This is a genomic window from Arthrobacter sp. C9C5, from assembly GCF_013359735.1.
In the GTDB taxonomy this organism is placed as follows: Bacteria; Actinomycetota; Actinomycetes; order Actinomycetales; family Micrococcaceae; genus Arthrobacter.
On record NZ_JABFMX010000007.1, the window covers coordinates 55713 to 110702 of the forward strand.

Genomic DNA, 54990 nt, shown 5'->3' on the forward strand with positions numbered 1-54990 from the left:
CGGGGTCGCCGGTCTTGGGAAAGAACTGGCTGGAAAAGTACAGCGCCAGCATGGAATAGACGTACCAGTCGAACCATTCGACGATGTTGCCGACCGTTGCGGCCGCGAGTTGGCGGGTCCTGCTGACAGGTGGTGCTGCGGTGATGACGCTCATCCGGTGACTCCCAGATCCGATGGGCCCGGACGAGGGGTGCCGCATCGTCCGGCCCGTGGGGGCGCAGGGGTCAGCAGTTCGTCCGGCTGTGATGCAGACCACGTTACGGAGGCGCTGCGGCCCCGAACATGGAGCCAGCTCAAAGGGAACGGGGCGGGGGTTGTGGATTCCTACAACGGGCCGTCGACGGGCATGGGTGTCCCGTCCTGGCAGGCCTCGAACGCCCAGCAGAGCTCCACGAGGGTCCCGGTCGCGTCGAGCCGGGTGCCGGTGAGCTGCTCGAACTTCTGCAGCCGGTAACGCAGCGTGTTCTCATGCACGGACAGTGCCCTCGCGGCTGCGGATATCCGGCGGTCGCTGGCCAGGTAGGACCGCACCGAGTCCAGCACGATCCGGCCGAATTCGGCGTCGTCGGCGAAGGGCGCCAGGTAGCGCCGGCGCAGCACCTCCGTGACGTCCGGATCTCCGGCCGCGGTGCGCCACGTCAGGTCTTCCATGCAATAGGAGCCCCGGTCCGCACGCCGCCAAGCGGCGGCGAAGACGCGGTCGGCGACGGCGTCGGACTGTGCCAGCGCGGTGAGGGGCCGCGGGGGTCCGACGGCGATGGTCGCCGCCGCGCTGCCGGCAGCGGGCTTGGCGGCGAGGAAACCGACGATGTCGCCGGCCAGGACGGTCAGCACCCCGTCGCCGCTGCGCAGCGGCGCCACCAGCTCGCCGAGAAGCTCGTCCGGGGACGTCCCTGGCCTGGCGCGTGCGCGCAGGGCGCGGAATTCGCGCCGCGGATCGATCCCGAAGTCGGCGGAACGGGACACCAGTTCCGCGCCGGCGAGGGTTCCGGCCAGCACGGCGCGCAGGTAGCCCTGCCGGAGTTCGTGGTCGCGCACGGCCTGCTGGACGCTGCTTTCGCGGTAGGAATGCACCAGGGCGGCCGTGTAGGAATCGCTGACGCCCCAGAGCACCCGGTGCGCGGCGAGGACCTCCCGGTCGCCGAGCCGTAGCTCCTGGGCGATGTCGAGGAAGCGGTCCTGGATCACGGCCATGGAGAGGCGGTAACCGCGCAGCACGTCCTCGATCCGCAGGCCCTGGTGGAACCGGACCTGCGCCACCCTGGCTTCGAAGGCGAGCTGCGATGACTCCGGCACGGTCCCGGATTTCACCGCCTGGATGGCCATCCGAAGGTTTTGTTCCACCGAGGAGCTGATGTCCGCCTCGGCCACGCCCCGGTACCCGGCCACGTCCGTGGCGCAGCGCTCCACGCTGCTGGCCTTCAGGTACTGCAGGTCTCGGAAGAGCAGGTCGGCCACGTTTTCAATGCTGGACTCAGCCAATGTTCGCCTCGCACCACACTTGGGTCCCGTCGGCCTTGTGGAGCATGGCGCGCTCGGCCGAGGCCCAGTACCTGACCCAGAGGATCTTTCCGTCCGGGGTCGCGATTTCCACCGTTGCGGCGGCCGGGACACGGCCCGGCCGGCGCACCATCACGGGTGCGCCGGCCGCCAGGCCAAGCCAGTTGGTGACCCGCACCATGTCCGCGGGCGGCGCCTCAGACGGCTTCAAGCACGCTGACGTAGTTCGCAATGCCCACGCCGCCCATATTCTGAACCGCGGCCCGGCGCGGGGCGGCCAGCTGCATGTCCCCGGCGGTGCCGGTGAGCTGCATCGCCGCGATGACATGCTGCGAGACGCCGGTGGCCCCGACCGGGTGGCCCTTGGCCTTGAGTCCGCCCGAGACGTTGACCGGCAGCTTGCCGTCCTTGAAGACCCAGCCTTCCTTGACCGCGCGGGCGCCCTGGCCCGGCTCGGTCAGGCCCATGACCTCGTACATCAGCAGTTCGGCGATGGTGAAGCAGTCGTGCACCTCGGCGAAGTCCAGGTCCTCCAGCCCGACGCCGGCCATGCCCAGGGCCCGCTGCCAGGAGGCGCGGGTCGCGGCAAAGGCGGTGGGATCGCGGCGGTCGGTCGGGAAGAAATCGTTCGCCTGGCCGAAGCCGGCGAGCCGGACCGGGGCGGTGGCGCCGCCGGTGGGGGCAACGCTGAGCACGACGGCGGCGGCGCCGTCGGAGACGGGGGAGCAGTCGGTGCGGCGCAGCGGATCGGCGACCATCGGGTTCTTGTCCGAGACCGTCTGGCAGAACTCCTCGCCGAGGTCCTTGCGGAGCTGGGCGTAGGGGTTGTCCACGCCGTTGCGGTGGTTCTTCGCCGCGATCGAACCCAGCACATCGGACAGGTTCCCTGCGCCGGCGCCGTAGCGCTTCTCGTAGTGCTTGGCCACTTCGGCGAAGAGCCCCGTGAAGCCCGTGCTGGAGGGCTTGCCGGCCATGTCGTAGTCCGCGCCGAGCAGGGCGGCGCCCACGACGTCGGCGCCGGCCTGGGTCATCTTTTCGGCCCCGATCACCAGGACCGTCTTGGCGGTACCCGCCAGCAGCGACTTGGTGCCCTGCTGGAACGCGGCCGAGCCCGAGGCGCACGCGTTCTCCACCCGTGTCGACGGGACGTTGGCGAGCTGCTCCGAGACCTGCAGCGCGAGCGAGGACGGGAACGCCAGCGGCATCATGCCGGAGTTGAACTGGCCCAGGTAGATCTCGTCGATCTGGCCGGGTTCGATGCCGGCGTTGCCGATCGCCTCGGTGGCGACCTTTACGATCAGGGACTCGAGGGTCTCGTCCGTGAGCTTGCCGAACCGGCTGTGGCCCCAGCCGGTGAGCAGGACATCCTTGCCGAACTGGTCCTTGAGGCTCATGCCGTGGCTCCTTCCAGGCTGCTGGCGTCCCGGGCCGGGGCTGCCTCGAGGGAGGGGTCGACGTCGAACTCCGCCTCTGTCTTCTCGCGGATCTCCGCCACGGTGACGCCGGGGGCGAGGCGGGTGAGCGTGAGTCGGCGAACGCCGGTTTCTTGATTCTTCACCAGGTCAAACACCGCGAGATCGCTGATGATCCGGTCCACGCAGCTCAGCCCGGTGAGCGGCAGGGTGCATTCCTTGACGATCTTGGCGGTGCCGTCCTTGGCGTTGTGTTCGGTGAGGACCACGACGCGCGGGGTGCCGGCCACGAGGTCCATGGCGCCGCCCATGCCCTTGACCATCTTGCCGGGGATGGTCCAGTTGGCCAGGTCGCCGGCACCGGAGACCTGCATGGCGCCGAGGATGGCGACCTTGACGTGGCCGCCGCGGATCATGCCGAAGGAGGTGGCGGAGTCGAAGATGCTGCCGCCGGGCAGGACGGTGACCGTCTGCTTGCCCGCATTGATCAGGTCCGCGTCCTCCTCGCCCTCGTAGGGGAACGGGCCCATGCCGAGCAGGCCGTTCTCACTCTGCAGCACTACGCGGACGCCCTCGCGCAGGTTGTTGGCGACGAGCGTGGGAATGCCGATGCCGAGGTTGACGTAATCGCCGTCGTTGAGTTCTTCGGCCGCGATGGCGGCCATTTCATTCCGGGTCCAAGCCATGGTGTTTCTCCTGAAAAGTGTGGGTGGCGGCGCTCAGGCCGGATTAGACGGTGACGGCGGAGGCGGCAGCGTTGTCCGCCTCGGACGCTTCGGCGCGGGGCCGGACGGTGCGCTGTTCGATGTCCTTGACCCGGTCGCTGGCCTGGACCAGTCGCTGCACGAAGACGCCGGGGGTGGCGATGTGGTTCGGGTCGAGGGCGCCGGGTTCGACGATCACCTCGGCCTCCGCAACGGTGACGACGCCGGCCGTGGCGACCACGGGATTGAAGTTCTGTGCGGTGTAGCGGTAGATCAGGTTGCCGTCAGTGTCGGCGGTGTGCGCATGGACCAGGGAGACATCGGCCTTGATGGCACGCTCCTGGACATACGTTTCGCCGTCGAACTCCGCCAGCGGCTTGCCTTCGGCGACGAGGGTGCCGACGCCGGTCTTGGTGTAGAAGGCCGGGATGCCGGCGCCGCCGGCGCGGAGGCGCTCGGCGAGGGTGCCCTGCGGGGTGAACTCGACCTCCAGCTGGCCGGCGAGGTACTGCTCGGCGAAGAGCTTGTTCTCGCCCACGTAGGAGGCGATGACCTTGCGGACCTGGCCTGCCTCGATGAGTATGCCGAGGCCCTTGCCGTCCACGCCCATGTTGTTGGAGACCACGGTGAGGTCCTTGACGCCGGAGTCCCGGACCGCCTCGATCAGGTCTGCCGGAATGCCGCTGAGGCCGAAGCCGCCGACCGCCAGCGTCATGCCGTCCCGCAGCACGTCCTGCAGTGCGGCTGCCGCACCGGATTTCACCTTTGACATTTGCATCTCCTCATTGAGCGTTTGAGTAACCGGCGGCCTGGCCATGGGACCGCTGCCCTGATCCACGTTGTGGACTGTTTTCCTGAGGAAGGAGCCTATGGTGTGGTGCAGACCACTGTCAACGCCGAGAATCCGCAACTTTTCGTGCTTTTTTACAGTGTGGACGCTAGGCTGGGCACTGTCCACAATGTGGATGTTTTGAGGAATATTCTGAGGAATTGCGAGGAAAAGATGAACTCAGTCCCCGTGCAGGGAGCCCAGGTGGTGAGCCGCGCGGCGGCCCTGCTGAGGATCGTGGGCCGGAAGCCGGAAGGCTCCCCGCTCGTGGAACTGGTCCGCGAATCCGGGCTGACGCGTCCCACCGCCCACCGGCTGCTCACCTCCCTGGCCGCCGAGGGGCTGCTGGACCAGGATCCGCACAGCGGCAACTGGGTGCTGGGCCCGGAGATCCTGCTGATGGGATCGGTGGCTTCGGCACGCTTCCCGCTGGAGGACATTGCCCGGCCCAGCCTGCGCCGGCTGGCCGAGGAAACCGGGGAGAGCGCCTTCTTCTCGATCCGCCGCGGCGCCGAGACGGTGTGCCTGCTCCGGGAGGAGGGCAGTTTCCCGGTCCGCTCCTTCGTGCTGCACGAGGGTGTGCGCTTCCCGCTGGGCGTTGCCTCCGCCGGCACCGCCATCATGGCGTTCCTGCCCGCGGCGGAGCAAGAGGAGCTGCTGGCCGGCTGGGCAGCCCATGCCGGGAGCTTTGCCGCCGCCCACAGCGAGGAAGTGGTCCGCGCGAACCTGGAAGCGACGCGGCAGGCAGGCTATTCGGTCAACCCGGGCCTGGTGTTGGAAGGCAGCTGGGGAATGGGCGCCGCCGTCTTCGACCAGCGCGGCCGGCCGGCGTGGGCGCTGTCCCTGACCGGGATTGAGCCGCGTTTCCGGGCGGACCGCCGCGAATACCTGGGGCGCCTGCTGATGGACGAAGCGCACCGGATCTCCCTGCAGTTGCAGGGCAGCTGAGTCGCCACCGGGGCCGTCTCGACAAACCGGAGGGCGCGGAGCACGATTGGAATTGCAGCCGTGGCTGCATGCGCTTTAGACAGCGCCTGTTCCCCAGTCCGGGTGGCGCGTCTGGCCCAAAAACTACTTCCCCGCCTTGATGCTGGGGGACTGGGAGCAGGGGAAGAGAGCGGCGGACGCAGTCCAGGCCGGAGCGAAACGGCGCCGCGGGAAGCGGCGTCGGCGCACCAGATTAGCCGGTTTCCCGGCTGCAATCCTCCAGCCACAAAGGAATGAGTCCCATGACTCGCCGAGCAGAATCTCCTCACGCGCCGCGCTTGCTGCGCGTGCTCATCGCTTTCATCGCCGCGCTCGTGTTGCCAGTCACCGTCAGTGCTGCCACCGTCAATGCTGCCGCCGTCGCGGGTGGCGAAGAATCCGCCAGCACGTGGACGGTCCAGGTCGGGTCCGAATCCTCGAGCCAGGCCATCCAGGGCATGGCCTTCCTGCCCGGAAACATTTACATCAACGCGGGCGACAAGGTCACCTGGGAGGCCAACTCCGCTGAGATCCATACCGTGACGTTCCTGGCTAAAGGCCAGTCCCTGAGGTCCACCCAGCCCTTCAACCCATCGTTGCCGCAGAACATCTACCAGCGGGGCGGCAAGGCCTATGACGGGCATTCGTATTACAACTCCGGGGTCATGACCAACGTGTCCGACAGTGGCTTCAAGCAAGTCACGAAATACACCCTGGCATTCCCGCACAAGGGCAACTTCACCTATTACTGCCTGGTCCACGGCATGGCCATGAAAGGAGTAGTCCACGTCCGGGCGGCCGGAACCGACTACCCATACAGCCAGGCGCAGTACGACCGCCAGTCGGCGAGGCAGGAACGGGCCATCCTGCGGGACGGACGCCAGGCATGGGAGGACGCCCGGGACCAGGCGGACGAGCACACCGTGATCGCGGGAACGGATAACGGAACGTCCATGGTGATGCGCTTCGTCCAGCAGAAGGTCGAAATCCGTGTGGGCGAGAAAGTGACGTTCGTCAACAGCGGTATGGGCGCCCCGCACACCGTCACCTTTGGCAAGGAACCCGCCAATGTCTTTGTCCCCCGGGGTAACCCGGCCAAGTTTGCCGGTGGAGACCTCAACTCAGGAATCATGCCCCCGCACAGCAAGTTCACCGTGACCTTCACCAAGGCCGGCGAATTCGACTACATCTGCGGCCTGCATGACTTCATGGGCATGGTGGGCACCGTGGAAGTCCGGAGGTAACCGGGCGGAGCGACTACGGGCGCGTTACTGCTTCCACCAGGTGTCGAAAATGGTGACCGGGACGGTGCGCTTGTGCCGGGTCCGCAGGTATTTCTGCTCGATCAGCTCGGCCGCGGCGTCGGGGATGTCGCGGCCTTCGAGGTAATCGTCGATCTGGTCGTAGCTCAGGCCGAGTTCTTCCTCGTCGGTGCGCCCGGGCTTGTGGTCCAGGAGGTCCGCCGTCGGGACCTTCTCCCAGATGCGGGCCGGGGCGCCGAGTTCGGCCAGCAGGGCGCGGTTCTGGCGCTTGTTCAGGCCGAACAGCGGCAGGATGTCCGCGCCGCCGTCGCCGTATTTGGTGAAGAATCCGGTCACGGATTCGGCGCCGTGGTCGGTGCCGATCACCAGGTAGTTGTGCTCCCCGGCCAGGGCGTACTGGGCGATCATGCGTGTGCGGGCCTTGGTGTTGCCCTTGTGGAAGTCGGAAATGCCGTTGCCCACGGTTTTTTCGAATTCATCCTCGAAGCCGTCCACCGCGGCCGAGATGTTGAAGGTCCACTCCGTCTTGGCCCGCACAAAGTCCAGGGCCGCCTGGGCGTCGTCCTCATCGTGCTGCACGCCGTAGGGAAGCCGCACCGCGACGAAGTTCGCCTCCTCGCCCTCGGCCTCGAGCTCCTCGACCGCCAGTTGCGCCAGCCGTCCGGCCAGCGAGGAGTCGAGGCCGCCGGAGATGCCCAGGACGAAGCCCTTGGTGTGGCTGGCCTTGAGATAGTCCTTGAGGAACGTGACGCGTTTGCGCACCTCCCCGGCGGGGTCGATCCGGGGCTGCACGCCCATTTCTTCAATGATCTTCGCCTGGAGTTCACGCATGCCTCACAGCCTAGCCAGCCGTGTCAATCAGGCTCAACTGTTGCCGGCCGGCCAGTGTGTGGCCCGGGGCGGCTCCGGCGGCGGAATGCGCTGCGCTTCCGGGCCAGCGCTGCGCGGATCCGCGGTGCCCGCGTCCGGAACCGCCGCGAAAACCCCCTCCCGCCGGCACCCCTCGCAGGCGTAGCGTATGGCCATGGAGACGACGGGATGCGTGGTGGTGGGCGGCGGCCCGGCCGGGATGATGCTCGGCCTGCTCCTGGCCCGGGCCGGGGTGCAGGTGACGGTCCTGGAAAAGCACGCGGACTTCCTGCGCGACTTCCGCGGCGACACGGTGCACCCATCCACCATCCGGCTGATCGACGAACTCGGCCTCGGCCAGGAATTCCGCCGCCTGCCGCAAAGCCGCCTGCGGAGCGTCGTGTTCCCGGTCCCGGGCGGGCCGCCGGTGACCATGGGCGACTTTGATTCCCTGCGGCCGCCGTACAACTACATCGCCATGATGCCGCAGTGGGATTTCCTGAACTTCCTGGCCGCAGCTGCTGCCGAGGAGCCCGGGTTCACCCTGCTCATGAACCACACGGCCACCGGGCTGGTCCGCGACGGGGGCCGTGTCCGCGGGGTCCGGTTCCGCACCCCGGACGGCACGCAGGACGAGCTCCGGGCCGACCTGGTGGTTGCGACGGACGGCCGCCACTCCGCGTTGCGTGCCGCCGTCGGGCTGGCCCCGAAAGAGTTTCCGGTGCCTTTCGACACCTGGTGGTTCCGGCTGCCCCGGTATCCTGCCGAACGTGGCGAGGTGGCCGGGCTGGTGCCGGCGTTCGGCCCCGGGGAGGCGCTGGTGGCCTTGTCCCGCAACGATTACTACCAAATGGGCTACCTTGCCCCGAAAGGCACCGACGCCAGGATCCGTGCGGAGGGCGTCGACGGCTTCCGGCGCCGGATCGCCGGGCTTCGGCCGGACCTCGAGGACCGGGTGGACGCCATCCGGTCCCTCGATGACCTGCACTGGCTCGACGTCCGCCTGGACCGGCTGCAGTCGTGGCACATCAACGGCCTGCTCTGCATCGGCGACGCCGCGCATGCGATGTCCCCGGCCGGCGGCGTCGGCATCAACCTCGCCATCCAGGACGCCGTGGCGGCGGCGGAGATCCTGGCCCCCGCGCTGCTCCGCGGCCGGGTCACGGCGGCGGACCTCCGACGCGTCGAACGACGACGGCGGCTCCCCACCGTCGTCGTGCAGACCGGCCAGCGGCTCATGCACCGCGCCGTCTTCGGCCCGATCATGGCCGGAAAACGCACCAAATTTCCGGCCGCCGCGCTCTTCCTGGCCCGGCGGATTCCGGCGGTTCGCCGGATCATTCCCCGGTTTATCGCCTTCGGACCCCGCCCCGAACACGCCCCCGCCTTCGCGCGCCGCGCCGAGGCCCGGCCCCAGCCGCACGCCTAGCCCCTCACTCCCGTCCATTGCTCCGCAGGTGCCCTTTAGCGCCCCCAAAACGGCGGTTACGGAGCAGCGGATGCACGTCAGCCGTGCGCGGCGAGGTAACTGATCAGGCCGTCGACGGTGGCGACCGCGGGATAGTCCCGCTCCGGGATGTCCACGCCGGTCGCCGTGTCGATGGTTTCGACGAGCCGCAGGAAATCCAGTGAGTCCAGCTCGAGGTCCTGCCGTAGCCGGGCGTCGCCGCCGACGTCGTCCAGTTCAACATCCGGTGCGACTTTCCCCAGCGCGGCACGCACCGCGGCCCGGGCATCCTGTTCGTTCATGGTGTCTCCGTCTTCACAGTTCGTCCGGTTTCTGCAGCAACTCTTGGATCCGGGCCAGGAAGCGGCCGCCGCGCAGTCCGTCGCTGACCCGGTGGTCGGCCGACAGGGTGGCGATCGCGGCGGCCCGGACGCCCAGCATCCCGTTCTCCGCCCAGGGTTGCTCCAGCACGCGGCCGAAGCCCACCATCGCCACCTGCGGCGGATAGATCACCCCGTAGACGCTCTCCACGCCGAGGTCCCCGAGATTCGTCACGGTGATGGTGGGGTCCGCCATCTCGGCGCGCTGCAGCCGTCCGGCCCGCGCGCGGCTGACCAGGTCCCGCAGCTGTTCCATCAGCTCGTCGAGGGCCAGGGTGTCGGCGTCATGGATCGCGGGGGCCACCAGGCCGCCCTGGCGCAGGGCCACCGCGACGCCCAGATGCACCGCGGCGCTGGGCCGGTACGCCCCGTCCAGATAGAAGCCGTTGACCTCCGGGACGTCCTTGGCCGCGAGCGCCGCCGCCTTGAGCAGGAGGGCGGAGGGCACCAGCCGGGACGCCACCGGCCGCTGCGCGTTGACGGTCTGCATCCAGCCGACGGCGGCGCGCAGGTCCAGGGTGGTGCTCAGGTAGTAGTGCGGGATGGTCTGCTTGGAGCGCGACATCAGCGCCCCGATGGCCCGGCGCAGGGTGGCCACCCGTTCGCGGCCCTCCGGGGGCTTCTCCGCAGCCGGGGCCCGCGCTTCCGGCACAGCCCCCGCTTCTGGCACAACCGCCCCCGGCGCTTCCGGCGCAACCGCCGGCGGTCCTGCCTCCCGGGGACCGGCCTCCGGCCGGCGGGCTGCGGCGGCCTGTACGTCCTCCACGGTCACGGCGCCCTCCGGTCCGGTGCCGGGGACGGACGAAAGCTCGACGCCGAGTTCGGCGGCGAGCCGCCTGGCCCGCGGCGAGGACCGCACCCGCCGTGTGCCTGCAGGCCGGGCGGCCACTGCGTGCTCCACGTCGGCGCGGGTGATCGCGCCATCCTTGCCGGTGCCGTGGATCCGTCCGGTGTCGACGCCGAGCCGGTGCGCGAGGTGCCGGACCGGAGGCGCGATTGGAGGCGCTTCCGGCGAAGGGGCCGGCTTCGCAGCCTCAACCTTCGCGGCCACGGGCCGGGGCGGCGGTGCCTCGCGGCTGGGAGCCCCGACCTCGGCCGGGGTCTGCGTGATCCGGGCCAGCGGCGTCCCCACCGGTACGGTCTCGCCGATGTCTACCAGGAGGTCCGCGACCACCCCCTCCTGGAAGGATTCGACGTCCATCACGGTCTTGTCCGTGTCCACCACGGCCACGAGGTCCCCGCGGCGGACGTAGTCGCCGGGCTTGACCAGCCATTCGACGATCTTGCCGTGCTCCATATCGGCCCCGAGCGAGGGCATCAGGAAGTCACCCACGCGCCCCGACCGCCTCCCGAGCTGCCGCGACGACCCGTTCCACGGAGGGCAGGGCGGCGATTTCAAGATGCTTGGCGTAGGGGATCGGCACCTCGGCGCTGCAGACCCGGCCCACGGGCGCGTCCAGCTCGAAGAACGCGTGTTCGCTGATCCGGGCGCTGATTTCGGCGGAGATGCTGCCGCTGCGCCAGCCCTCGTCCACCACCACGGCACGGTGCGTCCGGGCCACCGAGGCGAGGATGGCGGCGTCGTCGAGCGGTCGCAGCGTGCGCAGGTCCAGCACTTCGGCGTCGATGCCTTCGGCGGCGAGCTGCCCGGCGGCCTCGAGCGTGAGGGGGAGCGTCCCGCCGTAGGTGATGAGTGAGACGTCGGCGCCGGGCCGCCGGATGGCGGCGCTGGTGATGTCCACCGCGCCGGCGTCCTCGGCGAGCTCGCCCGGGACGTTGTAGAGCGAGCCGTGCTCGAAGATCAGCACCGGGTCCGGGTCCTGGAGCGCGGTCCACAGCATCCCGCGGGCGTCTTCGAGGGTGGCGGGGGTGAGGATCCGCAGCCCGGGGATGTGCGCGTACCAGCCCTCCAGGCTGTGCGAGTGCTGGGCGCCAAGCTGGCGGCCGGCGCCGGTGGTCATCCGGATCACCAGCGGCACGTGGAACTGGCCGCCGGACATGTGCAGCAGGGACGCGGCGTTGTTCACGATCTGGTCGAGGGCCAGGAGGCTGAAATTCACGGTCATGATCTCCACGATGGGTCGCATCCCGCCGAGCGCGGCGCCGATCCCGGCGCCGACGAACCCGGACTCGGACAGCGGGGTGTCGCGGATCCGTTCCGGCCCGAACTCCTCCAGCAGGCCCAGGCTCACGGCGAAGGAGCCGCCATAGGCACCCACATCCTCGCCCATCAGGAAAACCCGCTCGTCACGCTGCAGCGCCTCGCGGATCCCGGCCCGAAGCGCCTCCCGGTAGCTGGATTTCATGACCCGTCCCCTTCCTGCCAGGCGCCGGGGTCGCTGTACACAAAGCGCGTGAGGTCCTCGAGCGGCTCCGGCTTGCCGGCCTCCGCAACCTCGACGCCGGCCGCGACTTCCGCCTCGGCGTCGGCCTGCAGTTGCTGCCAGTCCGCCTCGGTGAGCTGGCCGGCGGCCTCCATCGCGGAGCGCAGCAGCGTGATCGGATCCCGCTCCAGCCACCGCGCCACCTCGGCCTTGTCCCGGTACCGCTCCGGGTCGAACATCGAATGCGCCCGGAAGCGGTAGGTGCGCAGTTCCAGGAAGTGCGGCCCGCCGCCGGCTCGGACCGCGTCGACGGCGCGACGGGCGGTCTCCTCGACGGCCAGCACGTCCATCCCGTCCACGGCCCAGGCGGCAATCTCGTAGCCGGCGGCCTTCAGCGCGATGTCGGTCTGCGACTCGGAGCGGCCCAGCGCCGTGCCCATCGCGTACAGGTTGTTTTCACAGCAGAACAGCACCGGCAGCTGCCAGAGAGCGGCGAGGTTGAGGCTCTCATGGAACTCGCCCTCCGCGACGGCGCCCTCACCGAAAAAGCAAACGGTGACGCGGGACCGGCCGGCCATCTTGTCCGCGAGCGCCAGCCCGACGGCCAGCGGCAGGCCGCCGGCGACGATCGCGTTCCCGCCGTAAAATCGCGTGGCGGCGTCGAACAGGTGCATGGAGCCACCGCGTCCGCGGCAGCAGCCCTCCACGAAGCCGTACATCTCGGCAAGGATCGAGCCGGCGGACACGCCGCGCAGCAGGGCGTGGCCGTGTTCCCGGTAGGTGGCGACGACGGCGTCCTCCGGAGTGAGGGTTTCCAGCACCCCGGCCGCCACCGCCTCCTCGCCGATGTAAACGTGCAGGAAGCCGCGGATCTTGGCGGCGCTGTACAGCTCGACGCACTTTTCCTCGAGCTGGCGCACGCGCAGCATCTGCAGCAACAGGTGCCGGCCGTGCGCGGGATCCAGCGGGCCGGCGGCAGCCGCCATCGGGCCGGTCACTGCAGTCCCTCCGGAACCGTGCCGGGTGCGCGGCCCGTAGTGCCGGGTGCGCCGTCGGGCTGGCCGTCGGGCACAGCTCCCAGCGGGGACTCGATGGTGGACGTGTCGCCCTCCGGAAGCCCCAGTTCGCGGGCCTTGAGCAGGCGCCGAAGGATCTTCCCGCTGCGGGTTTTCGGCAGCGCCGTGGTGAAGTCCAGCAGCCGGGGCGCCACCGCGGGGCCCAGCCGTTTGCGCGCGAACCCGATGATATCCAGCTGCAGTTCCTCGGACGGCTCCCAGCCGGGGCGCAACTCCACGAAGGCCTTGACCACCTCGCCTGCCACCGGGTCCGGGACGCCAATCACGCCGGCCTCGGCCACCGCCTCGTGTTCCATCAGCGAGCTCTCCACCTCGAACGGGCCGATCAGGTGCCCCGAGGACTTGATCACGTCGTCGCCCCGGCCCACGAACCAGTAGTAGCCGTCGGCGTCGCGCTTGGCGAGGTCGCCGGTGAGGTACCAGCCGCCCACGAAGCACCTCCGGTAGCGCTCCTCCTCGTGCAGGTAGCCGCGGAACATCGAGGGCCAGCCGGGCCGCAGCGCAAGCTCACCCATGGTGTCCGGCTCGGTGACCAGCACCGCCTGCCCGTCCCTGAGCACCGGCTTGTCCTGCGCGTCCCGGGCCACCAGCGCGGCTTCGATGCCCGGCAGCGGCCGGCCCATGGAACCGGGGCGGATCTCGGTGGCCGCGAAGTTCGAAATCATGATGCCGCCGGTTTCGGTCTGCCACCAGTTGTCATGCACCGGCTGGCCGAAGGCCTCCTTGCCCCAGACCACGACTTCCGGATTGAGCGGCTCTCCGACGCTGGCGACAAAGCGCAGGGCGGACAGGTCGTGCCCCGTGGCGCGGTCCGCCCCGGCCTTCATCAGCATCCGCAGGGCGGTGGGCGCGGTGTACCAGACGCTGACGTGCTGCTCGGCGAGGATCCGGTACCAGCGGTCCGCGTCCATCTCCTCCTCGTCCACGATGCTCGTCACGCCGTGGCTGAGCGGGGCCAGGACCCCGTAGGACGTGCCGGTCACCCAGCCGGGATCGGCCGTGCACCAGTAGATGTCCTCCGGATGCAGGTCCAGCGCGAAGGTGCCGGTCGCGTGGTGGGCGGTGACGGCGTCGTGCACGTGGATGGCGCCCTTCGGTGTCCCGGTGGTGCCGGACGTGAAGTGCAGTAGCGCCATGTCCTCGGGCCGGGTTGCCGCGATCTGCCCGTCGGCCGGGGCCGTCTGCATCAGCCCGGCCAGGTCCAGGGTGCCCGGTTCCGGGTCGCCGTCGGCGTCGATCAGCAGCACATGCCGCAGCTCCGGGAGCGAGTCGCGCAGCTGCGCCACCTTCCGCCGGTAGAGCGCCCGGGTGGTGATGAGCGCGCGTCCGGACCCCAGCTGCAGCCGCTGCCGCACGGGCTCCGGCCCGAAGGCCGAAAAAAGGGGACAGAACACGCTGGCGTTCTTGAAGGTGCCGAGCATCGCGATGTACAGGGAAGGGTTGCGGCCGGTGAGCGAGAAGACGCGCTCGCCGCGCCCGACGCCGAGGCTGTGCAGCACCGCGGCGAACCGGCTGCTTTGCTCTGCCAGCTCCGCGTAGCTGAGCGAATGGCAGCTCCCGTCGGCCCGGATGAAGCGCAGCGCCTCGCGGCCGCCGAGCCCGCCGGCCGCATGCCGGTCGGCGGCCTCGAAGGCGATATTGAGGCCCCGGCCATCCGGCAGGCCGGACAGCTCCCTGCGGGCGTGATCCCAGGAGAACGCCGCGCAGCTGGCGTCATAATCCAAGAGGTTGGGCCGGACCCGGAAGCTGCCGGGGTCCTTGGGGATTGCCGGCCAGCGGGTGGAAGGTTCGGTTCCTGCCGTCATGCTTACATCGGACGCCCGCCCCGCGCCGGCGGCCAGTGCCGTAAGTCCCGTGCCCCGCGTCCCGGCCCGGGAGGAAGCCGCCGCGGGCGCCGACATCTGGCGTCCGGACTGGGATCCGGGCCAGCGCCTGCCACTAAACTGGGTCCCATGACTGCCACCAGTGACTTTGCAGCCGACGCCGCTGCCGCCCGTGCCCGCCTCCTGGAACTGATCAAGGAGCTGGCCGTCGTCCGCGGCAAGGTCATCCTCTCCAGCGGCGCCGAGGCCGACTACTACATCGACCTGCGCCGCATCACCCTGCACCACGAGGCGTCCAAGCTCGTCGGCCAGGTCATGTTGTCCCTGCTGGACGACGCCGGGATCGACTTTGAGTGCGCCGGCGGACTGACGATGGGGGCGGACCCGGTGGGCACCGCCGTCATGCATGCCGCCGTCGACGCCGGCCGCCCGGTGGACGCCTTCGTCGTCCGCAAGGCCCAGAAGTCCTACGGCATGGGCCGCCAGGTCGAGGGGCCCTCGGTTGAGGGCCGCAAGGTCCTGGTCCTCGAGGACACCTCCACCACGGGCGGCTCGGCGCTGACGGCCGTCGAGGGCGTGCGGAAGGCCGGCGGCAACGTCGTGGCCGTCGCCGTGATCGTGGACCGCGACACCGGCGCCAAGGAAAAGATCGAAGCCGAAGCCGGCGTCCCCTACCTGTTCGCTTTCGGTAAGGACGAACTGGGCCTGAGCTAGGGGTTTCACCGGCGGCGGACACGTGTGGACGGTGCTTTGGGGGTGACTTATCATTTCTTAAATACCCCCATCGGTACCTCTGTACCCGTAGTTGGAGAAACGCGCTATGCTCCCGCCCCAGGAATACCCTGCCACCGTCAGCACGGTCGACCAGGTCCAGAACCTCATCCTCGACAGCACCGACTTCGAAGAGTTCCTCAATGAACTCGCACGTTTTTCCGCGCACCAGGTGGCCGGCAAGGGCGACGACGCGCTGTGCGGGATCACCCTGCTGCGGGACCGGAAGGCTGCGACCATCGGCTGGAGCAGCGAGTCCGCCCGGGAAGTGGACGAGATCCAGTACCGGCTGGCGCAGGGTCCCTGCCTGACGGCGGCGCAGGAAGAGCGCGAGGTCTACGTCCCGGACCTTTTCGAGGAAGACCGCTGGGGTCCCGACTACGCCACCGCCGTCGCCTCGCATGGACTGCGCTCGGTGCTTTCGGTGCCGTTCCACCTGCAAGGCGAAGCCCAGGCCGCGCTGAACCTGTATTCGGACGCGCCGCACAAGTTCGACGGCGACGTCGCAGCCCGGGCGCGTGACTTCACCCGGCAGATCTCCCAGGCGCTGCGCATGGCCGTGCGCTTTTCCCTGCACACGGACAGCGCCACGAACCTGCGGGCCACGCTGGAATCCCGCACGGTCATCGACATGGCGATCGGCATCGTGATGGCCCAGAACCGCTGCAGCCAGGAAACGGCGGTCCAGATCCTCACCGACGCGTCCAGCCACGGCAACGTGAAACTGCGCGACATTGCCACCTCGCTGGTGGAGTCCGTTGGCGGTTCGGCGACCCGGACGCACTTCCAGGAGCCGGGACGGCAGGCCGCCGGATAACAAGCCGGCTAATCCGGGGACTTGTGCCCACCCCATCCCGCCGTTACGCTGAGTGAGGTTGAGCCGTCGGCCATAGACACTTACTTTGGAGTACCTATGGACCAATCTCTTAATGCCCAGGTGAAGCTCGATGTCGCCGCAGACGTCATCCGGATCGATGTCCGGGGCAGCCTCAGCCAGGATTCCCGCCCCGCCCTGATGCAGCTGATCCAGCGCATCCGCCGCATGGGCATCAGCTCCCACATCCGCGTCGACCTCGCGCACGCCGAATTCGTGGAATCAGCCGCCCTTGCCGGCCTGCGCAACGACCTCAACGCCATTGACGGAGGACCCGGTCAACTCGAGGTTGCCGGGGCCATGCCCGTCGCTGCCGGGGTTTCGCTTGAACTGCAGATGTTCGGCGACGACTTCGGAAGGGTGTTCCAGCCGCTGGACCTCTCCGCGGAATTCGTGGCCTCCATTAATCCGTCCGGGACACGCCCGCTGGCCCGCTACTCCGACGATGAGCTGCTGGCCGCCAGCGACTGTGTCTTCGGCAAGCTGGATGATCCGCGGAACGGTGCGCCCTCGGAGCTCCTGGCCAGGTACGAGGACATCAGCCTCGAACTCGCCCGGCGCGAAGTCGGGCGCGCGCCCGAACCGGCCTAGGCCGAGCCCTCCCGGCATCCCGACGCCGCCCCTCCTTGAGCCGCCGCGGGGTCACGGGATCGCTGTTTCACCCTCCGTTTTCTGCTGCACCGGCGCAGTGGCTACGGTAGAGGTGTGCCGCATGAGACGGAAGCGAACGACGGGCGGGAACCCCGGGACGCCGAGGCCCGCGTGCTCCGGCATGCCGCTGAACTCGAACGGTTTTCGCGGCGGAACTTCCTGATCGGCGCCGGTGTCGCCTCAGTCCTGGCCGGGGACATGCTGTTCACCCGCCAGGTGCAGGCCGAGCGGCGGGTGAACAAGATCCTCCCGGTGCCCGACGACGTCGCTGAGCTGTATTTCCCCCACGCCAGCTGGTTCCTTTTCCCGGGGTACAAGACCAGCTGGGAAGAGGCGCAGTGGATCCTGAACTCGCTGCGCGGTGCGCTGACCAAGCGGGGCCAACTGGCCGCCGTCGGCTATTCCAACGTCGGCCTGGACATCGACAAGATCGTGATCGCGGTCATCGAGCACATCCGCGCCCACCAGCTCGACACCGTCTACTTCTACGGCCACAGCTTCGGCGGGATGGTGGCGGTGCAAGTCGCCGCCCGGTTGCTGGAACTGCACGGCGTCAAGGTGGCGTTCATCCTGCTCGACTCCAGCCCATCCAGCCGGTATGACGTCCTGGACCAGAGCTGGTTCGAGGGGGTGGTGTTCCTGTACGAGAGCGGATTCCGGTTCCCCACCGTGCTGCGCGGCGGCTACGAACTCGGCGAACGGATGCTGAACAAGCATGAACGCAGCTGGGGCCAGGTGCTGGACCAGACCCTGGAACAGCTCTCGCCGATCGCCCCGTCCAGCGTGCTGATCCAGACCGAATCGGCCTACATCTACCACTTTGACCTGAACCGCTTCGTCGGCAAGCTGGGGGACGCGAAGATGGCATTCATCGGCAATCCCGGGGACCAGACCGTGAGCTACGAGACGGCGCGGGACACCTGGATGCTGCGGTTCAAGGCGAACATGGTCTCGGATTCATTGCGGACGGACGGGGCGCGGCCGGCGCACGCCAGCCCGCAGTGGAACCCCTCGGTCTACCGGCCGCTCATCGAAGAGCTCCAGGACGAGTTCCTGCCGCTGGCGTCCGGCGGCGGCAAGAAGACCGCCTTCTAGCCCGAGGGCGGCCCCGCCCGGTCCGCTCAGATCTGGTTCTTCAGGTCCGCGACCGAGTTCAGGATCTGGTTGGGCCGGAACGGGTAGGCCGCAATGTCGTCCTTGTGCGTGATGCCGCTGAGCACCAGCACCGTGTGTAGCCCCGCCTCCATGCCGGCAATGATGTCCGTGTCCATCCGGTCCCCGATCATGGCGGTGGTCTCCGAATGCGCGTCGATCTGGTTCATCGCCGAACGGAACATCATCGGGTTCGGCTTGCCCACAATGTAGGGTTCGCGGCCGGTCGCCTTGGTGATGAGCGCGGCGATCGCACCGGTGGCCGGCATCGGTCCGTCCTTGGACGGCCCGGTGGCGTCCGGGTTGGTCGCGATGAAGCGGGCGCCGCCCAGGATCAGGCGGATGGCCATGGTGATGGCTTCAAAGGAGTAGGTCCGGGTCTCGCCGAGCACCACAAAGTCGGGGTCCTGGTCGGTGAGGATGAAGCCCGCCTCATGCAGCGCCGTCGTCAGCCCGGCCTCGCCGATCGTGTACGCGCGGTTGCCGGATTCGGAACCGCGCACCTGGTCCTTGAGGAACTGCGCCGTGGCCAGGGCCGAGGTCCAGATGTTCTCCTCCGGGATTTCCAGGCCGGAGCTCTTCAGCCGGGCGGCGAGGTCCCGGGGCGTGAAGATGGAGTTGTTGGTCAGCACCAGGAACCGCTTGGACGTGTCCACCCAGCGCTGGATGAGTTCCGAGGCGCCGGGGATTGGCTGGTTTTCGTGGACCAACACGCCGTCCATGTCCGTCAGCCAGCACTCGATCTCCTGGCCGCTGCGGTACACCGAGGAGGTGGACCGCACGTCGTCGGAGTCTGAACGCTGCTCTGTCCCGTGGTCTTCGTACTGATCCGCCATGGTGCCCTCCGTCGATAGTGTGCCGCAACAGGTCCCAGTCTAATGTTGAGGCGTGACTGAACCCGAGACTCCCAGCGAACCTCCTGCCGGTACCCCGGCCGCTCCGGACGGCGAGGCGGAGCCCAAGGCGGAGGTCGGCGTCGGCCCCTGGCAGGGACCGTGGCCGGAAGGCGGGCACTGGGACCCGGACCTGCTCGCGGACGGCGACCGCCGCAACGTGGTGGACAAATACCGCTACTGGAAGCACGAGGCGATCGTCGCCGAGCTGGATTCGCGGCGCCACAACTTCCACATCGCGATCGAAAACTGGCAGCACGACATGAACATCGGTACCGTCGTCCGCACCGCCAACGCGTTCCTGGCCAAGGAAGTCCACATCATCGGACGACGCCGGTGGAACCGCCGCGGGGCGATGGTCACCGACCGCTACCAGCACGTCCGCCACCACGCCACCGTGGAGGACTTCGTCGCCTGGGCGCAGGGGGAGGGGCTGGCCGTGATCGGGATCGACATCTTCCCCGATTCCGTCCCGCTGGAAACCTACGAGCTGCCCCGGGACTGCGTGCTGGTATTCGGCCAGGAAGGTCCGGGCCTGACGCCGGAGGTCCACGAGGCCGCCGTCGCGACGCTCTCGATCGAGCAGTTCGGTTCCACCCGCTCGATCAACGCCGCCTCCGCGGCCGCGATCGCGATGCACGCCTGGATCCGCCGGCACGTCTTCAACCAACTCCCGGGGTAGCGGCCGTTCGCCCGGCCTTAGAGCCCCTGCTGACTAATGCTGATTGAAATGGGTACTATTAGGTCAAAAGCAATCATCCGAGGTGGGGTTCTATATGGCCGAAGTCATTGTGGTTGAGCACGAGCAGGCTGCAGGCGAACTCGTCGCAGAGTCGATACGTGCCCTGATCGAGGCCAAGCGCGACGCGGTGCTGGGTCTCGCGACCGGGTCGACGCCGCTGACTGTCTACCAGGCGCTGGGCCGCTCGCTTAGTGCGCGCCCCTTGGACGTCGGCATGGTGCGCGGCTTTTCGCTCGACGAGTACGTCGGCCTGCCGGCGGGGCACCCGGAGAGCTACCGCGCCGTCATTGATCGTGAGGTCGTGGCGCCGCTCGGGCTCACGCCGAGCAATATCCGGGTGCCCAGCAATGACTTGGCTGCGCTGCCCGCCGCCGGAACCGAATACGAGCAAGCGATCATCGACGCCGGGGGAGTGGACCTGCAACTCCTCGGGATCGGTCGCACCGGTCATCTGGGCTTCAACGAGCCGGGTTCCTCGTTTGCATCGCTGACCCGAGTGAAGACGCTCACGCCTCAGACGCGGGCGGACAACGCCCGGTTTTTCGCCTCGCCCGACGAGGTGCCGATCCACTGCATTACCCAAGGGATCGGCACCATCCTGCGTGCGCGCCACCTTGTGCTGCTCGCCTTCGGGGCGGGCAAGGCGGCTGCGCTGGCTGCCGCCGTCGAGGGCCCGGTCACGTCCAGCCAGCCAGGCTCGGCAATTCAGCTGCATCCGCACGTCACCGTGGTCGTCGACGAGGCGGCGGCAGGCCTGCTCGCGAACCTCGACTACTTCCGCTATGCCTGGGCAAACAAGCCGGCGTGGCAGGGGATCTAGCTTGCGGACCGATCGTCCGGCTGCCTCCGGTGGCTCCGGACCGCCTCGTAGGTGAGCCGAAGCGACTCAGTCATGTCGTCGTACATTGATTGGGCGATTCGCACGAAGAGGATGTCCACTACGGCCAGCTGGGCGATCCGGCTGGACATGGCACCCGCGCGATAACGGTTCTCCCGAGTCTGGGTGGTGAGGACGAAATCGCAGTAGTCGGTCAACGGCGAATCGGGGAAATTGGTGATTCCCACCGTCGTTGCGCCAGCGGCGCGCGCGATCTTCAGCGCATTGCACGTCTCGGTGGTGAGGCCGGAATGGGAGACGGCAAGGGCGACGCCGCCCGGGCGTTGGAGAGCCGCGGATGCCCAGGCGAGGTGCATGTCGGAGAAGGCGGTCGCCGACAGCCCGATTCGATACAGCTTCTGCTGCAGGTCCTGGGCGGTCAGGCCGCTCGAACCGGAGCCATAGACGTCTATGCGGGTGGAGGCTGCGATGGCTGCCGCGACCCGGTCAAGGGTCTCGAGGTCAAGCGCCTTAGCCGTCTCCTCGATCGCCAGCACCTCCTGGTAGGCGATTTTGGTGACCACGTCTTCGGCGCTGTCGGTCCGGTTGATTTCGCCGTCATCGACCTTGAAGCGATCGCGCTGTGCCTGCTCACGGCCTGCTGCCGCCGCTACTTCGATGCGGAAGTCCCGGTAGCCCGAGAAGCCAAGTTTCTGGCAGAACCGTGCCACCGTGCCCGGCGAGGTCCTGCACAGTGCAGCGACCTCGGTGATTGTGCGGTCAAGGATGGTCGGATCGTCAATGACAGCCTGGGCAACCCTGGACTCCGTTGTGCTGAGGCCGGGCAGGGCCTGCCTCAGCATGAGCAAGGCATTAGCGGACACCCGCACTCCCTTCGTTGGTCAGCGCCGCCCCGATGGCCTCGTTGAGGAACCCCCGGTGCTCCGCCAGGACCTGGATGGCGGCGCCTGGTTCGAGATCCGTCAGCAGCATCAAAATAGCCGCCTTGACGGATCCATCGACGGCATGGAGCGCTCGGGCGGCGTCGACCGCGCTCGCATGCGTTGCCAGCATAACGGTTCTCTCGGCACGGGCGCGCAGCTTCTCGTTCGTGGCCTGCATGTCGACCATCAGGTTGCGGTACGTCTTGCCCAGCCGGACCATCGTGATGGTGCTCAGCATATTGAGGACCATTTTCTGCGCCGTGCCTGCCTTGAGCCGGGTCGACCCGGTAAGGATTTCCGGGCCTACGACAACGTCGATGGCGACGTCGCAGGCCCGGCCGAGGTCCGACGGCGCGTTGCAGGAGAGCCCGGCGGTGAACGCGCCGACGGATGAGGCGTATTTGACGGCACCGAGCACATACGGTGTGCGGCCGGACGCGGAAATGCCGATCACTGCGTCCGCGGCCGAAACGGCCAAAGCGCGTAGGTCGGCTGCGCCGGCGTCGGCGTCGTCCTCGGCGTTTTCAACGGCGGCGTGGATGGCGCCGGGACCGCCGGCGATGACGCCGATCACCTGTTCGCGGCTGGTGCCGAAAGTGGGTGGCGCCTCGCTGGCGTCGAGGATGCCCATCCGACCGGCGGTCCCCGCGCCGACGTAGATCAGGCGTCCGCCGGTGCTCATACGGCTGACTATGCCGTCGATCGTGGCTGCGATGGCGGGGCCGGAGCAGTCGACGGCGGCTGCGACGGCGGCGTCCTCCTCGTTCATCGCGCGCACGAGGTCTGCGGTCGAGAGTATGTCGAGATCCGGATGCCGGTCGCTGACCTGTTCTGTGGAGAGCGTTGCCAGTGATTCGCGGAGGGGGGCGTTTTCAGGCTGATCATGGAGGTGCGGCTTAGCCACGGGTGATTCTCTTCTCATGGGGTAGTGCACGGGAGTGGGCGATCAGGGTGGCTCCGGCCAGGGCGTCTCCCCGGGGGGAGATGAGGGAGAGGCCGACATCGGTCAGGGCCGCATCGAGGACGGCGCGAAAGTAGGGATGGGACACGAGACCGCCAGCGGCGCAGACTTGCCCGGTCTCGGCTCCCGCCGCAGCGCAGGTGCGGGCGAGCCGGGCGCACGCCTCCGCGACGATTGCTGTCGCCACGCCGTCGCCTCGGGTGGCGTGGGTGATGACGGTCGGGGCGAACGTGCCGATAGTCCGCGCGGGGGTGCCGGCGGACGAGACCCAGCCGGGCAGGGCGGGGAGGCCGCCGGCCAGGCCGGCAGCGGCGGCGCGGAGCGAGGTTGCCGGTCCACGCCCGTCCCCGGCACGGAGGCCCGCCTGCAGCCCCTCCTGGCCGATCCAGCGTCCGCTGCCTTCGTCGCCGAGCCACGGGCCCAGCCCGTCGATCTGCCGAATTAGCCCTGTGTCGTTGACTGAGAAGACGACGGCCCCCGTGCCTGCGATGAGGACGGTGCCGGGACCGCCGGCGAACGCGCCGACATGCGCGGCAAGGCCGTCGCTGATGAGGGCCAGGGGGACGTCGAAATCGGCCCTGAGCTCCTTCAGGAGACCGCGCACGGCATCCGGCGCTGCCAGGGCGCCGGCCGCGCCGATACCGATGCAGTCGAGGCCCGGCGGTTCCGGGATGCCACGAGCAAGGCGGGCCACAGCGCCGAGGATTGCGTAACGTGCCAAATCCTTGCCATGTTCGTCGGCAAGGCCCGGTGCGCCCTCGTGCGTTGCCTCGTCGAGTGCCGTTTCGCCGCGGCTGAGGCGGACCCGGCAGGACGTCTTGCCGAGGTCGACAGCCAGCACTGTCGGCCCGCTCATCGCGAGGCCCCCGCGGCGGCAGCCGGAGTGCGGGCTTCCATCGGCAGCACGCGCAGGCCGCGGATGCCGGCCAGCGGCGCCGGCATCCGAAGCGGCCCCGGTCCGGGGGCGATTTGCCCGGCCACACGGGCGCGGCCTGGTGCGGTGGCCGGCAGTTCGCACGTAACTCCGTGCCAGCTGAGGAAACCGAGCAGCGCAAACATCAGCGACTCCTTGAAGTCGGGCTCAATTCCGCAGACGTCCGAGGAGACCAGGGAGATTCCGTTCCGGGCGACTTCCGCACCAAGGGCGGACATCAGTGAGGGGTTGCGCACGCCGCCGCCGGAGGCGATCAACCGGCCGGGCCGTTCGACCGTACCGGTGTGCAGGGAGTCCGCTACGGAGCGGGCGGTCAGCCGGGTGAGCGTTGCTACGAGATCTTCAAGGGACAGCGGAGAATCTCCTTTGGCCGCTGCGAGGGCGGAGTCCACGAAGTGAAGCCCGAACGTCTCCCGACCCGTCGACTTCGGCGCGGGCCTTTGGAGATAGGGATGCTGGAGCAGGGCGGAGAGGAGCCGGGCGTCGACCTGGCCGGCGGCCGCGAGCTTGCCGTCGGCGTCGAAGCCGCGGGCGCCGTTCGTGGCACGGGCGACAACCGCGTCGATCAGAACGTTGCCGGGACCGGTATCCCAGGCCACCATGGTCCCGCCGGAGGTCACGACCGACAGGTTCGCGATCCCGCCCAGGTTGACGGTCGCTGCGGGGGTGCCGTCGTCGGCCTCCGATGCTGCCAGCCAGGCCCGGTCGAAGATGCCCATCAGCGGAGCGCCTTCGCCTCCCGCTGCGATGTCGGCCGCGCGGAGGTTAGACAGTACGGGCGCGGCGGCGGCCTCGGCGATCCAGGCGGCCTCGCCCAGTTGCAGCGTTCCGCGGGCGCGGGTGCCGTCGACCCAGTGGAAGACCGTTTGTCCATGCGAGACGACCAGGTCCACGGCTGAGCCGAGGTGCTGCATGGCGGCTCGAGCGGCTGAGGCAAACTCCTGGCCAGCGAGGGTGTCCAGCCGGCACAGCTCTTCGGCGTCGACGCGGCCCCCGTCCGCCAGGGCGAGCAGGCGCGTGCGCAGTTCCGGGGCCCAAGCCACGGTGCGGGTGAGCAGCGGGCGCACGGTCAGCCACGGAGTGCGGCCGTTCCGGGCACTCTGGGCGCTGTCCGCATCGATATCGACGATCGCTACATCGATGCCGTCGGCGGAAGTCCCGGACTGAAGGGACAGTATCCTCATGGTTTAGCACCGCGCAGAATGTCGCGGACGGTGTCCGCGGTGACCCTTGAGGTTCCCCGTGCGTCAATAAGAGCGAGCGGCGGGTCCTCACTGGAGGGCAGTCCGGCGTTGATGACGACGGCGTCCGGGCGGAGTCCGGCTATCCGGGTCAGGGCATCCCGTTGCGCCCCCGCGCAGGCAATCCGGTCCACCAGCACGGCCATGCCGGTGCCGCGGGGGAGGCTCGCGACGGTCTCTGTCAGCGCAGCGTCGTCGGTACCTGGCGTGAAACGGTCCAGGTCAAAATCGAGCGCGAGACTCGCGGCAAACGGATCGGCGGCGGATGCCACGGCGAAGGTGGCATGTGCCCTTAGATCGAGCAGCGCCAGGCGGCGCTGAACGACTGACGCGGCGCCGTGCACCGTGATTGCCGCCCGGACCATGAGCGCGGCGTCGGCGATGCCCGGCGCTGAACCCCCAGGCTCCGGGGGCCCGGCGGGCAGGGCCAGCCGCGCGGCCGATGCGCCGGCCCGTTCAAGGTCGCCAGCGGTGAGCGCGCCGTCGTCGAGGGCCCCGAAGAGGGCCTTGCGCACCTCAAGGTAGTCATCCTCGTCGGTACTGCGGCCGCCCTTCGGCCCGAGGTTGGACGGATTGCCGATGCAGAGCAGTTCGGCTCCGGCCGCCAGGGCGAGCACGGCGCCCGGGCCGGCCCCGAAAGACGCCCGGATTGCTGCCATGTCGAGGGCATCGGTCACAATTGTGCCGGCAAAGCCGGTCCCGCGGAGGGCGGCGAGGATGGCCGGATTGAGGGTCGCAGGCAGGTCGCCGCATTCCGGCACCACAATGTGTGCTGTCATCACGGCCCGAACTCCGGCGGCGACTGCCTCGTGGAAAGGCGGCAGATGGTCACGCTCGATCTCGGCCCAGGAGAGGTTGAGCCGGGGCAGGGACAGGTGGGAATCGGTCTGCGTGTCCCCGTGGCCGGGGAAGTGCTTGACGCAGGCGGCCACTGCGGATTCCTGCAGGCCGTGGACAAAGGCAGCGACATGCCGCGACACAAGAGGCGTGTCCTGGCCGAACGCCCGCACGCCAATAACCGGGTTCGCCGGATTCGTGTTCACATCGGCCACCGGACCCAGCACAACGTTGACGCCCGCTGACGAGGCCCGTCGTCCGATCATCCGGCCCACAGCCCGGGTGGCCTCGGCGTCGTCGAGGTGACCCAGCTGCGCGTGCCCCGGGAGGAGTGATCCCCGTGCAGCGTCGAGCCGGGACACGCTGCCGCCCTCCTCATCGATGCCGATGAGGACTCCGGGCCGAATGCTCCGAAGCTCGGCAGAGAGCCGTGCCGGCTGTCCGGCGTCCCACGCGTCGATGTTCTGGCCGAAGTAGACCACGCCGGCGAGGCCTTCGTCGAGCGCCCGGGCCAGCCAGGGGGGAACGCGGTGGCCGGTGAACCCTGGCCAAAGAACGCCGTTGACGAGCCGGCGCAGGGTGGGGTCTGTGGCTGCGGTCATCCCTTCACGGCTCCTGCCACCAGGCCATTGCTGAGCTTGCCCTGGACGAGGACGAAGAAGACCATCACCGGAATGGTGATAATGGTCGAGGCGGCCATGACCGGTCCCCAATCGTTGGCATGGACGCCGAAGAATTGTTTGAGGCCGATCGCCACGGTGTAGTTCTCGGCTGCCCCGCCGAGGAGGGTCATCGCAAAGATGAACTCGTTCCAGGCAACGATGAAGGAGAAGACACTGGTCGCGACAAGCCCGGGTGCCACGAGCGGCAGCAGGACCGAGCGGAACATGCGTCCCCAGCTGGCGCCGTCGATATAGGCCGCCTCTTCCAGCTCGACCGGGACGGCGGCGACGAAGCCGCGCAGCATCCAGATCGCGAACGGCAGGGAGAAGGCCAGATAGACAATGACGAGCCCGACCAGCGAGTTGAGCAGCTGCAGGTCGCGCACCTGCACGAACAGGGGGATCACCAGGGCCTCAAGCGGCACCATCTGCACGGTGAGCACCATGATCAGGATGCCGGTGCGGAACTTGAAACGGAAGCGCGCCACCGCGACGGCGGCCAGCAGCGCCACAATTCCCGAGATGGTCACCGTGAAGAATGCGACGACGGCCGAATTGCGAAGGAAGGTGCCGAACCCGCCTTCGGTAAGCACGTACTGGTAGTTGGCGAGAGTGAACTCCTGCGGAAGCAGGGACTGGCCGCCGCTGGAGGCCTGCGCGTCAAAGGAGCTGGAGATCATCCAGTACGCGGGGAAGAGTGTGAAGGCCAGGAGGAGGGCAACCAGGGCGGCCTTGACCAGCCTCCGGCTGAGCGAGCGGTGCCTCATACCTTTTCCTCCTTGAACAGGGTGCGGACGTAGATGGCGGTGATGATCAGGAGCAGCACCGTCAGGAGCACGGCGATGGCCGCTCCGAAGCCGTAGCGGTTCTGCCCGAACGACTCAACGTATGACCAGACGCCGAGGTTGAGCACCTCCCGATTGGATCCTGACCCGCCGGGCATGAGGTAGATCTGGGCGAACACCTTGAAGTCCCAGATGGTTGAGAGGATGACCACAACCGAAAACACCGGCTTGATGGTGGGGTATGTGATCTGGAAGAAGCGCCGGATCGGGCCGGCCCCGTCCATCTCCGCGGCCTCAAGCATCTCCTTCGGCACTCCCAGCAGGCCGGCGAGCACGGTGATGGCGACGAACGGGAAGCCATGGTGCACGATGTTCAACGCCACGATCCCGTAGAACGTCACCGGGTTGGTGAACCAGTTGAACGATTCGTCCATGAGGCCGAGGCCCTTGAGGGTCGCGTTGACGAGCCCTTGATCGGCGTCGAAGATCCAGATCCAGACATACGTTCCGGTGACCGCCGGCATGGCCCAGGCGACCATAACGGCGCTCCCGACGACAGTGCGCCAGAGCGGGCTGAGTGAGGCCATGAGCAGGGCGACCAGTGTCCCGAAGATGACGGTCGAGGCGACCGCCACGATGGCGAAGCCGATCGTGTTGGGCAGCACCACGGTCCACAGGGAGGAGTCCCCGAAGACCTCGGCGTAGTTGTCCAGACCGATGAATTTGGTCTTGCCGCTGACGATCTGCCGCAGGCCGTAATCCTGCAAGGAGAAGATGAAGACCCGTGCGAGCGGCCAGAGCAGAAGGCCGGCCAGCAGGATCAGCGCGGGGGCGAGCAGCAGCCACGGCCTGGCCTTGGCCATGGTGAGGAGCCGCCGGCGTTTCGGCGGGCGGCCACCCGCGGACGGCTGGGGCTTGCGTCCCTCGTCCACGGGCGGCTGCTTGAGCCCTACGGTCATGGGGTCTTCTTGCCGTTCATGATGGCGTCCATCTCGGCCGCGGCACTCGACGTGGCCTCATCGACGGTCTTCTGGCCGGAGAGGATGGCTTGGATCATCGAGTTGGTGGTCTTCTTGGCCTGAACCGCACCGAACTTGGGCGTGACGGGAACGGAAGCGCCGCCGTCGACCATTTGCTTGGCGAATGACTTCACCAGCGGGTCATCCGACTTAATGGTGTCGTCCAGCAGCGACTTTTGGCCGGGGAAGTAACCGCTCTTGCTGGCCCACTCCCGGGCGAACTTGCCGGTGCTCATCAACTTGACGAAGGCCCAGGCGAGGTCCTTGTTCTTGGCCGTGTTGAAGACGCTCAGGTGCGACCCGCCCAGGACCGAAGGGCTGATGCCGCCGTCCTTGCCGGGGATGGGGATAGCGCCCAGCTTGCCCTTGAGTGCCGGGGCCTTCGCGAGGATGGTCGCCGGCGTCCACGAGCCGGAGATCGCCATGGCGACCTTGCCCTGGGTGAAGTTGTCGAGCACGTCGGTCTCCTTCCAGGTGGTCGCACCAGCGGTGGAGAAGCCGTGTTTGGTGGCCAGGTCCGTGTAGAAGCGGATGCCCTCGCGTGCCTTGTCGCTGGCCAGCCCGGACTCCCAGTTGTCGCCCTTTTGGACCGACACGTCGCCGCCCGCGCCCCAAACCCACGGATAGGCGAGCATCTCGGCGTCGCCGGGGACCGGGAAGGGAATCAGATCCGGGCGCTTGGTCTTGATGACCGTGGCCACGTTAACGAGTTCCTGCCAGTTGGTGGGCGGGGTCAGGCCAAGCTCCTTGAACACGTCTGTCCGGTAAATGATCGAGCGAACCCCGGCGTACCAGGGCATACCGTACAGCTCGCCGTCGTAGGTGCCGGATTCGGCGAGGCCTTTGACGAGGTCCCCGTCGAGGCCGGCTTCCTTCACCTTGTCGCCAATCGGGGCAAGCGCACCTGAATCGGCGAACTCTGCCGTCCATGTGTTCCCGGTCTCGGCGACATCCGGGGTTGTGCTGCCGGCGATCGCGGTGACGAACCGGTCATGGGCGCCGGCCCACTGCACGTATTCGACGTTGAGCTTCGCGCCGGTCTCCTTCGTGAACTCCTGGCCGACGGAGTCGAAGAACGCCTCGGAATCGGGGTTGGTGCCTTTCATGATCCAGACGTTGAGTGTTTGGCCTTTGGCGTCCGTTGCGCCGCCTGTGGAACCGCCGCCCGCGGCGCCGCCACAGGCTGACAGTGCCAGGGCGACGACGGCGGCCATGGCGGCGGAAAGATAGCGCTTGTGCATGCAGTCTCCTCATTGAAACGTGATAGCGGACGACCCGGTCCAGCTGATGTGAAAATAATTATCCATGCGTGATGCAAGTCACGCAAATTATTTTCTGAATGCGGACGTCTCTGCTGGAGATCGGGACTCCACAGCTGGAAGCTTGCCGCTAGGCCGGCAAGAGCCGGCCGGCTGCGAAGACCGCATCGACTGATAGCCCGCCGTCGAGCAGAACCGCGTCGGCGGCGTAGCCGATCGCGAGCTGTCCGAGATCGCGGCTGCGCCCGATGGCCCGGGCGGGAGTGGCGGTCACCGCGGCGACCGCCTCTTCAATCGGGATGCCCACTTCAGTCACCGCTCGACGCAGAGCTGCGTCGAGGGTGAGCGTGGAGCCGGCGATGGCCCCGTCGGCTCCTGTCGCGCTGCTCAGGCGGGCAATGCCGCCGGTGACGGTGACGGCCAGGGACCCAAGCATGTACTCGCCATCCCCGGAGCCGGTGGCGGCCATGGCGTCGGTGATCAGGGCAATGCGGCCGGGTGCGCCGGCAAAGGCCAGACGTACCACCTCCGGGTGGACATGCACGCCGTCGTTGATAATCTCCAGCGTCACCCCGGGGGAGCGGGTAGCTGCCGCGACCGGACCGGGCGCGCGGTGGTGGATGCCGCGCATGCCATTGAAGGCGTGCGTCAGGATCGAGGCGCCGGCTTCAAATGCTGCCCGAGCGGTGGCATAGTCGGCGGCGCTGTGCCCGACGGCGACGGCGACCCCTGCGTCGACGAGCGTGCGGATTGCCTCCCGGGCGCCGGGCAGCTCGGGTGCGAGCGTCCACTGGCGAAGGTGTCCCCGCGCCGCGGTGAGGAGCCGGGCCATCGAATCGCCGTCAGGCGCCCGGAGCAGTGCCGGGTCGTGCGCGCCGCGGAAAGCGTTGTCGAGGAAGGGGCCCTCAAGGTGAGCGCCGAGCACGAGCGGGTTGGCCTCGGCCGCGTCTGCGATGGCAGCGAGCCGGGACTCGAGCTCGCACTGGCGGGCAGTGACGAGGGAGAGCACGGCGCGGGTCGTGCCGTGGCGGTGGTGCACGGCAAGGGCATCGCGGATAGCGTCGGCTCCGTTATCGAAAGCGAAGCCGCCGCCGCCGTGGCAGTGGATGTCTATGAAGCCGGGGATGAGCCAGCGGCCGGCGGCATCCGTCACTTCCACCGCCGGGGTGCTCAGGCCACGCCAGCTGTCCCCGGAGCCGAGGCCAGACACCGTATCGCCGGTAAAGGCGACCCAGGCGTCGGCGGTGGTCAGCCCGCCGGATACCAGGCGCGCAGAGTGGATGATGCGGGTGGCAGGGCGGGTCATGATGCGACGATCACCTCGAAATTCTGGTCGGCAAAGGCAGCCAGCTGCTCCGGTGTGATCCCCGGGTCCGTGATGAGCCCGTCGAAGCGGTGCAGTGCGCCCAGTCCGGCGAATGCGATTCGTTCGATCTTGCTGGAGTCGGCTACGATCATCGCCCGGGCCGCGCGCTCTGTCATCAGGGAATTCACCGCAGCCTCCCGTTCGTCGTTCACGGAGGGGCCAGCCAGCGGATCTATGCCGTTCACGCCGATGAAGGCGATGTCCAGGCGCACTTGCTGCAGCACGGCGTCGCTGTAGGAACCGACCAGTTCGTAGGAGCGCGAATGCACCACCCCGCCGGTCACCACCGTCTTGATCTGCGGGCGCATCGCCAACTGGGCCGCGATGTTGAGGGCGTTGGTGACGACCGTCAGTGTGGCGTGCGGTGACGCTTCCATGATGTCCGGTCTGGCGCCAAGTACCTCGGCGATCGCCGTGCTCGTTGTGCCGCCGCAGAGCCCCACGACGGCGCCGCGGGCCACGAGCGAACTGGCCGCGCGGGCGATCCGGAGCTTCTGTGGTGCGTTCTGCTCGCGTTTGTACCGCAGCGGAAGGTCGTAGGCGACGGACTGCCCGGTCGCCCCGCCGCGCGTGCGCGTGAGCAGCTGCTGGGAGGCGAGGGTGTCGAGGTCGCGCCGCGCAGTCGCCGCGGAGACGCCGAGGCGGGTGATGATGTCGTCGACCTCCAGGTGGCCGGATTCGGCTAGCAGGTCGAGTACCGCAGCGAGGCGCTCGGAGCGGTTCATGGACATGCGGTTCCTTTCAGCGGAAGGACGCCGGTTGCGGCCGGGCCTTCGACGGCGGCCCTGGCACGTAGCGCCGCGCCGATGAGCCCGGCGTTCTCACCGATCCGTGCCGGTAGCAGCCGAGGGGGGCGGTGGAAGCTGAGCAGAGCGCCGACACGGTCCCGCAGGGGCACGAACAGGGCGTCTCCGGCTTGGCTCAGTCCGCCGCCGATGACAATGGCCTCCGGGGCCAGCGCCGAGACGAGTTGCTCGATGACCAGCGCGAGGGCGTCGACGGCTTCGTCCCAGACGCGCCGGGCATGCGGGTCGCCGGCGCGGGCGAGGGCGAGGACCTGCTTCGCATCGGTCGGCGCAGGCTCGGAGCACCGGCCCGCGGCCTGAGCGTAGCGGCGCACAATGGCCCCGGCTGAGGCCATAGTTTCAAGGCAACCGGCGGCGCCGCAGGGGCACAAGTCACCGCGCGGGTCGACAATCGAATGGCCGATTTCGCCGGCAAAACCGCCTGCCACGTGAGCTCGACCGTCCAGGATAATCGATGCCGCGATGCCGGTGCCGATCACGATGACCACGACGTCGCGGAAAGGTTGGGCCGCGCCGAGGCGGTGCTCTGCTTCCCCGGCGGCACGCACATCGTGCGAGAAGGACGCGGGGAGGTTCAGGCGCGACTCCGCCAGCGCTTTGAACGGCACATTCTCCCAGCCCAAGTTCGAGGAGCGGACGCCGACTCCGGAGCCGTCGTCGACGATGCCGGGGGCGACCATGCCGACTGCCTGAGGATGAACGCCGGGGTAGTCCAGGGCAAATCCGGCAGCGATTTTTTCGACCAGATCCAGCACGGCTTCACCCGTCCGGGCCCCGCGAAGGGGAGTTGCGGTGCGGCTGAGCCCGAGCATCCGCCCTGCGGAGTCGAACAGCGCCGCCTTCGTATCGGTGCCACCAATGTCATAGGCGAGAACGGCCGCCCCGGCGCCGAGCAGCGCCGCATCCCACGACAGATCTTCGGCCATGACATGTCTCCTCGTCGCTAACTGCCAGCGCAACGATCGATCCTGATCGCAACCACCAGCACCCGGTCACTTTAGCTCACACGCGAGGGCAGTGCCTTCCGGAACACTGCCGCGACGTGCCATCTCGGCGGGAGGGCAGGCGGCGGGAGCGAGTGTTACAGCCCCCGCGTGACCGGAGACACTGCCGTGCGCAGGAATGGCTAGGATGGTTCGTAGCCGACGAGGTTCACTCCAGGGTCAACCCAGCCCGCAGACGAAATTCACTTTAGGAGTCAGCATGCCCATTGCAACCCCAGAGATCTACTCCGAGATGATCGACCGCGCAAAGACGGGCGGCTTCGCATTCCCGGCCGTCAATGTCACCTCCTCCCAGACCCTGAACGCCGCCCTGCGCGGCTTCGCCGAGGCCGAGTCCGACGGCATCGTCCAGGTCTCCACCGGCGGTGCCGCCTACTGGTCCGGCGCCTCCACCAAGGACATGGTGGCCGGCTCCCTGGGCTTCGCCGCATTCGCCCGCGAAGTGGCCAAGAACTACGGCGTCAACATCGCCCTGCACACGGACCACTGCCCCAAGGACAAGCTGGACGGCTTCGTCCTGCCGCTGCTCGCCGCCTCCGAGGCCGAGGTCAAGGCCGGCCGCAACCCGCTCTTCAACTCGCACATGTGGGACGGCTCGGCCGAAACCCTGCAGGAGAACCTCCGGATCGCGCGTGAACTGCTCGCCCGCACCGCCGCGGCCAAGATGATCCTCGAGGTCGAGATCGGCACCGTCGGCGGCGAGGAAGACGGCGTCGAGAACGCCATCAACGACAAGCTCTACACCACGGTCGAGGACGCCCTCGCGACCATCGACGCGCTCGGCTCCGGCGAGAACGGCCGCTACATCACGGCCCTGACCTTCGGCAACGTGCACGGCGTGTACAAGCCGGGCGGCGTGAAGCTGCGTCCGGAGATCCTCAAGGACATCCAGGAGCAGGTCGGCGCGAAGATCGGCAAGGCCAACCCGTTCGACCTCGTCTTCCACGGCGGCTCCGGCTCCTCCGAGCAGGAAATCGCGGACGCGGTCTCCTACGGCGTGATCAAGATGAACATCGACACCGACACCCAGTACGCCTACACCCGCCCGGTGGTGGACCACATGTTCCGCAACTACGACGGCGTCCTGAAGGTCGACGGCGAGGTTGGCAACAAGAAGCTGTACGACCCCCGTGTCTGGGGCGCGTCCGCCGAAGCCGGCCTGGCCGCCCGCGTGGTCGAGGCTGCCCAGCAGCTCGGCTCCACCGGCAAGACGTTCTAGTTATGTCGGACGAGTTCCGCAAGAACCTGATGGGTCCCGAGCCCACGCTGCTGCCTGCCGAGACCGAGGTCTACGCGGGGCTGGATGCGGGCCAGGAGGCGCTGGACCTGGTGGAGAAGCACCCGACGTCCTCGCTGCTCTGGGCCGTGCTGGCCGAGGAAGCGTGGAAGGAAGGCCGGACCATCGATTCCTACGCTTACTCCCGCGTCGGCTACCACCGCGGCCTGGACTCGCTGCGCCGGAACGGCTGGCGCGGCGTGGGCCCGATCCCGTGGGAGCACGAACCGAACCGCGGCTTCCTGCGCGCCCTGTACTCGCTGGGCCGCGCGTCCGCGGCGATCGGCGAGGCCGAGGAGCCCGAGCGGATCGAGAAGTTCCTCAAGGACTCCGACCCCACGGCGAAGGCGGCCATCGAAGCCGAGGGCTGACGGGTTAAACGACGACGGCGGGCGCTCACCTTTCGGTGGGCGCCCGCCGTCGTTAACGTGCGGGACTAGGCCTTGGCCAGGCCGGTGCGGGCCATGGCGTCGGCGTAGGCCACGCGCATTTCCTCGAGATACTGCTCCTGGCGGGCCGGGGTGCCGGCGAACGCGCGGCCGCTGAGCGAGCGGACCTTGTACGTCTTCAGGCCGCGGCGCCAGATCATCGGCACCTCGGTCTTGAGCAGCAGGTTGGCCAGGCGGTTGGCCTCGGTGCCGTGAGCCACGATGACGGACGCGCGCGGCACCAGGGCGAGGAACTTCAGCAAGGGCTTGAGGCCGGCCGAGATCTGGTCCGGGGTGAACTTGCCGTTGGGCTCTTCGCCGACGTGCCACGGGTGGACGTTCCACGGCATGACGAACTCGGGGCGCAGGCCCAGCTTCCACTGGATGCCGAGCATGCGGGTGGCAGCTTCGTCATCCCCGGCGGTGATGAAGCCGGACGGATCCGCGGTGCCGATGTTGGAGTACAGGCTGATGATGCGGCACTCGTCGATGTCGTGGGCGGGATCCACGTAGGGGACCGTGGTGCCAGCTTTGGCGGTCTGCAGTGCGTCGCACAGTTCGTTGACCGGCGCGACGTTAGCTTCGTAACGGCGGCTCAGGAGCTGTTCGCGGAAATTTTCAGTGGCCAGGGCTGTCATGTATTGCTGGGTCTCCTGCGGGATTGGTAAAGCTGCCAGACCGGCTGCGGGCACGCCAAAGGAAGGGCGCGCGGAGGCCGGAGTGGTTTGAAAATGTGGTGTGGACCGATTCCTGTTCGGTCTCTACCAGTCTATCAAGCCCCGCGAAATGTCCGGCGAGTCGCCCGGGCCGGCTACGGCCGGCCGGCCCGGTTCGGCTACCAGAGCCGCTTGCTGGCCCGCCGGGCGCCCTCTCCGAGTGCCTCGAGTTTGGCAAAGGCAATCTGCGGATGGACGCGGCCGCCGAGGCCGCAGTCCGTGGACGCAATCACGTTTTCGCGGCCCACCAGGTCCGCGAAGCGCACGATCCGGTCCGCCACCAGGTCCGGGTGCTCGACGACGTTGGTGGCGTGGGAGACGACGCCCGGGATGATCGACTTCCCCTCGGGAAGCTTGGTGTCCTCCCAGACCCGCCATTCGTGCTCGTGCCGCACGTTGGCCGCCTCGAAGGAGTAGGCGCCGGCGTTGATCTGCAGGACGGAACCGATGATGTCCGCGAAGGGGATGTCCGTGGTGTGCGGTCCGTGCCAGGATCCCCAGCAGACGTGCAGCCGGATCTTCTCCTGCGGAAGGTCGCGCAGCGCCCAGTTGGTGGCCTCGACCCGGAGCTGGATGAACTTCAGGTAGTCCTCGAGGCTCGGCTCGGGGTTGATCTGGTCCCAGCTCTCGGCCAGGGAGGGGTCGTCGAGCTGGACGGTCAGGCCGGCGTCGATGATGGCCTTGTATTCCTCGCGCATGGCATCGGCACAGGCGTAAAGGAGTTCCTCATCGCTCTGGTAGTACTCGTTGGCCACCCGGGCGCAGGAGCCGGGGGAGAGGGAGGCGACGAATCCCTCGGTGAGGCCGGCCGCGGCCAGGCCGGTCTTGAGGTTGGTGATGTCCGAGGCCACGAGCGCCTGGCCGGTGTACGTCAGCGGCCCCGCGATCTTTGGCTGCGTGACGGCCTTGCGGTGGGCCAGGATCCCGGAGGAGGGGTCGTTGTACGCGTCGTTGAACTTCTGCCGGTCACGGCGGTCCGGGAACGAGGTCAGGACGATGTGGCCCGGCGAGGAACGGTGGACCTTGGCGTCGGCCCAGCGGTCCACCTCGGTGGGTTCCAGTCCGCCGAGCCTGGAGAAGGAGTAGTTCCACCAGGCGCCGTAGTCCACCGTGCTGGACATCGTGTGGCCGTACTCGCCGTCGTTGGGGATGTCGACGCCCAGATCCTTCTGGCGCTGCACGACGTCCACCACCGAGGTTTCCAGCAGGTCCAGGAACTCGGGGGTGACGCCGTCGGCTTCCTTGGCCTCGTTCGCGGCGATGAGTTCCGGCGTCCGGGGCAATGAGCCGGCGTGGGTGACACGGATGTGGTCGGTGTTCTGGGACATGGCGCGGTTTCCTTCCATCGGTCCTGGCGGTAGCACCGTGGCCGGTCACGCCGGCCGTGGGAGGCAGGCTGTGTCCGGCAGGGTTGCTGCGGCGTCAACGGTCCAGGTCCCTCGGCCGCTCGGGATGGTCACTCTCACTTAATTCCACGCGGGCCTGTACCGCAAGTCGTGCCCGCTATGTGTCGCGGTGTCCACACAGGGAGCCAAAACGGTGCCGGCCGGCGTTTTCGGCTAAACTTGGGTGGTAAGAGCCCCGGACTCTGGCGCTGACGGTACAGATCGTAGTGGTACAGATCGTAGTGGTACTGCGCACAGCGGTAGATTCGGGGCATTCTCATGAACGGCGCTGAGCTGCGTTGACCACCTGGTGAATCAAACGGAGTTCGGCCCGAACGAATGGGGGAGGATCCCATGCCAGCAATCGTGATCGTCGGAGCCCAATGGGGCGACGAAGGCAAAGGTAAGGCCACCGACCTGCTCGGCGGCCGTGTCGACTACGTCGTGAAGCCCAACGGCGGCAACAACGCCGGGCACACCGTCGTCGTGGGCGGTGAGAAGTATGAGCTGAAGCTCCTTCCGGCCGGCATCCTGAGCCCGAACGCAGTCCCGGTCATCGGCAACGGTTGCGTGGTGAACCTTGAAGCCCTGTTCCAGGAGATCGACGGCCTGGAAGCCCGCGGCGCGGACACCTCCAAGTTGCGCGTCTCCGCTAACGCCCACCTCGTGGCGCCGTACCACCAGGTGCTGGACAAGGTCACCGAACGGTTCCTCGGCAGCCGCGCGATCGGCACCACCGGCCGCGGAATCGGGCCGGCCTACATGGACAAGGTGGCCCGCCTCGGCATCCGCGTGCAGGACGTGTTCGACGCGTCCATCCTGCGCCAGAAGGTCGAAGGCTCGCTGCGGCAGAAGAACGAACTGCTGGTCAAGGTCTACAACCGCCGGGACATCGAGGTGGACGAGATCGTGGACTACTTCCTGTCCTTCGCCGAACGCCTGCGCCCGCTGGTCATCGACAGCACCTTCGTGCTGAACAAGGCGTTGGACGAGGGCAAGGTGGTCCTCATGGAGGGCGGCCAGGCCACGTTCCTGGACGTCGACCACGGCACCTACCCGTTCGTGACCTCCTCGAACCCGACCGCCGGCGGCGCCTCCGTGGGCTCGGGCATCGGCCCCACCCGGATCTCGCGCTCCATCGGCATCATCAAGGCCTACACCACGCGTGTCGGCGCCGGGCCGTTCCCCACGGAACTGTTCGATGAGATGGGCCTGTACCTGCAGAAGACCGGCGGCGAGTTCGGCGTCAACACCGGCCGGCCGCGCCGCTGCGGCTGGTACGACGCCGTGCTGGCGCGCCACGCCTCGCGCGTAAACGGCTTCACCGACTACTTCGTCACCAAGCTGGACGTGCTCACCGGCATCGAGCAGATCCCGGTCTGTGTGGCCTATGACGTCGACGGCGTCCGCCACGACGAAATGCCGATGACGCAGACCGAGTTCCACCACGCCAAGCCGATCTTCGAGTACTTCGAAGGCTGGACCGAGGACATCACCGGTGCCCGCAGCCTGGACGACCTGCCGGAGAATGCGCGGAACTACGTGCTGGCCCTCGAGAAGCTCTCCGGCACCCGGTTCTCCGCGATCGGCGTCGGCCCGGACCGCGACCAGACCATCGTGGTCAACGACCTCATCAACGACTGACGCTTCAGTAACTGGCGCACGACGGCGGCGGGTCACCTGCAATGGTGGCCCGCCGCCGTCGTCGTTAAAGCCGCCGTCTGGGGCCGTCGCAGGGCCTGTCGAAAAAGAGAAAAGAAATTCTTATCGCTGCGTAACCTTTCGGGGTGTCCCAGCGATTACTCCTTTGTAAGCGCCGCCCGGAGCCCTGGTCCCCCCATCAGGCCCGGCCGGCCTTGTAGCGGAAGATCCGACCGGCGCCTGCCCCCATCAGGCGCTGGGGACTTCGAGAGAGATCCGACGGGCACCTGCCCCCATCAGGTGCCGACAGGACTTCGACCGTAAGTGCCGGCTGGCGCCTGCCCCCATCAGGCGCCAGCCAGCCTTCAACCAACCAAAGGATGTACGTTTTTCATGAAGAGTGTTAGCAAGACCACCAAGATTGCTGTCGGCGCCGCGATTCTCGCGGTCGGAGGTTTCTCCGGAATCGGCCTGGCCAACGCGGCCCAGACGTCCAGCACCCAGCAGGCTGAAGTGAACCACGCTACGCCCGCCACCCCCGCTGTTCCGGCTGTTCCGGCAACCACCGAACTGCCCGACGCACCGGCCACCCCGGCCGTTCCGGCCGTCCCGGCTACCCCGAACGCTGACGGTTCCGCCAAGGGCGACGCCAAGGGTGACGCCGATGTCGAGGGTACCGAGGGTTCCGCTGAGGGCTCTGTCTCCGCTGACAAGGACGGCGTAACCGTCGACGGTGCCGCTAACGCCAAGGGCGCCGCCGAGGCCAAGGCCCACGCCGGCGTAACCGTCGCAACCCCGGCTGTTCCCGCCGCCAAGGGCGCCCCGGCTGTCAAGGCCGTGCCGGCTGTTCCGTCGGTTGAGCAGCCCAAGCTCGACAAGTAAGCACCAAACGCCTCTCTTCGGAGGCGATGGGGTGCGGCCGCTAGACTATCGGGGGCCGCACCCCAGCAGTAACGGAAGGAAAGCCTCTTGGCAGACCAGCTGAGCGATGACGAACTGTCAGCAGCTCTGGCTGGCGACCCGTCAGGGTTCAGCGCCGTTTACACCGTGATCTCCCCGGCGGTGCTCGGCTACTTCCGGGCCAAGGGCGTCGACGACGCCGAGGCCCTCACCCAAGACGTCTTCGTGGACGTCCTGCCGAAACTGGCCAACGTCACCGGCGGCCACACCGGGTTGCGGACCTTCATCTTCTCCGTCGCCCACGCCCGGCTGGTCGACCACCACCGGCGCGCCGAACGCACACCGTACCTGGCCGAATATGACCCGCTGAACGACGGGCGATATTCCGCCTCCGCGGAGGACGAGGCGCTCGGTTCGCTGGGCGGCCTGTCCCACACACTTGCCCGGCTCAACGAAGAGCAACGGGAAGTCCTGGTCCTGCGGATCGTCGCAGACCTCTCCATCGATCAGGTGGCCGGCATCATGGGCAAGACCCCGGGTGCCATCAAACAGCTTCAGCGGCGCGGGCTCAATGCCTTGCGCGAACTTGTAACCGAAAAGGACCACGCAGCATCATGACCGGCACACGCGACCCCCAGCAGGATGGCAACATCCAGGCGATGCTCCGTGACTCCGGACTCGAAGCTGCCACCGAACTCCGCAGCACCCTCGAGCAGCTTCAGGCACTGGTGCCGGAGCAGGCACCGGCGCCCCGGACCGACCTCGCCGCGCTGCTCTCCGCCGGTTCGGCCCGCGCGGTGGCCGGGCCCGCCGACGACCTTCCGTTCCGCCCCGCCGAGGACCTTCCCGACGGCGTGAGCAGCCTCGCGGACCGGCGACGCGGCCACAAACGCCGGATGGCCCTCATTGGTGGCGCCGTAATCGGTGCAATGAGCCTCGGCGCCGGGGCCGTGGCAGCCTCCAGCCATGACTTCCGTGAGAACGTGGGCCACACTCTCGGCGTTATTTTCCAGCCCGCGGCACCCACCCGAGCCCCGGCCCCTTCTGTCGGCACGCCCTCGGATCTCCCGGCGGCCCCGGTTCCGGTGCCGGCTGGCACGTCCCCGTCCCTGACTGGTCCGGCGGCGCCCTCAGCCCAGGCAACGGCGCAGGTGCCGAAGCATGCAGGCCCCATCGCTACTCCTCCCGCCGTTGGCCGTGGGGGAGTCCTTCCGACGCCGGGACACCGGCCCGTGAAGCCCGGCTCCCAGGGCCAGAACGGCCGGGGCCTTGCTCCGGGCCCGCTGCCGACGTCGCCCACTCTTCCCGGGCTTCCGACTGCTCTCCCCACCGCCAAGCCGTAGCGCGCCCCGCCTGGGCGTCCCGGTTTAGGGACCTCGTTTAGGCGAGTACCTGCCGCTTGGAGGAGATGACGCCGGTGTCGAAGCCCGCCAGATGGAGGCCGCCGTGGAAGCGGGCGTGCTCGATCTTCACGCAGCGGTCCATCACGACGTCGAGTCCGGCCGCCTCGGCTTCCTTCGCGACGTCCTCATGCCACGAGCCCAGCTGCAGCCAGAGCGTCTTGGCGCCCGCGGCGATGGCCTCGTCCAGCACACCGGGCAGGTCATCATGCTTGCGGAACACGTCGACGATGTCCGGGCTTTCCGGCAGGTCAGCGAGCGAAGCGTAGCTCGGCTCGCCCAGGATCTCCTTGACCACCGGGTTCACGAAGTAGACCTTGTAGCGGGTGGAGGACTGCAGGTAGGTCGCGACGAAGTAGCTGGCCCGGGACGGCTTGTCCGAGGCGCCCACAATCGCGATCGTCTTGGCCTGGCGCAGCAGGGCCAGCCGCTCGGGCGCGGACGGGCCGGTCCAGGTACGGGTCTGTTCGGCGCTCATGCGCTTGCTCCGATCGTGCAGCTATCCGCGGGCAGGGCTTTCGGGGTGGATGTGTCCGGGGCTGGCTCTTCGGATGCCGCGTCCAGGGCCTGGTCAAGGTCCCAGAGGATGTCATCGATGTCCTCCAGGCCAATCGAAATCCGGACGAGGTCCTCCGGGACGCCGGCGGATTCGAGCTGCGCCGGGCTGAGCTGCTGGTGGGTCGTGGAGCCGGGATGGATCACCAGGGTCCGCGAGTCGCCCACGTTGGCCAGGTGCGAGGCCAGCTGCAGCGACTCGATGAACTTCTGGCCCGCGGCTCGGCCGCCCTTCACGCCGAAGGAGAACACCGAGCCGGGGCCCAGCGGCAGGTACTTCCGCGCCCGGTCGAAGTGCGGGTGCGAGGGCAGGCCGGAATAGTTCACATAGGCCACACGCTCGTCGGCTTCAAGCCATTCGGCCACGGCCTGGGCGTTCCTGAGGTGCTCGTCCAGGCGTTGCGGGAGCGTCTCCACGCCCTGCAGCAGCTGGAACGCCGACTGCGGGGACAGCGCGGGGCCGATGTCGCGCAACTGCTCGCAGCGCAGCTTGGTGAGGAAGCCGTACTCGCCGAAATTCCCCCACCAGGAGACGTTGCCGTAGGAGGCCACCGGTTCGGTCATGGTGGGGAACTTGCCGTTGCCCCAATTGAAGCGGCCGCTTTCGACGATGACGCCGCCGAGGGTGGTGCCGTGGCCGCCGAGGAACTTCGTGGCGGAGTGGATCACGATGTCCGCCCCGTGCTCGATCGGCCGCACCAGATACGGGGTGCTCAAGGTGGCGTCGACGACGAGCGGGATGCCGGCGTCGTGCGCCACCTTCGCCAGGCCCTCAAGGTCCTGGACTTCCGACGACGGGTTGGCCACCACCTCGACGAAGATCGCCTTGGTGTTGTCCCGGACCGCCGCGGCGTAGTCCGCCGGGTCGGTGCCGGCCACGAACGTGGTGTCCACGCCGAAGCGGCGCAGCGTCACGTCCAGCTGGGTCACCGTGCCGCCGTAAAGCTGGGATGCCGCCACAATATGGTCGCCGGACTGGGTGAGCGCGGCAAAGGTAATGAACTCCGCGGCCATGCCAGAGGACGTGGCCACCGCGCCGATGCCGCCCTCGAGCGAGGCGATGCGCTCTTCGAACGCGGCCACCGTGGGGTTGCCGATCCGGGAGTAGATGTTGCCGTACTTCTGCAGCGCGAACAGGTTGGCGGCGTCCTGGGTGTCCTTGAACACGAAGGACGTCGTCTGGTAGATCGGCACGGCCCGGGCGCCGTGTTCGGCGTCGGGCGTGCCGCCGGCGTGCAGGGCGCGGGTGCGGAAACCGAATTTGCGGTCAGCCATTACGCAGCCACCTCAACTTTCGCCGCCGGGGTCTGGGACAGGTCCAGCTCGACGTCGTGCTTGCGGGCGAGGCCCGCCTCGAGTTCGCGAACGATCGGCAGGACGTCCGTACCGAACGCGGCGACCTCCTCCTGGAAGTGCAGGTAGCCGGTGAGGAACAGGTTCACGCCGATCTTCTTGTACTCCACGATCCGCTCCGCGATCTGCTCCGGGGTGCCGATCAGCTGGGTCTTAAAACCGTCGTTGTACTGGACCAGGTCCTCGAAGCTGGAGTCGGCCCACATGCCCTTGCCGTCCTTCGTGGACGCTCCGGCTTCCTGGACAGCGGCACGGAAGCCGTCGACGGCGGGCTTGTGCGCCTTCTCGACGATCTCGCGCAGGGTGTCGCGGGCTTCCTTCTCGGAATCACGGGCGATGACGAAGCCGTTCAGGCCAAAACGCGGGGAGGGGAGGTGGGAGGAACTCAGCGAGGCCAGTGCGCCCGGGGTGCCGCGGTGCGCCTCACCAGCGGAGGCAACCACGCCGGCGATGTTCTCCTTGAACCCTTCCAGGTCCTTGCCGTTGGAGAAGTACCAGTCCGCGACCCGGCCGGCCGTGGCCTGTGCCGCGGTGGAGTTGCCGCCGAAGAAGATCTCCGGGTGCGCGCGCCCGGGCACGTCGACGGGGGCCGGCTGCAGGGTGAAGTCGGTGATGTTGTAGTACTTGCCCGACTGGCTGTACTCCTGCTCGGTCCAGAGCCCGCGGAGGACGCGGATGAATTCCTCGGTCCGGACGTAGCGCTCGTCGTGTTCGAGCCATTCGAGGCCGAAGTTTTCGAACTCGGCCTTGAGCCAGCCGGAAACGATGTTCACGGCGGCGCGGCCGTTGGAGATGTGGTCCGCGGTGATGATGTACTTCGCCAGCACGCCGGGGTGCCACATGCCCGGGTGGACGGCGGAGATCACCTTGAGCCGCTCGGTGGCGGCCAGCAGGGCGAGGCTGAAGGAGGTGGCCTCGTGCTGCTTGTCCGCGCCATAGGAGGCGGCATAGCGGGTCTGGGTCAGCGCGTATTCAAAGCCGGAGTTCTCGGCGATCCGGGCCAGCTTCTTGTTGTACTCGAAGTCCCAGCCGGTGCGCTGTTCAATGGTGGAAACCACCAGGCCGCCGGAGACGTTGGGGACCCAGTAGGCGAACTTCAGGGGTTCGGAAAGACGGGCGACGCTGCTGATGTCAGTCATTGGTGTTCCTTACTTCTGGGGTATTTCCGGTGTTATTGCGGTCGCGCAGGACGGTCTGGATGCCGGCGATCGACGGTTCGTTCTGCAGGGAGGTCGTGTCGCCGAGCGTCGTTCCTTCGAACAGCTGCGTCAGCAGCCGGCGCATGATCTTGCCGCTGCGGGTCTTCGGCACATCGGGAACGACGACGACGTCGCGCGGCTTCGCGATCGGCCCGATCTGCGTGGCGACGTGTGCCTTCAATTCGGACGCGATGTCCTCGGTCACCGCCGAATCTTTCAGCACGACAAATGCGACGATCGCGTGCCCGGTCTTCGGGTCCGCGACCGGGCAGACGCCGGCCTCCACCACGTCCGGGTGCGAGACGAGGGCCGATTCGATTTCGATGGTGGAGAGCAGGTGCCCTGAGACGTTGAGGGTGTCGTCCACCCGCCCCAGGATCCAGATGTCGCCGTCGTCGTCGTACTTGGCGCCGTCGCCGGCGAGGAACCAGCCCTGCTCGACGAACTGGCGCCAGTAGGAATCGAAGTAGCGTTGCGGGTTCCCCCACACGGTCCGGGCGATGGCGGGGCCGGGGGCGTCCACCACGATGAAGCCCTGGACTCCGGGCGGGACGGTGGTGCCCGCCTCGTCCACGATCCGGGTGCCGACGCCGGGCAGCGGCCGGGCGGCGCAGCCGGGCTTGAAGTCCGCGTCCGTCGGGGCCGGGGAGAGGATGGTGGCACCGGTTTCGGACTGCCACCAGGTGTCCACCACCGGGGCCGTGCCCGCCCCCACGTTCTCCCGGAACCAGCGCCACGCCTCGGGGTTGACGGCTTCGCCGACGGTGCCCAGCAGGCGGATGGAGGAGAGGTCGTAGCCGGCCGGGACGCCGTCCGGGAACCAGCCCATCAGCGACCGGACCAGGGTGGGCGCAGTGTAGTACTGCGTGACGCCGTAGCGTTCGATGATTTCGAAGTGCCGGCCGGGGTGCGGGGTGTTGGGCGTGCCCTCGAAGATCACCTGGGTGGCGCCGTTGGAGAGTGGGCCGTAGAGCTCGTAGGTGTGGGCGGTGACCCAGGCGAGGTCAGCCGTGCACCAGTGGACGTCCCGGTCCCGGAGGGCCGGGTCCGGGTTGCTGAAGAGGTGCTCGAAGCTCCAGGACGCCTGCGTGAGGTAGCCGCCGGAGGTGTGGACCAGGCCCTTGGGCTTTCCGGTGGTGCCGGAGGTGTACATGATGAACAGCGGCGTCTCGGCGTCGAACGCCTCGGGTTCGTGGACGTCGGAGGCCCGCCCGACGGCGTCGTGCCACCACACGTCGCGGCCTGCGGTCATCGGGACGCTGCCGAGGAGGTCCGGTGCGGCGGTGCGGTTGACCACCAGGACACGCTCGATCGCGTTGTCCCCGGCGACGGCCGCATCCGCGTTCGCCTTCACCGGGACCGCGACGCCGCGGCGGAACTGCCCGTCGGTGGTGACCAGCAGCTTGGCGCCCGTGTCCTCCACCCGGAACTTGAGCGCCTCGGCCGAGAAACCGCCGAACACGAGCGAGTGGATGGCGCCGATCCGGGCCACGGCCAGGGTTATGATCACCGTTTCGGGGATCACCGGAAGGTAAATGACCACCCGGTCGCCCTTGGTGATGCCGAGGTCCAGCAGGGCGTTGGCGGCCTTGGCCACGTCGCGCTGCAGCTCGGCGTAGGTGATGGTGCGGCGGTCGCCGGGCTCGCCCTCGAAGTGCAGTGCCACCTTGTCCCCGCGTCCCGCCGCTACATGACGGTCGACGCAGTTGTGGGCGACGTTGAGCTTCCCGCCGTCGAACCAGCTGATCTGCGGGCCCATGCCGGCCGCGGCGTCGGCCGGGACGCGGCGGTGCGCGGTGTGCCAGGGCTTGTCCTGCCCGGGCACGTCCTCCCAGTCGAGCCGGAGGGCGGCCGCCTCCCAGAACGCGATGCGCTCTTCCTCGGTAGCCGGGAGGTTGGCCGGCGCTGTTTCGGTGGCTACGCCCATCGTTTCACCGCCCATTTTTCGGCGAGGCCCAGCAGGGCGTCGGTGACCTTGCCGATCACGGCCAGCAGCACGATTGCCAGCAGGAGCCGGTCCGTGCGGCCGTTGTTCTGCGAATCCGTCAGCAGGAAACCGAGCCCCATCGAGGAGGCGATGAGTTCGGCGGCGACCAGGAACAGCCAGGCCTGGGCCAGCGCGAGCCGGAGCCCGGAGAACACGGCCGGCACGACCGCCGGAAGCTGGACCGTGGTCAGCAGCTTCACGCCCTTGAGCCCGAACGCCCGTGCCGCTTCGACCAGGTTCCGGTCCACGTGGCGCAGCGCCAGCGAGACCGTCGTGAAGACCGGGAAGAACGCGCCGATCAGGATCAGGGTGACCTTGGAGTCCTCGCCGATCTTCATCCAGAGGATCAGCAGCGGCACCCACGCCAGCGACGGGACGGCCCGGAGCGCGCCGATGGTGGGCGCGAGCAGGGCATCCGCGAACCGGGACAGGCCCACCAGGGACCCGAACACCAGTCCCAGCGCCGCGCCGGCCGCGAAGCCGATTAGCACGCGCTGCGTTGAGATCGCGATGTGCTGCCCGAGCTGCCCGCGCTGGAGCAGGTCAAGGCCGGCCTCCAGCACCATGGCCGGCGGCGGGAGCTGGACCACGCTGAACACCCCGGCGGCCGTGGACAGCTGCCAGGCGGCCAGCACCGCAGCGGGAATGATCAATCCAAGGAGCAGACGCGCCCAGCCGTTGGCCAGGATCCCGGCGGGGGACCATCCGTTCGCCGGGGAGCCGCCTCCACCCGTGACGGGGGAGTCCGGCCGGGCGGCGTCTGCCGGAGTTGCGGGGACGGCTGCAGCGCGCCCGTCCGCAACATTGTTGCCGGTGAGGAAGGGATTTTCGAGGTTGGTCATCAGGAATCCTTGATGGCGGACGCGTCCGCCTTCTTCACCAGCGAGTCATCGAGAAGCGAGGCGACGGCGTCGTCGATCTGCTTCTGGCTTGCAACGTCCCCGGTCTCCACGAAGGTCGGGCCGATCTTCGCGAGCACCTTGCGCTGGGCCTCGCCCGGCGCCGGGTCGACGTCGAGGTTGCTGCGCTGCAGCACCACGGTCTTCGCGACGGCGAGGTCCAGTCCCGCTGCGTCGGCAAGGATCTGCGCGGTTTCCTCCGGGTTGGCCGACGCCCAGGCGCGCGCCTTCTCGTAGGCGTTGACGACGGCCTGCGCCTGCTTGGGCTTGTCCTTCAGGAAGGATTCCGTGGCGTTCAGGAAGCCGTAGGTGTTGAAGGAGAGGTTCCGGTAGAAGAGCTTGGCGCCCTTCTGCTCCGCCCCGGCCATGATCGGGTCGAGCCCGGACCACGCATCCACCGAGCCGTTTTCCAGCGCCGCACGGCCGTCGGCGTGCTGCAGGTTCTGCACGGTGACGTCCTTGGCGGACAGCCCGGCTTCGGAGAGCGACTGGAGCAGGAAGAAGTACGGGTCGGTGCCCTTGGTGGCCGCCACCGACTTGCCCTTGAGGTCAGCCACCGTGCTGATGCCGGAGCCAGGCTTGGTGACGAGCGCCGCCCATTCCGGCTGCGAGAAGATGTCGATGGCCTTGATCGGCGACCCGTTGGCCTTGGCCAGGAGGGCGGCCGAGCCGGCGGTGGAGCCGACGTCGATCGCGCCGGACCGCAGCGCCTCGTTGGCCTTGTTCGAGCCGGCTGACTGGACCCAGTTGACGGTGACGCCCTGGTCCTTCAGCGCCGTCTCGAGCCAGCCCTTCTTCTTGATCACGAGGCTCAACGGGTTGTACGTGGCGAAATCGATGTTCAGTGTGGCGCTCCCGGCGGCGCCGCTTGCTGCGGGCTTGCCGGAACCCTCGCCGGCGACGCAGCCGGTGAGGGCCAGTGCGGCGGAGACGGCGGCGGCCGTGAGGAGGGAGCGGCGGGTGGTCTTGCGGCGGGTGGTCTTGCGGGCGAAGGGCATGGAGGTTCCTTTGAGAACGGTGGATGCGGGTGCGGAGGAGGTGAAGAACGGTGGAGCGAGCCGGCGCGGCACGCTCTGGCGCGTCCTGCCGGGAGGTCCGGGGAGCGGTGGGGCGGCTAGTGGCCGTCGACGCCGAGGCTGGCCAGGAGCGAGGCCCGCATTCGGGCGAGCTCCGCCGAGGCCCGGTCCCGAGGACGTTCGCCGGGGACGACGACGGTGCGGACAATCGTTGCGCCCGGCGCCGGGGCACCGGATTCGGTTGCGCGGCCTGGCTCCTTGCCGAGGACGATGATGCGGTCGGCCAGCTGGAGGGCTTCGTCGACGTCGTGGGTCACCAGCAGCACGGTGGTCGGCTCCGCCCGGTGGACCTCCAGCAGCAGGTCCTGCATCTTGATCCGGGTCAGGGCGTCGAGGGCGCCGAAGGGTTCGTCGAGCAGCAGGACGCCCGGGTTGCGGGCCAGGGCGCGGGCCAGCGAGGCGCGCTGGGCCATGCCGCCGGAGACCTCGCGCGGCCGGTGCTTGGCGAAATCCTGCAGGCCCACGAGTTCGAGGAGCCGGGCGACCTTGGCCTTGCCGTCCCTGGCGCTGACACCGGTGGGCAGGCCGATGGCGATGTTGGCCTGCAGGGTGTGCCAGGGCAGCAGCCGCGGCTCCTGGAAGGCGAAGGCGCAGCGGGCGTCCACGCCTTGGACCGGGACGCCGTCGATCTCGACGGCGCCGGCGGTGGGGGCATCAAGGCCGGCGGTGGCGCGCAGCAGGGTGGACTTGCCGCAGCCGGACGTGCCCAGGATGGCGAGGACTTCACCGGTCCGGACATCGAAGTCCACGTCGCGGAGCACGGTGTGAGCCTCGCTGCCGGAACCGAACGCGCGGCGCAGGCCGCGGAAGGACACCGGCAGCGCAGGCGTGCGGGTGGTTTCCCCGGCGGAGGCGTCCGCGGACGCAACAGTTGAGGCGGGGGACAGGACAGCAGTCATAGGGATACTCCATCGGTCCTGGCAGTAGCACCCTACGGAACGAGCCTTCGGCCCGGGTGGTCAGGCCGGCCGTTCCCATGGCTCGCTACCTTGCTATCGGCGGGTTCCGGGGAGGAAATCCGACGACCAGGGTTGCTGCGGCTTCATCGATCCAGGTCTCTCGGCCGCTCGGGATGGTCATTACCCACTAAAACGGAATCGCCGATTTCCCCCAAATCCGGCGCGTAATATTCGGACACCTGCCTGCGATGCGCGGACCGCCGGTCGAATATTCGGAGCACCGCCCGGACGCCCCGCCGCGCCACGGCCCAGTCAGTGGTGGGACGTAGGCTGTGCACATGACCCATGTGAACGACCCCGCGGTTATCGAACGCCTCCTGCGCACCAAGGGCAGGTGGGCGATCGTGGGACTGACCACCAACGAATGGCGCGCCGCCTACGACACCTCGCTGTACATCCGCGACCGGCTCGGCATGGAGATCATCCCGGTCAATCTTCCGGCCGCCCCGGTACACGGCGAGACGGGCTACGCCAGGCTGTCCGACATCCCGGACGCGAAGCAACCGCTCGACGTCGTCGATTGCTTCGTGAATTCGCGGAAGGTGGGGGACGTGGTGGACCAGGCGATCGCGGTCGGGGCGAAGGCCGTCTGGCTGCAGCTGGGCGTCATCGACGAGGCTGCCGCCGCACGTGCCAAGGCGGCCGGCCTGGACGTGGTCATGAACGCGTGCCCGGCCCAGGAGGCGCCGCGCTTCGACCTCTGACGGCCGCTGCCGCTGACGGCCGCCACTGCCGGTAGCTGCCGCCGCCGGCCGGGCTAGGCTGGGAGCATGGACGCAGCAGCACTCCGCAGGATTTGCCTGGGCTTCCCGGGGGCCTTCGAGGACTATCCGTTCGGCCCCGACACCGCGGTCTTCAAGGTCCGCGCCGCGGTGCCCGGCGGGGCCCGGCACGAGGCCAAGATGTTCGCCCTGTCCGCACTGGACCCGGATGACCTCGTAGTGAGCTTGAAGTGCGAACCCGCGCTCGCCGAACAACTGCGGGCCGCGCATCCGGAAATCAGCGGCGCTTGGCACCTGAACAAGCGGCACTGGAACGGGGTGCGACTGGACGGTTCGTTGCCGGATTCCATGGTCCGCGACATGGTGGAGGACTCCTACGACCTCGTGGTCGCCGGCCTGAGCCGCCGCCAGCAGGAGCAGCTCGGCTGGGCCCGGCTCGCCCAAGGGGAGGGCCAGCCGTGACGGGGCCGCGGATTGCCGACGGCGAGCTGAACTATCCCGGGATCGGCGCCACCGAGGACGGCACGGCGCCGGACGGTTTCCACCGGTTCCAGACCCGCGCCCAGCTGGGCCAGGGGTACCGCACCTACCGCCGTGTTGCCGACGGGATCCTCGCCTGGCAGATCCAGCGCCGGTCCGGGCTAAGGGTGCGGGTTGAGACCGAGGCGGTGGAGTCCGGTGCCCGGATTGTCAACGGATTCGGCATCGGACCGTTCAGAATCAACGCGCCGTGTGAGGTTGTGTGGGTCCGCCGCCCGGACCCTGGAGATGCCCCGCAGTCGGCCGGATTCGGCTACGGCACGCTCCCGGGTCATCCGGAAAGGGGCGAGGAGGCGTTTGAGGTTTCCATCGATGCCGCTGGCGCCGTGACTTTCACCGTTACCGCGTTCAGCAGGCACGCCAACTGGTTCTATGCCGCCGGCGGAGCCGTGGCCAGGGCGGCCCAAAGACTCATCACTTCCCGATACCTTAGGAGTGCGCAAGAACTGGCCGCAGGTGAGAACTGAGAGGAGCAGAACATGCTGAATCAACAGACCCTTGACCAATTCTGGAACTTTGACGACCCCGGCCTTTCGGAGGCCCGCTTCCGCGCGGCGATCGTGGACGCGGCTTACGACGACGACGAGCGGGCCGAGTTCGCCACCCAGCTGGGCCGGGCCATCGGGCTGCAGGGCCGGTACGAGGAAGCCGACGCGCTGCTGGACTCGATCGACGGCGACGAACCCACCGTCGCCGTCCGGGTGCTGCTGGAACGCGGCCGGGTGCTGAACAGCAGCGGCCACGCCGAAATGGCGGTCCCGCTGTTCGAACAGGCCGCCGAACTCGCCGACCACTTGGGGGAGGACTTCCTGGCCGTCGACGCCCTGCACATGCTGGCGATCGCGGACAACGCGCACGCCGAGACGTGGACCCGGAGTGCCCTGGAGTACGCGTCCACGGTGCATGACGTCCGGACCCGGCGCTGGATGGTGGCGCTGCACAACAACCTCGGCTGGACCCTGCACGAGGCGGGACGATGCACCGAGGCCATGGTCGAGTTCCAACTGGCCGAGCAGTGGGCGGAACGGGTGGGCACACCGCAGCAGCAGGAACGCGCCCGGGCGGCCATCGACGCCTGCTGAGCCGGTGGCCGGACTGCAACTGCAAGAATGGAAGACCGATGTACCCCACCGAAAGGCCCAGCCGTGATCTTCATCGTCGTTAAATTCAAGGTCAAGCCCGATTGGTCCGAGCGCTGGCTCGGCCTCGTGGAGGACTTCACCCAGGCCACCCGGCAGGAGCCCGGCAACCTGTGGTTCGACTGGTCCCGCAGCGTGGAGGACCCCAATGAATTCGTCCTGGTCGAGGCCTTCAAGGACGACGCCGCCGGGGACCATGTCAACAGCAGCCACTTCAAGCAGGCCATGGCCGACATGCCGCAGGCGCTGGCCGAGACGCCCCGGATCATCAGCCGCCAGCTCGACGGCGAGGGCTGGGACCGGATGGGCGAGCTCACCATCTAACCCGTCCAACTCCGACCGATCGATGGGAAAATTCAGTCATGTGGATCGGATGGATTGAACTCGACGTCCTCCTCGGCGACGTGCACAGCCTGAAGGAGAAGCGCTCCGTGGTCCGCCCCGTGCTGGCCGAACTCAAACGACGCTTCGACGTGTCCGTGACCGAGGCGGAGTACCACGACCAGTACCGGCGGACCGTAATCGGCGCCGGAATGGTCGCGGCGGACCGGGCCCACCTCGTGGACGTGCTTGCCGCCATCGAACGCTTTGTAGCCGCGCGCCCCGAACTCGAACTGCTCAGCGCCCGCCAGCGCGAACTCCGCAGCGACGACTGACCAAACAACGCGGGGTCACTTAGCGCCCATCCTGAGGGGATTTATGGGCGGTAAGTGACCCCGCGTTGCTTTTGGCTTAGCCGAAGTACTTCGGCAGCGTCCCCTCGTGGGCTTCACGGAGTGCGTCCAGGGCCAGGGTGTCGACACCGTTGATCTCCAGCTTGCCGCTCTCCGCGTCCACGACGCCGATCCGGACGTGCTCGAAGCCGCGGGCGGTGCACATGTCCTTGAACCGGATTTCCTCCGAGCGGGGCACCGCCACAATGGCGCGGGCCTGGGACTCGGAGAAGAGCGCGGTGAACAGGTCCACGCCGTCGCGGTCCATCACGTCCTGCAGCGAAATGCGGGCACCGACGCCGTAGCGCAGGGCAGACTCCACGAGGGCCGCCGCGAGGCCGCCTTCGGAGAGGTCGTGCGCGGAGTCCACCATGCCGTCGCGCGAGGCGTTGATCAGGATTTCACCGAGCTCGCGTTCCGCGGCGAGGTCCACCTTGGGCGGCAGTCCGCCCAGGTGTCCGCGCAGGTTGGACCATTCCGAGCCGTCGAGTTCCGCCGCCGTCGTGCCCAGCAGGTAGATGGCCTGGCCGTCCTCGCGCCAGCCCGAGGGTGTGCGGCGGGCGACGTCGTCCAGCTTGCCGAGCACGGCGACCACCGGGGAGGGGTGGATCGGAACGCTTCCGGTCTGGTTATAGAGCGAGACGTTGCCGCCGGTGACCGGGATGCCGAGCACCATGCAGGCGTCGGACAGGCCGCGGATGGCCTCGGCGAGCTGCCACATGACGTCGGGATCCTCGGGGGAGCCGAAGTTCAGGCAGTCGCTGACGGCCATCGGCACGGCGCCGGAGGTGGCCACGTTGCGGTACGCCTCGGCGAGGGCCAGCTGCGCGCCGTGGTACGGATCGAGGTAGGTGTAGCGGCCGTTGGCGTCGGTGGCCAGGGCCACGCCCAGGCCGGTTTCCTCGTCCACCCGCACCACGCCGGCGTCGTCCGGGAACGCCATGGCGGTGTTGCCGCCGACGTAGCGGTCGTACTGGTCGGTGATCCAGGATTTGGAGCACATGTTCGGCGAGGCGACGAGCTCGGTGACCGCGGCGGCCAGTTCCGCCGGGGCGGCGGGGCGGCCGGTGTCCTGCACGGAGCCGGTGAAGGCGTCGGCCTGGACGGCGTCCTGCCACTCCGGGCGGGCGTACGGGCGGTCGTAGACCGGGCCGTCGTGGGCCACGGTGCGCGGGTCGACGTCGACAATCACTTCGCCGTCCCAGGTGATGATCAGGCGGCCGGTGTCGGTGACCTCGCCCAGCCAGGAGTACTCCACGGCCCACTTGTCCATGACCGCTTCGAACGCGGCGATGTTCTCCGGGGTGACCACGGCCATCATGCGTTCCTGCGACTCGGACATCAGGATCTCGCCCGGCGTCAGCGTGGGGTCGCGCAGCAGCACGGAGGTCAGCTCGACTTCCATCCCGCCGTCGCCGTTGGAGGCGAGCTCGGATGTGGCGCAGGAAATGCCGGCCGCGCCCAGGTCCTGGATGCCCTCAACCAGGGATCCCTTGAACAGTTCCAGGCAGCATTCGATCAGGACCTTCTCGGCGAACGGGTCGCCCACCTGCACGGCGGGGCGCTTGGAGGGCTTGGTGTCATCGAAGGACTCCGAGGCGAGCACCGAGGCGCCGCCGATCCCGTCGCCGCCGGTGCGGGCACCGAACAGCACCACCTTGTTGCCCTTGCCGGAGGCGTTGGCGAGGCGGATGTCCTCGTGCCGCATGACGCCGACGGCGAGTGCGTTGACCAGCGGGTTGCCCTGGTAGACGGAGTCGAAGACCATTTCGCCGCCGATGTTCGGCAGGCCCAGGGAGTTGCCGTAACCGCCGATGCCGGCCACGGCGCCGTGCATGACGCGGGCGGTGTCCGGGTGGTCGATGGCGCCGAACCGCAGCGGATCCATCACGGCCACCGGGCGGGCGCCCATCGAGATGATGTCGCGGACAATTCCGCCGATGCCGGTCGCGGCACCCTGGTAGGGCTCCACGAACGACGGCGAGTTGTGGGACTCGATCTTGAACGTCACGGCCCAGCCGTCGCCCAGGTTGGTGACACCGGCGTTTTCGCCGATGCCCACGAGCATGTCCTTCTTCATCTCCTCGGTCACCTTTTCGCCGAACTGGCGCAGGTGGTTCTTGGAGGACTTGTAGGAGCAGTGCTCGCTCCACATCACGGAGTACATGGCCAGCTCGGCGCCGGTCGGGCGCCGTCCGAGGACCTTGACGACCTCGTCGAACTCGTTCTGCTTCAGGCCCAGCTCGGCCCAGGGGAGCTCGGTGTCCGGGGTCCGGGCCGCGTTCTCCACGGTGTCGATGTTGAACTTCTTGGCGGTCTCCGCGGGCGCCGCCACTGCGGGTGTCTCCGTCATTTGTTGTCTCCCACGATCTTGTTCAGGACAGAGGTGAAGAAGCCGAGGCCCTCGGTGCCGGAGCCTTCTTCCGGGCCGAAGCCGGCCTCGACGGCGTGCTCGGGGTGCGGCATCAGGCCCACGACGTTCCCGGCGGCGTTGGAGATGCCGGCGATGTCACGGCGGGAGCCGTTCGGGTTCCAGCCGACGTAGCGGAACACCACGCGGCCCTCCGCTTCAAGCGCGTCGAGCGTCTTCTCGTCCGCGATGTACTGCCCGTCCTGGTTCTTCAGCGGCACCGTGATTTCCTGGCCGAGGGCATAGTCGCGGGTCCAGTCGGTCGTGTTGTTTTCGACCCGCAGGACCTGGTCCCGGCAGAGGAACTTCAGGTGGTCGTTCTTGATCATCGAGCCGGGCAGCAGGTGCGACTCGGTGAGGATCTGGAAGCCGTTGCAAATGCCAAGCACCGGCAGTTTGGCATCCGAGTTGGCGGCGTCGATGACCTTCGCCATCAGCGGCGCGAAGCGCGAGATGGCGCCGGCGCGCAGGTAGTCGCCATAGGAGAAACCGCCGGGGATCACGACGGCGTCGACGTCGCCCAGGCTGGTGTCCGCGTGCCAGAGGGCCACCGGGGTGGCGCCGGCCAGGCGCACCGCGCGGGCTGCGTCGCGGTCATCGAGCGTGCCCGGGAAGGTGACGACGCCGATCCTCGCACCAGCGAGCTGGGGGTGTGCGGCGACGGCGACGGCCTCACCGATCAGGGGAAGTTCAGTCATCTCAGGCCTCGACGACCTCGACGTTGACGACGTCCTCAATGACCGGGTTGGAGAGCAGGGTTTCCGCGGCGTTCCGGGCCTGGGCCAGGATCTCCTCGGTCACCTCGCCGTCGACGGTCAGTTCGAAGCGCTTGCCCTGGCGGACAGAGCTGAAAGCGGTGAAGCCCAGGCGGGGCAGTGCACCCACGATGGCCTTCCCCTGCGGGTCGAGAATCTCGGGCTTGGGCATGACGTCGACAACGATCCGGGGCATCCGGCAACTCCTGTGCGTGAGCATTGGGTAAAGGGCGCAGCGGAGTAGTGCCGTCTCACGCCGATCTGATGTGTGGTGACAACGTGATACGGGCGCTCCGCGAGCTTGCACCCCCATTCTACCGGGCGGCGTGCATCACGGCGCATTCGTGACCAGGCGGTGCTCCCGGCGGCCCGGGTCCGGGGCGGCTATGGTCTCCGCACGGTGCGCTCAGTAGGATGAGGCCCATGGCTGAGAAATCTAGATCCGTGTTGCTTCCTGTGATGGCCGCCGCGGTCTTCGCGGGCCTCGGCAGGATGGTGCTGCAGAAGATCAAGGCGGACCGGGCGGCCAGGTCCAGCAACGTAGCCGGTCCCCTTGATGACAAGACGAGGGCCTGGATCAGCGAGGTTGTCCGAACACCCCGCCAGTAGCCCGCCGCCGCCAGCGCGTAGCGGCCCCCCAGTAACTC

The 54990-nt window shown here is 68.2% G+C and carries 58 protein-coding genes (1 of these 58 cut by a window edge); 22 read left to right on the forward strand and 36 right to left on the reverse strand.

The genetic code is table 11. From position 1 onward, the window contains the following. From HNO80_RS07205 to HNO80_RS07230, 6 genes are all read right to left on the reverse strand, one after another. Positions 1-154, reverse strand: the 5' portion of a protein-coding gene (locus HNO80_RS07205) for an MFS transporter (RefSeq protein ID WP_175322166.1). 1148 nt of this gene lie to the left of the window's left edge; 154 of the gene's 1302 nt are visible here — the first part of the coding sequence; its start codon is at positions 152-154; its stop codon lies off the left edge, out of view. Between the two features lie 170 nt (positions 155-324). After that, positions 325-1482: a PucR family transcriptional regulator gene (locus tag HNO80_RS07210; protein WP_175322167.1), complete on the reverse strand. Its 1158-nt coding sequence runs from the start codon at positions 1480-1482 to the stop codon at positions 325-327. Continuing rightward, entirely contained in the window at positions 1475-1711 is a 237-nt protein-coding gene (locus HNO80_RS07215) for a hypothetical protein (protein ID WP_175322168.1), read from the reverse strand. Before HNO80_RS07215 ends, HNO80_RS07210 begins: the two co-directional genes overlap by 8 nt. Next, on the reverse strand, positions 1698-2894 hold the full coding sequence (locus HNO80_RS07220; protein ID WP_175322169.1) for an acetyl-CoA acetyltransferase: 1197 nt from the start codon (positions 2892-2894) through the stop codon (positions 1698-1700). Before HNO80_RS07220 ends, HNO80_RS07215 begins: the two co-directional genes overlap by 14 nt. Then, on the reverse strand, positions 2891-3598 hold the full coding sequence (locus HNO80_RS07225; protein ID WP_175322170.1) for a CoA transferase subunit B: 708 nt from the start codon (positions 3596-3598) through the stop codon (positions 2891-2893). Before HNO80_RS07225 ends, HNO80_RS07220 begins: the two co-directional genes overlap by 4 nt. 43 nt (positions 3599-3641) lie before the next feature. Beyond that, positions 3642-4388, reverse strand: a complete 747-nt coding sequence (locus tag HNO80_RS07230) for a CoA transferase subunit A (protein ID WP_175322171.1) — start codon at positions 4386-4388, stop codon at positions 3642-3644. A 231-nt stretch (positions 4389-4619) separates the two neighbouring features. Here HNO80_RS07230 and HNO80_RS07235 point away from each other — a divergent pair, with 231 nt between their 5' ends. Next, complete coding sequence (locus tag HNO80_RS07235) at positions 4620-5393, forward strand: IclR family transcriptional regulator (protein ID WP_175322172.1); 774 nt, start codon at positions 4620-4622, stop codon at positions 5391-5393. A gap of 281 nt (positions 5394-5674) precedes the next feature. Beyond that, positions 5675-6655: a plastocyanin/azurin family copper-binding protein gene (locus tag HNO80_RS07240; RefSeq protein ID WP_175322173.1), complete on the forward strand. Its 981-nt coding sequence runs from the start codon at positions 5675-5677 to the stop codon at positions 6653-6655. Positions 6656-6679: 24 nt separating this feature from the next. On the opposite strand, the gene nadE is transcribed toward HNO80_RS07240, so the two are convergent. After that, complete coding sequence (gene nadE, locus HNO80_RS07245; RefSeq protein WP_175322174.1) at positions 6680-7504, reverse strand: NAD(+) synthase; 825 nt, start codon at positions 7502-7504, stop codon at positions 6680-6682. Between the two features lie 193 nt (positions 7505-7697). Between nadE and HNO80_RS07250 the strand changes: the two genes are divergently transcribed. Next, positions 7698-8951, forward strand: a complete 1254-nt coding sequence (locus HNO80_RS07250; RefSeq protein WP_175322175.1) for an FAD-dependent oxidoreductase — start codon at positions 7698-7700, stop codon at positions 8949-8951. A gap of 77 nt (positions 8952-9028) precedes the next feature. On the opposite strand, the gene HNO80_RS07255 is transcribed toward HNO80_RS07250, so the two are convergent. Genes HNO80_RS07255 through acsA form a run of 5 tightly spaced genes read right to left on the reverse strand, consistent with a single transcriptional unit; the run spans position 9029 to position 14554 of the window. Next, a complete protein-coding gene (locus tag HNO80_RS07255; RefSeq protein ID WP_175322176.1) occupies positions 9029-9271 on the reverse strand; it encodes an acyl carrier protein in 243 nt (80 codons plus the stop codon). 13 nt (positions 9272-9284) lie between these two features. Continuing rightward, positions 9285-10682: a dihydrolipoamide acetyltransferase family protein gene (locus tag HNO80_RS07260; RefSeq protein WP_175322177.1), complete on the reverse strand. Its 1398-nt coding sequence runs from the start codon at positions 10680-10682 to the stop codon at positions 9285-9287. Then, positions 10675-11655 (reverse strand): alpha-ketoacid dehydrogenase subunit beta, encoded by a 981-nt coding sequence (locus tag HNO80_RS07265; RefSeq protein ID WP_175322178.1) that lies wholly within the window; start codon positions 11653-11655, stop codon positions 10675-10677. The genes HNO80_RS07260 and HNO80_RS07265 overlap by 8 nt, the downstream gene beginning before the upstream one ends. Continuing rightward, the gene (pdhA, locus tag HNO80_RS07270; protein WP_175322272.1) at positions 11652-12659 is read right to left on the reverse strand and encodes a pyruvate dehydrogenase (acetyl-transferring) E1 component subunit alpha; all 1008 of its coding nucleotides are present in this window, start codon (positions 12657-12659) and stop codon (positions 11652-11654) included. The genes HNO80_RS07265 and pdhA overlap by 4 nt, the downstream gene beginning before the upstream one ends. Before the next feature lie 8 nt (positions 12660-12667). Beyond that, on the reverse strand, positions 12668-14554 hold the full coding sequence (acsA, locus tag HNO80_RS07275) for an acetate--CoA ligase (protein WP_175322179.1): 1887 nt from the start codon (positions 14552-14554) through the stop codon (positions 12668-12670). Positions 14555-14701: 147 nt separating this feature from the next. Between acsA and pyrE the strand changes: the two genes are divergently transcribed. The 4 genes from pyrE (at position 14702) to HNO80_RS07295 (ending at position 17963) form a co-directional block, all read left to right on the forward strand. Continuing rightward, complete coding sequence (pyrE, locus tag HNO80_RS07280) at positions 14702-15286, forward strand: orotate phosphoribosyltransferase (protein WP_175322180.1); 585 nt, start codon at positions 14702-14704, stop codon at positions 15284-15286. A gap of 106 nt (positions 15287-15392) precedes the next feature. Beyond that, positions 15393-16160 carry a GAF and ANTAR domain-containing protein gene (locus HNO80_RS07285; RefSeq protein ID WP_175322181.1) on the forward strand — a complete coding sequence of 256 codons (768 nt, stop codon included), beginning with the start codon at positions 15393-15395 and terminating at the stop codon, positions 16158-16160. Between the two features lie 96 nt (positions 16161-16256). Next, positions 16257-16808 carry a hypothetical protein gene (locus HNO80_RS07290; RefSeq protein WP_175322182.1) on the forward strand — a complete coding sequence of 184 codons (552 nt, stop codon included), beginning with the start codon at positions 16257-16259 and terminating at the stop codon, positions 16806-16808. Between the two features lie 114 nt (positions 16809-16922). After that, entirely contained in the window at positions 16923-17963 is a 1041-nt protein-coding gene (locus HNO80_RS07295; protein ID WP_175322183.1) for an alpha/beta fold hydrolase, read from the forward strand. 26 nt (positions 17964-17989) lie between these two features. On the opposite strand, the gene HNO80_RS07300 is transcribed toward HNO80_RS07295, so the two are convergent. Next, positions 17990-18856: an HAD-IIA family hydrolase gene (locus tag HNO80_RS07300; protein WP_175322184.1), complete on the reverse strand. Its 867-nt coding sequence runs from the start codon at positions 18854-18856 to the stop codon at positions 17990-17992. A gap of 52 nt (positions 18857-18908) precedes the next feature. Between HNO80_RS07300 and HNO80_RS07305 the strand changes: the two genes are divergently transcribed. Together HNO80_RS07305 and HNO80_RS07310 are read left to right on the forward strand one after the other, a co-directional pair. Further along, positions 18909-19595 carry a TrmH family RNA methyltransferase gene (locus HNO80_RS07305; protein WP_175322185.1) on the forward strand — a complete coding sequence of 229 codons (687 nt, stop codon included), beginning with the start codon at positions 18909-18911 and terminating at the stop codon, positions 19593-19595. 94 nt (positions 19596-19689) lie between these two features. Next, complete coding sequence (locus tag HNO80_RS07310; RefSeq protein ID WP_175322186.1) at positions 19690-20475, forward strand: glucosamine-6-phosphate deaminase; 786 nt, start codon at positions 19690-19692, stop codon at positions 20473-20475. On the opposite strand, the gene HNO80_RS07315 is transcribed toward HNO80_RS07310, so the two are convergent. The 11 genes from HNO80_RS07315 to HNO80_RS07365 all read right to left on the reverse strand — a co-directional run bounded on the left by HNO80_RS07315 (position 20472) and on the right by HNO80_RS07365 (position 32212). Beyond that, complete coding sequence (locus HNO80_RS07315; protein WP_349627266.1) at positions 20472-21356, reverse strand: MurR/RpiR family transcriptional regulator; 885 nt, start codon at positions 21354-21356, stop codon at positions 20472-20474. The two genes, HNO80_RS07310 and HNO80_RS07315, sit on opposite strands and share 4 nt — an antisense overlap. Further along, complete coding sequence (murQ, locus tag HNO80_RS07320) at positions 21346-22320, reverse strand: N-acetylmuramic acid 6-phosphate etherase (protein ID WP_349627267.1); 975 nt, start codon at positions 22318-22320, stop codon at positions 21346-21348. The genes HNO80_RS07315 and murQ overlap by 11 nt, the downstream gene beginning before the upstream one ends. Next, a complete protein-coding gene (locus HNO80_RS07325; protein WP_175322188.1) occupies positions 22313-23233 on the reverse strand; it encodes an N-acetylglucosamine kinase in 921 nt (306 codons plus the stop codon). Before HNO80_RS07325 ends, murQ begins: the two co-directional genes overlap by 8 nt. Further along, complete coding sequence (locus HNO80_RS07330) at positions 23230-24495, reverse strand: anhydro-N-acetylmuramic acid kinase (RefSeq protein ID WP_175322189.1); 1266 nt, start codon at positions 24493-24495, stop codon at positions 23230-23232. The genes HNO80_RS07325 and HNO80_RS07330 overlap by 4 nt, the downstream gene beginning before the upstream one ends. Continuing rightward, on the reverse strand, positions 24492-25991 hold the full coding sequence (locus HNO80_RS07335; protein ID WP_175322190.1) for a glycoside hydrolase family 3 N-terminal domain-containing protein: 1500 nt from the start codon (positions 25989-25991) through the stop codon (positions 24492-24494). The genes HNO80_RS07330 and HNO80_RS07335 overlap by 4 nt, the downstream gene beginning before the upstream one ends. Further along, entirely contained in the window at positions 25988-26818 is an 831-nt protein-coding gene (locus HNO80_RS07340; protein ID WP_175322191.1) for a carbohydrate ABC transporter permease, read from the reverse strand. Before HNO80_RS07340 ends, HNO80_RS07335 begins: the two co-directional genes overlap by 4 nt. Next, entirely contained in the window at positions 26815-27795 is a 981-nt protein-coding gene (locus HNO80_RS07345) for a carbohydrate ABC transporter permease (protein ID WP_175322192.1), read from the reverse strand. The genes HNO80_RS07340 and HNO80_RS07345 overlap by 4 nt, the downstream gene beginning before the upstream one ends. Further along, positions 27792-29096 (reverse strand): sugar ABC transporter substrate-binding protein, encoded by a 1305-nt coding sequence (locus HNO80_RS07350; protein WP_175322193.1) that lies wholly within the window; start codon positions 29094-29096, stop codon positions 27792-27794. The genes HNO80_RS07345 and HNO80_RS07350 overlap by 4 nt, the downstream gene beginning before the upstream one ends. A 148-nt stretch (positions 29097-29244) precedes the next feature. After that, positions 29245-30420 (reverse strand): N-acetylglucosamine-6-phosphate deacetylase, encoded by a 1176-nt coding sequence (nagA, locus tag HNO80_RS07355; protein WP_175322194.1) that lies wholly within the window; start codon positions 30418-30420, stop codon positions 29245-29247. Then, positions 30417-31205, reverse strand: a complete 789-nt coding sequence (locus tag HNO80_RS07360; RefSeq protein ID WP_175322274.1) for a DeoR/GlpR family DNA-binding transcription regulator — start codon at positions 31203-31205, stop codon at positions 30417-30419. Before HNO80_RS07360 ends, nagA begins: the two co-directional genes overlap by 4 nt. Further along, complete coding sequence (locus HNO80_RS07365; RefSeq protein WP_175322195.1) at positions 31202-32212, reverse strand: ROK family protein; 1011 nt, start codon at positions 32210-32212, stop codon at positions 31202-31204. The genes HNO80_RS07360 and HNO80_RS07365 overlap by 4 nt, the downstream gene beginning before the upstream one ends. Positions 32213-32489: 277 nt before the next feature. Here HNO80_RS07365 and fbaA point away from each other — a divergent pair, with 277 nt between their 5' ends. Together fbaA and HNO80_RS07375 are read left to right on the forward strand one after the other, a co-directional pair. Then, positions 32490-33509, forward strand: coding sequence for a class II fructose-bisphosphate aldolase (fbaA, locus tag HNO80_RS07370; RefSeq protein WP_175322196.1), 1020 nt, complete (start codon positions 32490-32492; stop codon positions 33507-33509). Between the two features lie 2 nt (positions 33510-33511). Further along, positions 33512-33937 carry a DUF3151 domain-containing protein gene (locus HNO80_RS07375; protein ID WP_175322197.1) on the forward strand — a complete coding sequence of 142 codons (426 nt, stop codon included), beginning with the start codon at positions 33512-33514 and terminating at the stop codon, positions 33935-33937. 65 nt (positions 33938-34002) lie between these two features. On the opposite strand, the gene HNO80_RS07380 is transcribed toward HNO80_RS07375, so the two are convergent. Continuing rightward, entirely contained in the window at positions 34003-34632 is a 630-nt protein-coding gene (locus HNO80_RS07380; RefSeq protein WP_175322198.1) for a uracil-DNA glycosylase family protein, read from the reverse strand. Between the two features lie 197 nt (positions 34633-34829). Next, positions 34830-36038: a cobalamin-independent methionine synthase II family protein gene (locus tag HNO80_RS07385; protein WP_175322199.1), complete on the reverse strand. Its 1209-nt coding sequence runs from the start codon at positions 36036-36038 to the stop codon at positions 34830-34832. 411 nt (positions 36039-36449) lie between these two features. Here HNO80_RS07385 and HNO80_RS07390 point away from each other — a divergent pair, with 411 nt between their 5' ends. The 4 genes from HNO80_RS07390 (at position 36450) to HNO80_RS07405 (ending at position 39979) form a co-directional block, all read left to right on the forward strand. After that, complete coding sequence (locus HNO80_RS07390) at positions 36450-37739, forward strand: adenylosuccinate synthase (protein ID WP_175322200.1); 1290 nt, start codon at positions 36450-36452, stop codon at positions 37737-37739. A gap of 390 nt (positions 37740-38129) precedes the next feature. After that, positions 38130-38618, forward strand: coding sequence for a hypothetical protein (locus tag HNO80_RS07395; protein WP_175322201.1), 489 nt, complete (start codon positions 38130-38132; stop codon positions 38616-38618). An 87-nt stretch (positions 38619-38705) separates the two neighbouring features. After that, positions 38706-39254 (forward strand): RNA polymerase sigma factor, encoded by a 549-nt coding sequence (locus tag HNO80_RS07400; RefSeq protein ID WP_175322202.1) that lies wholly within the window; start codon positions 38706-38708, stop codon positions 39252-39254. Continuing rightward, positions 39251-39979 carry a hypothetical protein gene (locus HNO80_RS07405; RefSeq protein WP_175322203.1) on the forward strand — a complete coding sequence of 243 codons (729 nt, stop codon included), beginning with the start codon at positions 39251-39253 and terminating at the stop codon, positions 39977-39979. The genes HNO80_RS07400 and HNO80_RS07405 overlap by 4 nt, the downstream gene beginning before the upstream one ends. Before the next feature lie 37 nt (positions 39980-40016). On the opposite strand, the gene HNO80_RS07410 is transcribed toward HNO80_RS07405, so the two are convergent. The 7 genes from HNO80_RS07410 to HNO80_RS07440 form a co-directional block, all read right to left on the reverse strand. Beyond that, a complete protein-coding gene (locus tag HNO80_RS07410) occupies positions 40017-40514 on the reverse strand; it encodes a CoA-binding protein (protein WP_175322204.1) in 498 nt (165 codons plus the stop codon). Continuing rightward, positions 40511-41866, reverse strand: coding sequence for an O-acetylhomoserine aminocarboxypropyltransferase/cysteine synthase family protein (locus HNO80_RS07415; protein ID WP_175322205.1), 1356 nt, complete (start codon positions 41864-41866; stop codon positions 40511-40513). The genes HNO80_RS07410 and HNO80_RS07415 overlap by 4 nt, the downstream gene beginning before the upstream one ends. Further along, on the reverse strand, positions 41866-43083 hold the full coding sequence (sfnG, locus tag HNO80_RS07420) for a dimethylsulfone monooxygenase SfnG (RefSeq protein WP_175322206.1): 1218 nt from the start codon (positions 43081-43083) through the stop codon (positions 41866-41868). The genes HNO80_RS07415 and sfnG overlap by 1 nt, the downstream gene beginning before the upstream one ends. Then, positions 43076-45070, reverse strand: a complete 1995-nt coding sequence (acs, locus tag HNO80_RS07425) for an acetate--CoA ligase (protein WP_249777212.1) — start codon at positions 45068-45070, stop codon at positions 43076-43078. Before acs ends, sfnG begins: the two co-directional genes overlap by 8 nt. Beyond that, complete coding sequence (locus HNO80_RS07430; protein WP_175322208.1) at positions 45061-45972, reverse strand: ABC transporter permease; 912 nt, start codon at positions 45970-45972, stop codon at positions 45061-45063. The genes acs and HNO80_RS07430 overlap by 10 nt, the downstream gene beginning before the upstream one ends. Beyond that, a complete protein-coding gene (locus tag HNO80_RS07435; RefSeq protein ID WP_175322209.1) occupies positions 45972-47027 on the reverse strand; it encodes an aliphatic sulfonate ABC transporter substrate-binding protein in 1056 nt (351 codons plus the stop codon). The genes HNO80_RS07430 and HNO80_RS07435 overlap by 1 nt, the downstream gene beginning before the upstream one ends. A gap of 116 nt (positions 47028-47143) precedes the next feature. Further along, a complete protein-coding gene (locus HNO80_RS07440; protein ID WP_175322210.1) occupies positions 47144-48004 on the reverse strand; it encodes an ABC transporter ATP-binding protein in 861 nt (286 codons plus the stop codon). Between the two features lie 338 nt (positions 48005-48342). Between HNO80_RS07440 and HNO80_RS07445 the strand changes: the two genes are divergently transcribed. The 6 genes from HNO80_RS07445 (at position 48343) to HNO80_RS07470 (ending at position 51121) form a co-directional block, all read left to right on the forward strand. Further along, positions 48343-48768 carry a CoA-binding protein gene (locus HNO80_RS07445; protein ID WP_175322211.1) on the forward strand — a complete coding sequence of 142 codons (426 nt, stop codon included), beginning with the start codon at positions 48343-48345 and terminating at the stop codon, positions 48766-48768. Between the two features lie 66 nt (positions 48769-48834). Next, on the forward strand, positions 48835-49248 hold the full coding sequence (locus tag HNO80_RS07450; RefSeq protein ID WP_175322212.1) for an MmcQ/YjbR family DNA-binding protein: 414 nt from the start codon (positions 48835-48837) through the stop codon (positions 49246-49248). Further along, the gene (locus HNO80_RS07455; RefSeq protein ID WP_175322213.1) at positions 49245-49793 is read left to right on the forward strand and encodes a DUF1990 domain-containing protein; all 549 of its coding nucleotides are present in this window, start codon (positions 49245-49247) and stop codon (positions 49791-49793) included. The genes HNO80_RS07450 and HNO80_RS07455 overlap by 4 nt, the downstream gene beginning before the upstream one ends. Positions 49794-49805: 12 nt before the next feature. After that, positions 49806-50408, forward strand: coding sequence for a tetratricopeptide repeat protein (locus tag HNO80_RS07460; RefSeq protein ID WP_175322214.1), 603 nt, complete (start codon positions 49806-49808; stop codon positions 50406-50408). A 63-nt stretch (positions 50409-50471) separates the two neighbouring features. Next, a complete protein-coding gene (locus HNO80_RS07465) occupies positions 50472-50789 on the forward strand; it encodes a putative quinol monooxygenase (protein WP_175322215.1) in 318 nt (105 codons plus the stop codon). 38 nt (positions 50790-50827) lie between these two features. Next, complete coding sequence (locus HNO80_RS07470) at positions 50828-51121, forward strand: DUF503 domain-containing protein (protein WP_175322216.1); 294 nt, start codon at positions 50828-50830, stop codon at positions 51119-51121. 76 nt (positions 51122-51197) lie between these two features. Here the strand turns inward: HNO80_RS07470 and purL are convergent, their stop codons facing one another. Genes purL through purS form a run of 3 tightly spaced genes read right to left on the reverse strand, consistent with a single transcriptional unit; the run spans position 51198 to position 54539 of the window. After that, complete coding sequence (gene purL / locus HNO80_RS07475; RefSeq protein ID WP_175322217.1) at positions 51198-53531, reverse strand: phosphoribosylformylglycinamidine synthase subunit PurL; 2334 nt, start codon at positions 53529-53531, stop codon at positions 51198-51200. Continuing rightward, on the reverse strand, positions 53528-54286 hold the full coding sequence (gene purQ / locus HNO80_RS07480; RefSeq protein WP_175322218.1) for a phosphoribosylformylglycinamidine synthase subunit PurQ: 759 nt from the start codon (positions 54284-54286) through the stop codon (positions 53528-53530). Before purQ ends, purL begins: the two co-directional genes overlap by 4 nt. Position 54287: 1 nt before the next feature. Then, on the reverse strand, positions 54288-54539 hold the full coding sequence (gene purS / locus HNO80_RS07485; RefSeq protein WP_011690410.1) for a phosphoribosylformylglycinamidine synthase subunit PurS: 252 nt from the start codon (positions 54537-54539) through the stop codon (positions 54288-54290). A gap of 227 nt (positions 54540-54766) precedes the next feature. Here purS and HNO80_RS07490 point away from each other — a divergent pair, with 227 nt between their 5' ends. After that, on the forward strand, positions 54767-54952 hold the full coding sequence (locus tag HNO80_RS07490) for a hypothetical protein (protein WP_175322219.1): 186 nt from the start codon (positions 54767-54769) through the stop codon (positions 54950-54952). Positions 54953-54990: the final 38 nt, after the last annotated feature.

Excerpts from the sequence above, each read along its gene's own strand:
- nagA (WP_175322194.1), bottom strand. The coding sequence starts at position 30,420 with ATGACCCGCCCTGCCACCCGCATCATCCACTCTGCGCGCCTGGTATCC.
- HNO80_RS07395 (WP_175322201.1), top strand. The coding sequence starts at position 38,130 with ATGAAGAGTGTTAGCAAGACCACCAAGATTGCTGTCGGCGCCGCGATT.
- HNO80_RS07225 (WP_175322170.1), bottom strand. The coding sequence starts at position 3,598 with ATGGCTTGGACCCGGAATGAAATGGCCGCCATCGCGGCCGAAGAACTC.
- HNO80_RS07380 (WP_175322198.1), bottom strand. The coding sequence starts at position 34,632 with ATGACAGCCCTGGCCACTGAAAATTTCCGCGAACAGCTCCTGAGCCGC.
- HNO80_RS07405 (WP_175322203.1), top strand. The coding sequence starts at position 39,251 with ATGACCGGCACACGCGACCCCCAGCAGGATGGCAACATCCAGGCGATG.
- HNO80_RS07440 (WP_175322210.1), bottom strand. The coding sequence starts at position 48,004 with ATGACTGCTGTCCTGTCCCCCGCCTCAACTGTTGCGTCCGCGGACGCC.
- sfnG (WP_175322206.1), bottom strand. The coding sequence starts at position 43,083 with ATGACTGACATCAGCAGCGTCGCCCGTCTTTCCGAACCCCTGAAGTTC.
- HNO80_RS07435 (WP_175322209.1), bottom strand. The coding sequence starts at position 47,027 with ATGCCCTTCGCCCGCAAGACCACCCGCCGCAAGACCACCCGCCGCTCC.
- pyrE (WP_175322180.1), top strand. The coding sequence starts at position 14,702 with ATGACTGCCACCAGTGACTTTGCAGCCGACGCCGCTGCCGCCCGTGCC.
- HNO80_RS07350 (WP_175322193.1), bottom strand. The coding sequence starts at position 29,096 with ATGCACAAGCGCTATCTTTCCGCCGCCATGGCCGCCGTCGTCGCCCTG.
- HNO80_RS07325 (WP_175322188.1), bottom strand. The coding sequence starts at position 23,233 with ATGAGCGGGCCGACAGTGCTGGCTGTCGACCTCGGCAAGACGTCCTGC.
- HNO80_RS07460 (WP_175322214.1), top strand. The coding sequence starts at position 49,806 with ATGCTGAATCAACAGACCCTTGACCAATTCTGGAACTTTGACGACCCC.
- nadE (WP_175322174.1), bottom strand. The coding sequence starts at position 7,504 with ATGCGTGAACTCCAGGCGAAGATCATTGAAGAAATGGGCGTGCAGCCC.
- HNO80_RS07300 (WP_175322184.1), bottom strand. The coding sequence starts at position 18,856 with ATGGCGGATCAGTACGAAGACCACGGGACAGAGCAGCGTTCAGACTCC.
- HNO80_RS07220 (WP_175322169.1), bottom strand. The coding sequence starts at position 2,894 with ATGAGCCTCAAGGACCAGTTCGGCAAGGATGTCCTGCTCACCGGCTGG.
- acs (WP_249777212.1), bottom strand. The coding sequence starts at position 45,070 with ATGGGCGTAGCCACCGAAACAGCGCCGGCCAACCTCCCGGCTACCGAG.
- pdhA (WP_175322272.1), bottom strand. The coding sequence starts at position 12,659 with ATGGCGGCTGCCGCCGGCCCGCTGGATCCCGCGCACGGCCGGCACCTG.
- HNO80_RS07490 (WP_175322219.1), top strand. The coding sequence starts at position 54,767 with ATGGCTGAGAAATCTAGATCCGTGTTGCTTCCTGTGATGGCCGCCGCG.
- purS (WP_011690410.1), bottom strand. The coding sequence starts at position 54,539 with ATGCCCCGGATCGTTGTCGACGTCATGCCCAAGCCCGAGATTCTCGAC.
- HNO80_RS07265 (WP_175322178.1), bottom strand. The coding sequence starts at position 11,655 with ATGAAATCCAGCTACCGGGAGGCGCTTCGGGCCGGGATCCGCGAGGCG.
- fbaA (WP_175322196.1), top strand. The coding sequence starts at position 32,490 with ATGCCCATTGCAACCCCAGAGATCTACTCCGAGATGATCGACCGCGCA.
- acsA (WP_175322179.1), bottom strand. The coding sequence starts at position 14,554 with ATGACGGCAGGAACCGAACCTTCCACCCGCTGGCCGGCAATCCCCAAG.
- HNO80_RS07430 (WP_175322208.1), bottom strand. The coding sequence starts at position 45,972 with ATGACCAACCTCGAAAATCCCTTCCTCACCGGCAACAATGTTGCGGAC.
- HNO80_RS07445 (WP_175322211.1), top strand. The coding sequence starts at position 48,343 with ATGACCCATGTGAACGACCCCGCGGTTATCGAACGCCTCCTGCGCACC.
- HNO80_RS07360 (WP_175322274.1), bottom strand. The coding sequence starts at position 31,205 with ATGAACCGCTCCGAGCGCCTCGCTGCGGTACTCGACCTGCTAGCCGAA.
- HNO80_RS07340 (WP_175322191.1), bottom strand. The coding sequence starts at position 26,818 with ATGAGGCACCGCTCGCTCAGCCGGAGGCTGGTCAAGGCCGCCCTGGTT.
- HNO80_RS07375 (WP_175322197.1), top strand. The coding sequence starts at position 33,512 with ATGTCGGACGAGTTCCGCAAGAACCTGATGGGTCCCGAGCCCACGCTG.
- HNO80_RS07250 (WP_175322175.1), top strand. The coding sequence starts at position 7,698 with ATGGAGACGACGGGATGCGTGGTGGTGGGCGGCGGCCCGGCCGGGATG.
- HNO80_RS07235 (WP_175322172.1), top strand. The coding sequence starts at position 4,620 with ATGAACTCAGTCCCCGTGCAGGGAGCCCAGGTGGTGAGCCGCGCGGCG.
- HNO80_RS07450 (WP_175322212.1), top strand. The coding sequence starts at position 48,835 with ATGGACGCAGCAGCACTCCGCAGGATTTGCCTGGGCTTCCCGGGGGCC.
- HNO80_RS07390 (WP_175322200.1), top strand. The coding sequence starts at position 36,450 with ATGCCAGCAATCGTGATCGTCGGAGCCCAATGGGGCGACGAAGGCAAA.
- HNO80_RS07240 (WP_175322173.1), top strand. The coding sequence starts at position 5,675 with ATGACTCGCCGAGCAGAATCTCCTCACGCGCCGCGCTTGCTGCGCGTG.
- HNO80_RS07345 (WP_175322192.1), bottom strand. The coding sequence starts at position 27,795 with ATGACCGTAGGGCTCAAGCAGCCGCCCGTGGACGAGGGACGCAAGCCC.
- HNO80_RS07285 (WP_175322181.1), top strand. The coding sequence starts at position 15,393 with ATGCTCCCGCCCCAGGAATACCCTGCCACCGTCAGCACGGTCGACCAG.
- HNO80_RS07365 (WP_175322195.1), bottom strand. The coding sequence starts at position 32,212 with ATGGCCGAAGATCTGTCGTGGGATGCGGCGCTGCTCGGCGCCGGGGCG.
- HNO80_RS07310 (WP_175322186.1), top strand. The coding sequence starts at position 19,690 with ATGGCCGAAGTCATTGTGGTTGAGCACGAGCAGGCTGCAGGCGAACTC.
- HNO80_RS07335 (WP_175322190.1), bottom strand. The coding sequence starts at position 25,991 with ATGACCGCAGCCACAGACCCCACCCTGCGCCGGCTCGTCAACGGCGTT.
- purL (WP_175322217.1), bottom strand. The coding sequence starts at position 53,531 with ATGACGGAGACACCCGCAGTGGCGGCGCCCGCGGAGACCGCCAAGAAG.
- HNO80_RS07415 (WP_175322205.1), bottom strand. The coding sequence starts at position 41,866 with ATGGCTGACCGCAAATTCGGTTTCCGCACCCGCGCCCTGCACGCCGGC.
- HNO80_RS07330 (WP_175322189.1), bottom strand. The coding sequence starts at position 24,495 with ATGAGGATACTGTCCCTTCAGTCCGGGACTTCCGCCGACGGCATCGAT.
- HNO80_RS07470 (WP_175322216.1), top strand. The coding sequence starts at position 50,828 with ATGTGGATCGGATGGATTGAACTCGACGTCCTCCTCGGCGACGTGCAC.
- HNO80_RS07385 (WP_175322199.1), bottom strand. The coding sequence starts at position 36,038 with ATGTCCCAGAACACCGACCACATCCGTGTCACCCACGCCGGCTCATTG.
- purQ (WP_175322218.1), bottom strand. The coding sequence starts at position 54,286 with ATGACTGAACTTCCCCTGATCGGTGAGGCCGTCGCCGTCGCCGCACAC.
- HNO80_RS07410 (WP_175322204.1), bottom strand. The coding sequence starts at position 40,514 with ATGAGCGCCGAACAGACCCGTACCTGGACCGGCCCGTCCGCGCCCGAG.
- HNO80_RS07255 (WP_175322176.1), bottom strand. The coding sequence starts at position 9,271 with ATGAACGAACAGGATGCCCGGGCCGCGGTGCGTGCCGCGCTGGGGAAA.
- HNO80_RS07290 (WP_175322182.1), top strand. The coding sequence starts at position 16,257 with ATGGACCAATCTCTTAATGCCCAGGTGAAGCTCGATGTCGCCGCAGAC.
- HNO80_RS07230 (WP_175322171.1), bottom strand. The coding sequence starts at position 4,388 with ATGTCAAAGGTGAAATCCGGTGCGGCAGCCGCACTGCAGGACGTGCTG.